58 protein-coding genes (2 of these 58 cut by a window edge) are annotated in these 54,540 nt (G+C 59.2%); 25 read left to right on the forward strand and 33 right to left on the reverse strand.

Features of this window, described 5'->3' with window-relative positions; all coding sequences use genetic code 11:
- From TL5118_RS00600 to TL5118_RS00615, 4 genes are all read right to left on the reverse strand, one after another.
- Positions 1 to 913, reverse strand: the 5' portion of a protein-coding gene (locus TL5118_RS00600; protein WP_058241725.1) for a LysR family transcriptional regulator. The gene continues 53 nt to the left of window position 1, outside the view; the window shows 913 of its 966 coding nt (coding positions 1-913); it begins with the start codon at positions 911 to 913; its stop codon lies off the left edge, out of view.
- A gap of 1 nt (position 914) precedes the next feature.
- Positions 915 to 1,487, reverse strand: coding sequence for a polyhydroxyalkanoate synthesis repressor PhaR (gene phaR, locus TL5118_RS00605; protein WP_058241726.1), 573 nt, complete (start codon positions 1,485 to 1,487; stop codon positions 915 to 917).
- 141 nt (positions 1,488 to 1,628) lie between these two features.
- Positions 1,629 to 2,072, reverse strand: a complete 444-nt coding sequence (locus tag TL5118_RS00610; protein ID WP_058241727.1) for a phasin family protein — start codon at positions 2,070 to 2,072, stop codon at positions 1,629 to 1,631.
- A 130-nt stretch (positions 2,073 to 2,202) separates the two neighbouring features.
- Complete coding sequence (locus TL5118_RS00615) at positions 2,203 to 3,996, reverse strand: PHA/PHB synthase family protein (RefSeq protein WP_058241728.1); 1,794 nt, start codon at positions 3,994 to 3,996, stop codon at positions 2,203 to 2,205.
- Positions 3,997 to 4,138: 142 nt separating this feature from the next.
- On the opposite strand from TL5118_RS00615, the gene phaZ reads away from it, so the two are divergent.
- The gene (gene phaZ / locus TL5118_RS00620; RefSeq protein WP_058241729.1) at positions 4,139 to 5,452 is read left to right on the forward strand and encodes a polyhydroxyalkanoate depolymerase; all 1,314 of its coding nucleotides are present in this window, start codon (positions 4,139 to 4,141) and stop codon (positions 5,450 to 5,452) included.
- A 63-nt stretch (positions 5,453 to 5,515) separates the two neighbouring features.
- On the opposite strand, the gene TL5118_RS20775 is transcribed toward phaZ, so the two are convergent.
- The 6 genes from TL5118_RS20775 to TL5118_RS00645 form a co-directional block, all read right to left on the reverse strand.
- A complete protein-coding gene (locus tag TL5118_RS20775; RefSeq protein WP_082626113.1) occupies positions 5,516 to 5,755 on the reverse strand; it encodes a hypothetical protein in 240 nt (79 codons plus the stop codon).
- 40 nt (positions 5,756 to 5,795) lie between these two features.
- Positions 5,796 to 6,512 carry an alpha/beta fold hydrolase gene (locus TL5118_RS00625; protein ID WP_058241730.1) on the reverse strand — a complete coding sequence of 239 codons (717 nt, stop codon included), beginning with the start codon at positions 6,510 to 6,512 and terminating at the stop codon, positions 5,796 to 5,798.
- A 177-nt stretch (positions 6,513 to 6,689) separates the two neighbouring features.
- The gene (locus tag TL5118_RS00630) at positions 6,690 to 7,154 is read right to left on the reverse strand and encodes a VOC family protein (RefSeq protein ID WP_058241731.1); all 465 of its coding nucleotides are present in this window, start codon (positions 7,152 to 7,154) and stop codon (positions 6,690 to 6,692) included.
- Between the two features lie 64 nt (positions 7,155 to 7,218).
- Positions 7,219 to 8,133 carry an alpha/beta hydrolase gene (locus TL5118_RS00635; RefSeq protein WP_058241732.1) on the reverse strand — a complete coding sequence of 305 codons (915 nt, stop codon included), beginning with the start codon at positions 8,131 to 8,133 and terminating at the stop codon, positions 7,219 to 7,221.
- A 53-nt stretch (positions 8,134 to 8,186) separates the two neighbouring features.
- The gene (locus TL5118_RS00640; protein ID WP_058241733.1) at positions 8,187 to 8,930 is read right to left on the reverse strand and encodes an alpha/beta fold hydrolase; all 744 of its coding nucleotides are present in this window, start codon (positions 8,928 to 8,930) and stop codon (positions 8,187 to 8,189) included.
- A 218-nt stretch (positions 8,931 to 9,148) separates the two neighbouring features.
- Positions 9,149 to 9,613 (reverse strand): Lrp/AsnC family transcriptional regulator, encoded by a 465-nt coding sequence (locus tag TL5118_RS00645; protein WP_058241767.1) that lies wholly within the window; start codon positions 9,611 to 9,613, stop codon positions 9,149 to 9,151.
- 192 nt (positions 9,614 to 9,805) lie between these two features.
- Between TL5118_RS00645 and TL5118_RS00650 the strand changes: the two genes are divergently transcribed.
- The 6 genes from TL5118_RS00650 to TL5118_RS00675 all read left to right on the forward strand — a co-directional run bounded on the left by TL5118_RS00650 (position 9,806) and on the right by TL5118_RS00675 (position 15,761).
- On the forward strand, positions 9,806 to 10,687 hold the full coding sequence (locus TL5118_RS00650; RefSeq protein ID WP_058241734.1) for a branched-chain amino acid aminotransferase: 882 nt from the start codon (positions 9,806 to 9,808) through the stop codon (positions 10,685 to 10,687).
- Positions 10,688 to 10,915: 228 nt separating this feature from the next.
- Positions 10,916 to 12,862, forward strand: a complete 1,947-nt coding sequence (gene thrS / locus TL5118_RS00655; RefSeq protein ID WP_058241735.1) for a threonine--tRNA ligase — start codon at positions 10,916 to 10,918, stop codon at positions 12,860 to 12,862.
- A gap of 216 nt (positions 12,863 to 13,078) precedes the next feature.
- The gene (locus TL5118_RS00660; RefSeq protein WP_058241736.1) at positions 13,079 to 13,387 is read left to right on the forward strand and encodes a BufA1 family periplasmic bufferin-type metallophore; all 309 of its coding nucleotides are present in this window, start codon (positions 13,079 to 13,081) and stop codon (positions 13,385 to 13,387) included.
- A gap of 195 nt (positions 13,388 to 13,582) precedes the next feature.
- Positions 13,583 to 14,443, forward strand: a complete 861-nt coding sequence (gene bufB / locus TL5118_RS00665) for an MNIO family bufferin maturase (RefSeq protein ID WP_058241737.1) — start codon at positions 13,583 to 13,585, stop codon at positions 14,441 to 14,443.
- Complete coding sequence (locus TL5118_RS00670) at positions 14,440 to 15,183, forward strand: HvfC/BufC family peptide modification chaperone (protein WP_058241738.1); 744 nt, start codon at positions 14,440 to 14,442, stop codon at positions 15,181 to 15,183. Before bufB ends, TL5118_RS00670 begins: the two co-directional genes overlap by 4 nt.
- Complete coding sequence (locus TL5118_RS00675; protein ID WP_058241739.1) at positions 15,180 to 15,761, forward strand: DoxX family protein; 582 nt, start codon at positions 15,180 to 15,182, stop codon at positions 15,759 to 15,761. Before TL5118_RS00670 ends, TL5118_RS00675 begins: the two co-directional genes overlap by 4 nt.
- On the opposite strand, the gene TL5118_RS00680 is transcribed toward TL5118_RS00675, so the two are convergent.
- Complete coding sequence (locus tag TL5118_RS00680) at positions 15,718 to 16,086, reverse strand: hypothetical protein (RefSeq protein WP_058241740.1); 369 nt, start codon at positions 16,084 to 16,086, stop codon at positions 15,718 to 15,720. The genes TL5118_RS00675 and TL5118_RS00680 overlap by 44 nt on opposite strands.
- Before the next feature lie 111 nt (positions 16,087 to 16,197).
- A complete protein-coding gene (locus TL5118_RS00685) occupies positions 16,198 to 16,518 on the reverse strand; it encodes an arsenate reductase family protein (protein WP_058241741.1) in 321 nt (106 codons plus the stop codon).
- A 229-nt stretch (positions 16,519 to 16,747) separates the two neighbouring features.
- Between TL5118_RS00685 and TL5118_RS00690 the strand changes: the two genes are divergently transcribed.
- Positions 16,748 to 16,954 carry a cold-shock protein gene (locus TL5118_RS00690; protein ID WP_058241742.1) on the forward strand — a complete coding sequence of 69 codons (207 nt, stop codon included), beginning with the start codon at positions 16,748 to 16,750 and terminating at the stop codon, positions 16,952 to 16,954.
- 54 nt (positions 16,955 to 17,008) lie between these two features.
- On the opposite strand, the gene TL5118_RS00695 is transcribed toward TL5118_RS00690, so the two are convergent.
- Both TL5118_RS00695 and TL5118_RS00700 read right to left on the reverse strand, forming a co-directional pair.
- A complete protein-coding gene (locus TL5118_RS00695; protein ID WP_058241743.1) occupies positions 17,009 to 17,302 on the reverse strand; it encodes a hypothetical protein in 294 nt (97 codons plus the stop codon).
- Between the two features lie 192 nt (positions 17,303 to 17,494).
- Positions 17,495 to 17,806 carry a hypothetical protein gene (locus tag TL5118_RS00700; RefSeq protein WP_058241744.1) on the reverse strand — a complete coding sequence of 104 codons (312 nt, stop codon included), beginning with the start codon at positions 17,804 to 17,806 and terminating at the stop codon, positions 17,495 to 17,497.
- Positions 17,807 to 18,012: 206 nt separating this feature from the next.
- Here TL5118_RS00700 and TL5118_RS00705 point away from each other — a divergent pair, with 206 nt between their 5' ends.
- Positions 18,013 to 18,297 carry a hypothetical protein gene (locus TL5118_RS00705; protein WP_058241745.1) on the forward strand — a complete coding sequence of 95 codons (285 nt, stop codon included), beginning with the start codon at positions 18,013 to 18,015 and terminating at the stop codon, positions 18,295 to 18,297.
- Between the two features lie 203 nt (positions 18,298 to 18,500).
- Here the strand turns inward: TL5118_RS00705 and thyX are convergent, their stop codons facing one another.
- Positions 18,501 to 19,409: an FAD-dependent thymidylate synthase gene (gene thyX / locus TL5118_RS00710; RefSeq protein ID WP_058241746.1), complete on the reverse strand. Its 909-nt coding sequence runs from the start codon at positions 19,407 to 19,409 to the stop codon at positions 18,501 to 18,503.
- 224 nt (positions 19,410 to 19,633) lie between these two features.
- On the opposite strand from thyX, the gene TL5118_RS00715 reads away from it, so the two are divergent.
- From TL5118_RS00715 to TL5118_RS00735, 5 genes are read left to right on the forward strand one after another with little or no spacing between them, the layout of a single operon-like run.
- Positions 19,634 to 20,560 (forward strand): hypothetical protein, encoded by a 927-nt coding sequence (locus tag TL5118_RS00715; protein ID WP_058241747.1) that lies wholly within the window; start codon positions 19,634 to 19,636, stop codon positions 20,558 to 20,560.
- On the forward strand, positions 20,532 to 21,938 hold the full coding sequence (locus TL5118_RS00720; protein ID WP_058241748.1) for a surface lipoprotein assembly modifier: 1,407 nt from the start codon (positions 20,532 to 20,534) through the stop codon (positions 21,936 to 21,938). The genes TL5118_RS00715 and TL5118_RS00720 overlap by 29 nt, the downstream gene beginning before the upstream one ends.
- Positions 21,939 to 21,971: 33 nt before the next feature.
- On the forward strand, positions 21,972 to 22,400 hold the full coding sequence (locus TL5118_RS00725; RefSeq protein ID WP_058241749.1) for a VOC family protein: 429 nt from the start codon (positions 21,972 to 21,974) through the stop codon (positions 22,398 to 22,400).
- 5 nt (positions 22,401 to 22,405) lie between these two features.
- Positions 22,406 to 23,095: a DUF1194 domain-containing protein gene (locus TL5118_RS00730; RefSeq protein ID WP_058241750.1), complete on the forward strand. Its 690-nt coding sequence runs from the start codon at positions 22,406 to 22,408 to the stop codon at positions 23,093 to 23,095.
- A complete protein-coding gene (locus TL5118_RS00735) occupies positions 23,092 to 23,868 on the forward strand; it encodes a DUF1194 domain-containing protein (protein WP_242601697.1) in 777 nt (258 codons plus the stop codon). The genes TL5118_RS00730 and TL5118_RS00735 overlap by 4 nt, the downstream gene beginning before the upstream one ends.
- Here TL5118_RS00735 and TL5118_RS00740 read toward each other — a convergent pair.
- The 3 genes from TL5118_RS00740 to TL5118_RS00750 form a co-directional block, all read right to left on the reverse strand.
- Complete coding sequence (locus TL5118_RS00740) at positions 23,862 to 24,359, reverse strand: MarR family winged helix-turn-helix transcriptional regulator (RefSeq protein ID WP_058241752.1); 498 nt, start codon at positions 24,357 to 24,359, stop codon at positions 23,862 to 23,864. The two genes, TL5118_RS00735 and TL5118_RS00740, sit on opposite strands and share 7 nt — an antisense overlap.
- 123 nt (positions 24,360 to 24,482) lie before the next feature.
- Positions 24,483 to 24,743 carry a succinate dehydrogenase assembly factor 2 gene (locus TL5118_RS00745; RefSeq protein ID WP_058241753.1) on the reverse strand — a complete coding sequence of 87 codons (261 nt, stop codon included), beginning with the start codon at positions 24,741 to 24,743 and terminating at the stop codon, positions 24,483 to 24,485.
- A gap of 5 nt (positions 24,744 to 24,748) precedes the next feature.
- Positions 24,749 to 25,105, reverse strand: a complete 357-nt coding sequence (locus tag TL5118_RS00750) for a helix-turn-helix domain-containing protein (RefSeq protein ID WP_058241768.1) — start codon at positions 25,103 to 25,105, stop codon at positions 24,749 to 24,751.
- A gap of 210 nt (positions 25,106 to 25,315) precedes the next feature.
- Between TL5118_RS00750 and TL5118_RS00755 the strand changes: the two genes are divergently transcribed.
- Together TL5118_RS00755 and TL5118_RS00760 are read left to right on the forward strand one after the other, a co-directional pair.
- Positions 25,316 to 26,518: a pyridoxal phosphate-dependent aminotransferase gene (locus tag TL5118_RS00755; RefSeq protein ID WP_058241754.1), complete on the forward strand. Its 1,203-nt coding sequence runs from the start codon at positions 25,316 to 25,318 to the stop codon at positions 26,516 to 26,518.
- A 73-nt stretch (positions 26,519 to 26,591) separates the two neighbouring features.
- On the forward strand, positions 26,592 to 27,020 hold the full coding sequence (locus tag TL5118_RS00760) for a hypothetical protein (protein WP_058241755.1): 429 nt from the start codon (positions 26,592 to 26,594) through the stop codon (positions 27,018 to 27,020).
- 77 nt (positions 27,021 to 27,097) lie between these two features.
- On the opposite strand, the gene TL5118_RS00765 is transcribed toward TL5118_RS00760, so the two are convergent.
- Positions 27,098 to 28,492, reverse strand: a complete 1,395-nt coding sequence (locus tag TL5118_RS00765) for an MATE family efflux transporter (RefSeq protein WP_058260710.1) — start codon at positions 28,490 to 28,492, stop codon at positions 27,098 to 27,100.
- A 255-nt stretch (positions 28,493 to 28,747) separates the two neighbouring features.
- Between TL5118_RS00765 and TL5118_RS00770 the strand changes: the two genes are divergently transcribed.
- Both TL5118_RS00770 and TL5118_RS00775 read left to right on the forward strand, forming a co-directional pair.
- Positions 28,748 to 29,350 (forward strand): TIGR02453 family protein, encoded by a 603-nt coding sequence (locus TL5118_RS00770; RefSeq protein WP_082626381.1) that lies wholly within the window; start codon positions 28,748 to 28,750, stop codon positions 29,348 to 29,350.
- A 411-nt stretch (positions 29,351 to 29,761) separates the two neighbouring features.
- A complete protein-coding gene (locus tag TL5118_RS00775; protein ID WP_058260711.1) occupies positions 29,762 to 32,344 on the forward strand; it encodes an ATP-binding response regulator in 2,583 nt (860 codons plus the stop codon).
- Positions 32,345 to 32,470: 126 nt separating this feature from the next.
- Here TL5118_RS00775 and TL5118_RS21275 read toward each other — a convergent pair whose 3' ends face one another.
- A complete protein-coding gene (locus TL5118_RS21275; protein WP_058244665.1) occupies positions 32,471 to 33,127 on the reverse strand; it encodes a hypothetical protein in 657 nt (218 codons plus the stop codon).
- Between the two features lie 170 nt (positions 33,128 to 33,297).
- The gene (gene ppk2, locus TL5118_RS00785) at positions 33,298 to 34,257 is read right to left on the reverse strand and encodes a polyphosphate kinase 2 (RefSeq protein ID WP_082626382.1); all 960 of its coding nucleotides are present in this window, start codon (positions 34,255 to 34,257) and stop codon (positions 33,298 to 33,300) included.
- A 236-nt stretch (positions 34,258 to 34,493) separates the two neighbouring features.
- On the opposite strand from ppk2, the gene parE reads away from it, so the two are divergent.
- Entirely contained in the window at positions 34,494 to 36,449 is a 1,956-nt protein-coding gene (gene parE / locus TL5118_RS00790; RefSeq protein WP_058244666.1) for a DNA topoisomerase IV subunit B, read from the forward strand.
- Between the two features lie 19 nt (positions 36,450 to 36,468).
- On the forward strand, positions 36,469 to 37,161 hold the full coding sequence (locus TL5118_RS00795; protein ID WP_058244667.1) for a DUF2971 domain-containing protein: 693 nt from the start codon (positions 36,469 to 36,471) through the stop codon (positions 37,159 to 37,161).
- 201 nt (positions 37,162 to 37,362) lie between these two features.
- Here TL5118_RS00795 and TL5118_RS00800 read toward each other — a convergent pair whose 3' ends face one another.
- A complete protein-coding gene (locus TL5118_RS00800) occupies positions 37,363 to 37,779 on the reverse strand; it encodes a DUF1284 domain-containing protein (RefSeq protein WP_058244668.1) in 417 nt (138 codons plus the stop codon).
- A 222-nt stretch (positions 37,780 to 38,001) separates the two neighbouring features.
- Between TL5118_RS00800 and TL5118_RS00805 the strand changes: the two genes are divergently transcribed.
- The gene (locus TL5118_RS00805) at positions 38,002 to 38,442 is read left to right on the forward strand and encodes a hypothetical protein (RefSeq protein ID WP_058244669.1); all 441 of its coding nucleotides are present in this window, start codon (positions 38,002 to 38,004) and stop codon (positions 38,440 to 38,442) included.
- Here the strand turns inward: TL5118_RS00805 and TL5118_RS00810 are convergent.
- From TL5118_RS00810 to TL5118_RS00835, 6 genes are read right to left on the reverse strand one after another with little or no spacing between them, the layout of a single operon-like run.
- Complete coding sequence (locus TL5118_RS00810) at positions 38,439 to 39,491, reverse strand: threonine aldolase family protein (protein WP_082626383.1); 1,053 nt, start codon at positions 39,489 to 39,491, stop codon at positions 38,439 to 38,441. The genes TL5118_RS00805 and TL5118_RS00810 overlap by 4 nt on opposite strands.
- Entirely contained in the window at positions 39,488 to 39,793 is a 306-nt protein-coding gene (locus tag TL5118_RS00815; protein WP_058244670.1) for a DUF4387 family protein, read from the reverse strand. Before TL5118_RS00815 ends, TL5118_RS00810 begins: the two co-directional genes overlap by 4 nt.
- Before the next feature lies 1 nt (position 39,794).
- On the reverse strand, positions 39,795 to 41,147 hold the full coding sequence (locus TL5118_RS00820) for an acyclic terpene utilization AtuA family protein (protein WP_058244671.1): 1,353 nt from the start codon (positions 41,145 to 41,147) through the stop codon (positions 39,795 to 39,797).
- Positions 41,148 to 41,151: 4 nt separating this feature from the next.
- Complete coding sequence (locus TL5118_RS00825) at positions 41,152 to 42,657, reverse strand: tripartite tricarboxylate transporter permease (protein ID WP_058244672.1); 1,506 nt, start codon at positions 42,655 to 42,657, stop codon at positions 41,152 to 41,154.
- Between the two features lie 12 nt (positions 42,658 to 42,669).
- Positions 42,670 to 43,110, reverse strand: coding sequence for a tripartite tricarboxylate transporter TctB family protein (locus TL5118_RS00830; protein WP_058244673.1), 441 nt, complete (start codon positions 43,108 to 43,110; stop codon positions 42,670 to 42,672).
- Positions 43,110 to 44,075: a Bug family tripartite tricarboxylate transporter substrate binding protein gene (locus TL5118_RS00835; protein ID WP_058244674.1), complete on the reverse strand. Its 966-nt coding sequence runs from the start codon at positions 44,073 to 44,075 to the stop codon at positions 43,110 to 43,112. The genes TL5118_RS00830 and TL5118_RS00835 overlap by 1 nt, the downstream gene beginning before the upstream one ends.
- 136 nt (positions 44,076 to 44,211) lie before the next feature.
- On the opposite strand from TL5118_RS00835, the gene TL5118_RS00840 reads away from it, so the two are divergent.
- From TL5118_RS00840 to TL5118_RS00850, 3 genes are read left to right on the forward strand one after another with little or no spacing between them, the layout of a single operon-like run.
- Positions 44,212 to 44,880, forward strand: a complete 669-nt coding sequence (locus TL5118_RS00840) for a response regulator transcription factor (protein ID WP_058244675.1) — start codon at positions 44,212 to 44,214, stop codon at positions 44,878 to 44,880.
- Positions 44,880 to 46,277, forward strand: a complete 1,398-nt coding sequence (locus TL5118_RS00845; RefSeq protein WP_058244676.1) for a sensor histidine kinase — start codon at positions 44,880 to 44,882, stop codon at positions 46,275 to 46,277. The genes TL5118_RS00840 and TL5118_RS00845 overlap by 1 nt, the downstream gene beginning before the upstream one ends.
- On the forward strand, positions 46,244 to 47,296 hold the full coding sequence (locus TL5118_RS00850) for an ABC transporter substrate-binding protein (RefSeq protein ID WP_058244677.1): 1,053 nt from the start codon (positions 46,244 to 46,246) through the stop codon (positions 47,294 to 47,296). The genes TL5118_RS00845 and TL5118_RS00850 overlap by 34 nt, the downstream gene beginning before the upstream one ends.
- 163 nt (positions 47,297 to 47,459) lie before the next feature.
- On the opposite strand, the gene TL5118_RS00855 is transcribed toward TL5118_RS00850, so the two are convergent.
- Positions 47,460 to 49,727, reverse strand: coding sequence for an adenosylcobalamin-dependent ribonucleoside-diphosphate reductase (locus TL5118_RS00855; protein WP_058244678.1), 2,268 nt, complete (start codon positions 49,725 to 49,727; stop codon positions 47,460 to 47,462).
- 203 nt (positions 49,728 to 49,930) lie between these two features.
- Between TL5118_RS00855 and TL5118_RS00860 the strand changes: the two genes are divergently transcribed.
- Positions 49,931 to 50,362, forward strand: coding sequence for a DUF1489 family protein (locus TL5118_RS00860; protein ID WP_058244679.1), 432 nt, complete (start codon positions 49,931 to 49,933; stop codon positions 50,360 to 50,362).
- A gap of 94 nt (positions 50,363 to 50,456) precedes the next feature.
- On the opposite strand, the gene TL5118_RS00865 is transcribed toward TL5118_RS00860, so the two are convergent.
- The 4 genes from TL5118_RS00865 to hisS all read right to left on the reverse strand — a co-directional run.
- On the reverse strand, positions 50,457 to 51,353 hold the full coding sequence (locus tag TL5118_RS00865; RefSeq protein WP_058244680.1) for a porin family protein: 897 nt from the start codon (positions 51,351 to 51,353) through the stop codon (positions 50,457 to 50,459).
- 161 nt (positions 51,354 to 51,514) lie between these two features.
- A complete protein-coding gene (hisG, locus tag TL5118_RS00870; protein ID WP_058244681.1) occupies positions 51,515 to 52,210 on the reverse strand; it encodes an ATP phosphoribosyltransferase in 696 nt (231 codons plus the stop codon).
- A complete protein-coding gene (locus tag TL5118_RS00875) occupies positions 52,207 to 53,292 on the reverse strand; it encodes an ATP phosphoribosyltransferase regulatory subunit (protein WP_058244682.1) in 1,086 nt (361 codons plus the stop codon). Before TL5118_RS00875 ends, hisG begins: the two co-directional genes overlap by 4 nt.
- A protein-coding gene (hisS, locus tag TL5118_RS00880) for a histidine--tRNA ligase (RefSeq protein WP_058244683.1) crosses the window boundary here: on the reverse strand, positions 53,285 to 54,540 show its 3' portion. 247 nt of this gene lie beyond the right edge of the window; 1,256 of the gene's 1,503 nt are visible here — the last part of the coding sequence; its start codon lies off the right edge, out of view; it ends in the stop codon at positions 53,285 to 53,287. The genes TL5118_RS00875 and hisS overlap by 8 nt, the downstream gene beginning before the upstream one ends.

Genomic DNA, 54,540 nt, shown 5'->3' on the forward strand with positions numbered 1-54,540 from the left:
CGATCACCTGGCGTTGCAGGATCGGTTTCAGCACGGCGGCGGCCTGTTCCGGCATGTCCTGCAGGCTGCCGCGCCGTGCCAATAGGGAAATCCGCCGCGACAGTGGTTGGAACGGCAGTTCAAAGACATCCAGTTGGGCAGCAAACCGGCGCGCGCGCATCAGCGCCAGCGGGGTCAGGATGGTCCAGCCCATGCCCTGCGCCACCAGCGCCAGAATGGCGTGGTAACTGTCCAGTTCAAAGCGATGTGCAAGCGTCAGGTTCTGTCGCGCCAGATGCGCCGACAGGATACGGCCCATGTGGTGGCGGGTGGTGTAATGAACCAGCGGTTTGGCCTGCAGCTGTGGCAGCAGATCGGTATCCGGGTCAAACATGCCTTTGCCGGCTGCCACCACAAAACCGTCGCTGATCAGCGGATGCACCTCCATCCAATCCGCCTCCTGCCCCATTTCGGCGGCGACGATCACATCCAGGGCCCGCGCTTCCAGCTGATCATAAAGCGTATGGCTGGCCCCGGTTTCCAGCTGGAACTGACACTGCTGCAGCTCATCCGCCAGATGGGTCAGCAGCCGCGGGGTCACGTCGGCCTCAAAATCCTCAATCATGCCGAGGCGGAACCGGGTCAGCACCGCCATATCCGACATCGCCAATTCCGAGCGGGCCATCGCGGCCTCATTCAGGATTGTGCTGGCGCGGCGGCGAAACAGGTCCCCCGCCGGCGTCAGTGCCAGCGGCCGTGTGTTGCGCAAGAGCAGTGTGGTGCCAAGCGCGCCTTCCAGATTGGTGAGTTGCTGGCTGACCGCCGAGGGGCTGGCCCCCAGCCGCCGGGCAGCGGCTGAGATTGATCCCTCTTCGGCGGTGGCCACAAAGACCTCGACGCCCCAAAGCGTGATGCGGCCGGGGCTGTCGACCATCTTACTTGCCCAGTTTGCTCAGCTTGTCCTGCAGGTCGGCAAGCTGCTCTTTGATGGCGTCCAGATCTTCGGCCTCCTCGGCCTTAGCTGCGGGTTTCTCTGCCGCGCCGCCGCTCCAGCCACCGGCAAGCCCCTGGCCCAGACCCTGGGTCATGGCCTTCATGAAGGCCTCTTGCTGCGCCTGCAACATTTCAAAGCCGGGCATATTGGCCATCGGGCTGGCCTTGGTCATGTTTTCCATCATCTTGGACTGACCATCGCGCAGCATCTCAAATGAGGCCTGCAGGAACTGCGGCACCATGGATTCCGCCTGACTGGTATAGGTGCGCACCAGATCAGTCAGCACATTCACCGGCAGGATGTTTTCCCCGCGGCTTTCATGTTCTGCAATGATTTGAAGCAGATACTGACGGGTCAGATCGTCGCCGGATTTCAGATCCACGATCTGAACCTCACGGCCATCACGGATGAAACCCGCGATATCTTCCAATGTTACGTAGTCGCTGGTCTCTGTGTTGTAGAGACGACGACTGGCGTAGCGCTTGATCAAGAGCGGCTTGTTATCTTCTGCCACTTGTTTCCTCCCCAAAATGCAGCACTGCAAAAAACTCTATGCGAGCGCAGAAAAAAAAGAAAGAGCGGGCTTCGTTAGCCCGCTCTGGACACATCTGGGAGGGAGGAGCGATGTGTCAAAGTCTGTCTTTGGGAGGACAGATTATTTGGCAGCTGCCTTTTTGGCAGCGGCAGTGGCGTCTTTGGCGGCTTTTTGAACCGCGGCCGAGGCCTCTTCGCTCATGTCTTTGCCGGCAGCCATCATCAGCTCAACGGTTTCGGTCTGCAGTTTTTTCGCGATCTCAGCGAAAGCAGCCATGTTTTCCGCAGCGGTTTCTGCCTGAGCCGAGGCAAAGTCACCCAGAGCTTTGGCGTAATCGGCCGGCTCTTCTTTGACTTTGGCAACGTCACCCAGTTTGGACAGGGTGTCTTTGGTCCATTTCGAGGACAGCTCCGAGGATTTTTCGGCAGCGGCCAGCGCGGCGCTGGTCAGCTTTTCGTTCAGCGACGCCTGGGTTTTGAAGGCATCTTCAACGGCTTTGGTGTCCACCGGGAAGGCACCCATCATGTCTTTCATGATCGCGGTAAAATCTTGCGCTTTGGTCATAATTCAAATCCTTTGCCTCGCCCCGCAGGGCATCAGGGTTTCTCTGCACTTGCAAACAATATGAATGCTGCAACGCAGCAAATCAAGCATTTTTGCTGCGGTGCAGAAAATCCCTATTTGAGATTTGAAATCAGATACTTGCCTTAACGGCAACGTAGGTTCCCGGGGCCGGCTCCATCGCGTCATATCCCGAATCACCGGGGATCCGGGCCGGAACCATCTTGCCTGACCGTTTCTTCAGCCAAGCCTCCCAGCGGGGCCACCAGCTGCCCTGATGGAACTTGGCCTCGGCCATCCAATCCTCAGCATCCTTGCTGAGGTCGGTGTTGGTATAATGGCCGTATTTCTTCTTGCTGGGCGGGTTCACGATGCCCGCGATATGGCCCGATTGGCTGACGATGAAGCTTTTGTTTTTTGACCCCGTCTGCTGGAACCCGCGATAGCAGTCTTTCCAGCGGGCAATGTGATCGGTTTCGCAGGTGATCGACATCAGCGGCACCTCAACATCACGCACATGCAGCGTTTCACCCAGGATCTTATAACCGCGGGTGACAAAATCGTTTCGCTGACACAGCGACCGCAGATATTGCATCACCATCTTGCCCGGCAGGTTCGACCCATCACCGTTCCAATAAAGCAGATCAAAGGCCGGTGGCGCCTCGCCCATCATGTAGCTTTTGATGGCGGGGCCGTAGATCAGATCGTTGGAGCGCAGGAAACTCATGGTGCGCCCCATGATGAAGCTGCGCAAGATGCCCTGCGCCTCCACTTCCAGCTCGATCCCGTCGACGAAGTCATCCTGCAGGAAGGGCGTGAACTCCCCCTGATCGTCAAAATCCGTAAGCGCGGTAAAGAAGGTGGCCGATTTCACCGAGGTGTCACCGCGTTTCTTCAGCAACGCCAGCGTCAGATGCAGCGTGGTCCCGGCGATACAATAGCCCACGGCATTCACCTGTTTTTCGCCGGTGATCTCTTTCACGACGCGAAACGCTTCCAGATAGCCCTGCTCAATATAATCCTCCATCCCCACGTCTTTGTCTTCGGGGCGGGGATTGAACCAGCTGACCACAAACAGCGTGTAACCCTGATCGGTGATCCAGCGGATCAGGCTGTTTTGTTCTTTCAGATCAAGTACGTAGAACTTGTTGATCCAGGGCGGGAAGATCACCAGCGGCGTCGCATGCACCTGATCTGTGGTCGGGGCATATTGGATCAGTTCCATGATGTGGTTGCGATAGACCACCGATCCTTCGGCCGTGGCGACATTTCGCCCCAGCTCAAAGGCGCTGTCATCGGCCAGCCGCACCAGCATCTCACCTTCATTGGCTTCCAGATCCGCCACAAGGTTTTCCAGCCCCTTCACCAGGCTTTCGCCTTCGGTCTCCACCGCGCGTTCCAGCGCATCGGGGTTGGTGCCGAGGAAATTGGTCGGTGACATCATGTCAACGATCTGCTGCGCAAAGTAATCCAGCCGCGCCCGATCCGTGGCGGTCAGCCCATCGACGTTTTCGACGGCGGTGCGGATCGCTTCCGCATTCAGCATATATTGCTGTTTTACATAGTTAAAATAGGGGTGCGTCTGCCAAAGGGGGTTGGCAAAACGGCGATCCGTCGGGGTGGAATCTTCGGGCGCTTCCAGCTTGCCTTTGGCCAAGGCTTGGCTGGCCTCAAGGTAGTGTTTGACCGAGTTACCCCAGAACTCCAGCTGGTTTTCAAACAGTTTCGCCGGATCCTGCAACATGCCCGACCAGTAATGTGTCGCTGCTTTGACAAAGACATCCTGATCCGGGCCGCTCAGCTGTGCATTGGCCGGATTTCTCTTGGACAGGGCACTCATAAACCGGTGCGAGAGGTCCTCAACCTTGGCCAGGTTGGCCTCCAGACGCTCCAAATTTTCGCCCTGCAGCCCCTCTTTTGTTGTCATATTAACGAATCCCCCTTAACTTCGCTGCTATGCAGCATTTAATGTTCGCTGAAAATGTGTCGTTGTTATAAACATCCGCAGGGTTGGGATAACGACCACAGGCACCGGGGAAACCCGCACCGGACCAGCTAAGGAGACGCGCATGCGCTACATGGCCACGTATGATCTTATGGAAACTTTCCGTAATACGAACCAATGGCTTGGTGCCTCCGCCTTGTCCCTCGCATCCTATCCGGTTTTTGCCATGGTGCCAAATCCCGCGCTGCAATGGATGGCAGCTTGGGGCGAAGTCACCGAGAGGACATTTCAGCGCATGGTGACCAAGCCCGACTGGGGCATCCATTCCTTCACCTGTGAAGACGGCAAGGACCATCTGGTCAATATTGAGACGGTGGTCGAGGGTGATTTTGGCGATCTGATCCATTTTCAGGTCATGGGCCGGGACACCAAACCGCGCAAAGTTCTGCTGGTCGCGCCGATGTCGGGCCACTACGCCACTTTGCTGCGCTCCACCGTGATCTCCCTGCTGCCTGACTGTGAGGTCTATATCACCGATTGGCACAATGCGCGTGATATCCCGGTTTCGGCCGGTAAGTTCGATATTGAGGATTACACCCTCTATCTTGTTGATTATATGCGCCATTTGGGCCCAGACACCCATGTAATCGCGGTTTGTCAGCCGGCGCCGCTGACGCTAGCCGCCACCGCCTATCTGGCCGGTGAAGAACCCGAGGCACAGCCGCGCTCGCTGACCCTGATCGGTGGGCCGATTGACCCGGACGCCACCCCGACCGATGTGACGGATTTCGGCAACCGCGTCACCATGGGCCAGCTGGAAGAGACGATGATCCAGCGCGTGGGCTTCAAATACAAAGGTGTGGGCCGCATGGTCTACCCCGGCCTGCTGCAGCTGGCCTCGTTCATGTCGATGAACGGTGAACGGCATTCCAAAGCGTTTTCCGATCAAATTCAACGCGTTATGAAGGGGGAAGCCTCTGATCATGACGCCCACAACCGCTTCTATGATGAATATCTCGCGGTGATGGATATGACGGCGGAATTCTACCTTTCGACGGTGGAGCGGATCTTCAAAAACTGTGAAATCGCCAAAAACGAATTCACCATCGAAGGCAAACATGTCGATATCGGCAAGATCACAACGGTGGCGGTGAAAACCGTTGAGGGGGCGAATGACGATATCTCCGCCCCTGGCCAATGTGTTGCTGCGTTGGATCTATGCACCGGCCTGCCGGATGAGAAAAAGGCCAGCCATGTGGAACCGGGTGCAGGGCACTACGGGATCTTTGCCGGCAAGAGCTGGCGCAACAACATCCGACCTCTGGTGCTGGAGTTTATTGACGCAAATGCCGGCCCAAAACCGGGTGGCGGCGCCAAAAAGAAAACGCCAACTGCGCAAAAATCTGGCAAGTCGCCCGCACAAAAGGCAGCCAAGTAACGGCCTGGCATCAAGATTTATCCGAATTGCATTAAGGTCAGCCTGCGCTGGCCTTTTTGCTTGTTACTCTTTTTTATTCCAGACCTTTTCGCGCAGCCAAGTCCAGACCGGTTGAATATCCAACATGGCAATCGCCACCCCCAGTGGCAGCATCCAAAAGCCAACAACCGGTAAAAACCCAACCACTCCGCAGGCCATCAAGAACAGCCCCAGCATCAAGCGTACTCCCGGGGGAATGTTCATGCGCACCCAGTGGCGAAACGCATCGAATCTGTCCCGCCAGGATTTAGGATCGTCCGCCAAAGCGTTCCTTTCCGGCCCATTGGCTAGCCACGCGGCCCATTTACGCTGTCAACACAAACGGTTGCCCCATCCAACTGCGCAGCGCATCGGTCACCTGATCGGGTTGCTCCCAGGTTGGCAAGTGCCCTGCCCCTTCGATGATGCGCAACTCGGCATAGGGTATCAACTCCGCCATAAACTGGTGCCGTTTCACCGGGGTCAAGCCATCCTCAGCCCCGCACATGATCAACGCCGGGCATTTACAGCGCCGCAGTGCGGATTGCAGATCACGCCGTCGCTGCAGGGCACGCGCCTGTCGAACAAAAACCTCAGCCCCTTGATCGGCAGCCATCGCATAAAACCGGTTGAGCACCAACATCCGTTCAGGCCCCTGCGCCAAAAACTCTGCTCGCATCATTTCACGCAGCACATCGTCCAACCGCCCCGAACGCGCTGCAATGATCCAGGGTTCATAGATCGTTGCGGACTGCGGTGTTTCCGCCAGCGGGTTCGTATCCAACAAGGCAATGCGACTGACCCGGTCCGGCGCCCGCCGCAAAATCTCCATCGCGACGATGCCACCCATGGAAAGCCCAACAAGCGCAAATTTCTCTGGCAGCTGGGCCAACAGGCCCTGCGCTATCGTTTCGATACTGTCGCCAACAGTGATGGGCGCAACGGTGACGGCACGTTCACGCCCCAGAGCAATGATCTGAGGTTCAAAAACGCGTGCATCACACATCATTCCGGGCAGAAAAACGATCGGTTCAAGCGTCATAAGCAACCAAGATTTTCATCATCTTTCCCTAGTGTTACGCATGCACACCTCGTCACGCGCGTTCAGCCTGCGCTGACACCCTGCTACTGTCAATGGCGCAATAAGTGCCACAGGCTACACCTTGCATCTTCCGAGTGAATGCCCCCCTTTCGAAACTCGGGAGACATAGTTAGATCATCACCCGTCCGGGTAGCCATTCCAACAGAACGCGCCTTCTGGCGACAGCGATGAAAAGGGATTATGCGCAACCTCCCAAAGGTGGCCCTCAGGGTCAGCGAAGTACCCGTGATATCCGCCCCAAAACACCTCAGCCGGCGCTTTTACAATTGTCGCGCCCGCTGATTTTGCCGCAGCAACCACGTGATCCACCTCCGCCCGGTCGCGCGTGTTGTAGCCCAATGTGACAGCGGAATAGCGTGGCTCATTCGGGTCAGCGTGTGCAGGCTGCAGTTGCGCCTCATCAACGCCTAAGTCCTCTGCAAGCGCGGCGATGGGATAAAGGCCAAGCACCTGCGATAGCAGGTCAAAAGCAACAATACCCTCCTGTGTTTGCACCCGGCGCCAGCCAAGTTTTTCATAAAACTTCGTCTGTGTTTCAACGTTCTGACAGCCAAGCGTTACCAATGAAATGCGCTGTTCCACAACATCCTCCGATTCGAAAATATATTGGGAACATTAAGCGAACATTAATGATTCGGCGATAGGGTCACTCCAAGGTCAGCGCCCAGTTGATCAGGGCTTCTGTAACCGCGGGCGTTGCATCGGGGCTCATAATGTCACCGGCAATCACATGGCGATCCGGATCGTCCTGTGGGCCGGGTTGAGGATGAAAAACTGATACGGGCCCGCCCCAACGGGTGGTGACCTCAGCGGTGCGATCCGCCCGCACCACCTGGTCATCTGGGTGGAATACAAACAACGCCGGCGTTGCGATATCTGCGTGGTCCACCTGCCAGGCCGCACGGGTCACAGCAGCCATCGGGAAGACTGCAGTACTGGGATACTTTGTCGTCCAACCCGCGGCTTGCGCGTCATTCCGGGGTGCAAACCCGCGCTCGCGCCCGGCCAAGACTGGCAGCCAATGGCGCGCAGCTGGCCAAGTTAAAAGAGGTGCGGCGGCGTTATTCACCCCGAAGTTTGGGGAGACAAACGCCGCAGCCGCCAAAGAGTGAGAGTGCTCCGGATCAGCCGCAATCAAGGTTGCCAAGCTGCCCCCGGTCGACGTGGAAAGGAGGAGAACCTTTGCCCCAATGCGACGCCCGATGGCCATCGCTTCTTGCATGTCATATATCCACTGATCCGCCCGTGCAGCGCCCAAGGCCGCGCCGCCACGGCCATGACCACGCAACCGGGTGTAATAGAGATTTGCCCCAAGCGCCTGCGCGAGCTTTTCGGGAACGGGCTGAATCTCAGCAGCAGAGGCCGAAAACCCATGCACGTAGACAATGGCCCAAGGCGTCTGCTGCTCTGACGCAGCCGCCCAGATCACCCGCTTTTCTGCACCGGGGCGGATGCCATCGACCTGCACTTCGCCCGCCTTCAAATAGGTATCAACGCCGTTTTCCAAAACGCTGGCATCAAAAGCGCGCTCCGGTGAAAGCGACTCGTAGGGCCCAAACATCCAAAGAGCCGCCACAACTGCGGCGCCCCCCGTTAGGAATTTTGCGCCGCGTTTCACTGGCCGCCGTTCAACACGTCTGCGACCGAGGTCTCAATCAGCCTCAGGCATTCTGGCGTCGAAAACCGGTGGTCCGCCCCTTTGACAAGCGTGAGGCGCATGTCGTCTCCGCTGGCGTGATCCAACAGTTTGATCGCAGTTTCGGTGGAAACGGCGCTGTCATCCGTGCCTTGCAGGAACCGCACTGGGAACGGCAAATCAAGCGGCGCGCGCAGAACCAGCCGATCGCGGCCTTCTTCGATCAACCGTTTCGATATGATGTAGTCCTCATCATAATCCGACGGCATGGCGACGAAGCCTTGGCTTTCCAACAGTGCTTTCTGGTCATCCGTGAAACTGGCCCAATAGCCGTCCTCAGTGAAATCCGGCGCCGCGGCGATTGTGACCATACCTGCCAGCCGTTCCGGCCGGGCGCGCGCGAGCAGGAGCGCCTGCCAACCGCCCATGGAACTGCCCACCACCACGATCGGCCCGTCGATCAGCTGATCGATCACCGCGAATGTGTCCTCATGCCAATCCCCGATGGCGCCATCCTGAAACCGCCCTGAACTGACTCCGTGACCTGAGTAGTCAAACCGCAGAAAGGCCTGACCACGGGCTTTGGCCCAGGCCTCCAGATGGACGGCTTTTGTGCCTTCCATGTCGGATTTCAGTCCCGAACAGAACACCACGGTCGGACCAGTGCCGGGGGTGTGATGATAGGCGATCTGACGGCCCTGTTCAGTTTCGAAAATTTGCATAGTGGTCTCCAAGTCTTTGGCAGCCAAGATAGTCTGATCGCCCCTTATGGGAAGCGGTTTCTGCGCCTTTGACCCAACGACGTCTAACGCGGGCCTTTTACAACGGTGCGTTCTTTAAAGAGCCGCTCAGGCTGGCCACTTCATAGGACTAACGCAGGGCGGCGTGAGGCAACAGCGTTGGATTTCGCAACGCCCCATTCAACGCCTCTCTACGCGCATCAAAACGGAACTGTCGAAACCTCATTTTTGTAGCTGCGCAGCGAGAAGGAGGAGCGGCTCTGACGGATGCCGCTGATCTTATAAAGACGTTCCCGCAGGAAGGCCTCGTAGCCACGGGTGCCGCTGACCACTACTTTGACGAAGATGTCAAATTCACCGCTGGTCATGCGCACCTCCAACACTTCGGGAAAGCGGGCAAGCTGACTGCAGACCGCGGCCACCTCGAACCCTTCGTTGCGGTCCAGGGCCAGTTCGATCAGCACCGTTTCGGGTGCACCCAGCGCTTCGTGATCTATGCGCGCGCCGTAGCCCTGAATGACCCCACTGTTTTCCAGCTTCTTGACCCGCTGCCAGCATTGTGAGGCGGAGAGGCCCACCGCCTCGGCCAATTGTGCATTGGATTGACGCCCGTCACGGATCAATTCACGCAGGATCCGCAGATCAACCTCCGGCATATTGGGCATGATCAACCAAACTTTCTTTTGAAATTTTCGTCTTTGGCAAAATATCTATCACCATTTTTACACATCACAACAAAAGTTGAAAAAGAATTTTGCGCAAACCTGTTAAACTTAACTTAACCGCTGCGCGATAATGTGACCCCCACGGCATTCCTGCCCGCGCGGCCCCCAACCAGCCTGACGAGAGGAGAGCCCATGGCAGTCGGCAAAGGTAAGGTTTACACTTGGTTTGAAGGGTCCTGGCAGGACGGCAATACCGCGATTATTCGCGCCGCAGATCATGTGGCCTGGCTGGGCAGTCAGGTGTTTGATGGCGCGCGCGCCTTTGAAGGGGTGATGCCCGATCTGGATCTGCATTGCGCCCGGCTGACCCGTTCAGCCGAAGCATTGGGCATGATCCCCACCACCAGCGGGGAGGAGATTGCAGCGCTGGTACGTGACCGGGTGAAAGCCTTCCCCAAGGAGGCGGAGCTTTATATTCGCCCCATGATGTGGTCGACCGAAAGCGGCGCCGGCGTGATTGATCTGGATCCCGAAAGCACCGCCTTTGCGATCTGCATTGAGGAAATGGCGATGCCGTCGATCGAAGGCTTCAGCCTGACCGTGGCCCCCTATCGCCGCCCGCGCCAGGACATGGCGCTGACCGAAGCCAAGGCCGGGTCACTTTATGCAAACAACGCCCGCATCATGGCCTACGCGCGCAAACATGGCTATTCCAACGCGCTGTCGCTGGATGTGGATGGCAATGTGGCAGAAACGGCCTCGACCAATGTGTTTTTGATCCGCGACGGCGTGGTCTTCACCCCGGTGCCGACGGGATGTTTCCTGAATGGCTTGACCCGGCAACGGGTGATCGGCCTGCTGCGCGCCGATGGCTATGAGGTGGTGGAAACCACCCTGACGCTGGACGATTTCCGCCAAGCGGATGAGATCTTTGCCACTGGCAACATCGCCAAGGTGATGCCAGTCTCCAAGCTGGAGGATCGCGATCTGGGTATTGGTTCTGTTTCGCTGCGCGCGCGTCAGCTTTACTGGGAGTTTGCCCATAGCGCCCCCGCGCAGGTCAGCGCGGCCTAAAGACCACAGGCCGAAACACGCAGCCCGAAGCACGCTGCGTGATGCGCCATCCCGGGCATCTGCCTGAAAACCCGCAACATCCCGAAAGGCCCCGCCATTGGTGGGGCTTTTCTGCATCAGGTGGTTTCCGCCGCTTGACTTCCCCCCCCCCCCGCCGCAAAAGAGGCGCACACCATAACCCGCAACCGGGCGTTCCGTGGGCGCCAAACTGACGAGGAGGCCAAAAGAATGGCTCAAGTCTCCCTTACTTTTCCCGATGGCAATGCGCGTTCCTATGAGGCAGGCGTAACCGCCGCCGAGGTCGCTGCCGATATCTCCAAATCGCTTGGCAAAAAGGCCATCTCAGCCACTGTAAACGGCGCCCATTGGGACCTGCAGTGGCCAATCAACGATGATGCGCAAATCGCCATCCACACCCTGCAGGATGATGAGCAGGCGCTGGAACTGATCCGCCACGACCTGGCCCATATCATGGCCCGCGCGGTGCAGGAAATCTGGCCCGATGTGAAAGTGACCATCGGCCCGGTCCGCGATCACGGCTGGTTCTATGACTTTGACCGCGAAGAACCGTTCACACCTGAAGACCTCGGCGCGATTGAGGCGCGGATGAAAGACATCATCAACGCCCGCGACGCTGTGAAGACCGAAGTCTGGGACCGCGCCCGCGCCATCCAGCATTACACAGACAACAATGAGCCCTTCAAGGTTGAGCTGATCAACCGCATCCCCGAAGGCGAAGACCTGCGGATGTACTGGCACGGCGACTGGCAGGATCTGTGCCGTGGCCCGCACCTGCAAAACACCGGCCAGGTGCCCGCAGATGGCTTCAAGCTGACCCATGTGGCTGGTGCCTACTGGCTGGGTGACAGCGACCGCCCGATGCTGCAGCGGATCTATGGCGTGGCCTTCAAGAACCGCAAGGATCTGAAGGCCCATATGACCATGCTGGAAGAGGCCGCAAAACGCGACCACCGAAAGCTGGGCAAGGAAATGGGTCTGTTCCACATGCAGGAAGAGGCCCCCGGTCAGGTCTTCTGGCATCCGAACGGCTGGCGCATCTACACCACGCTGCAGGACTACATGCGTCGTATGCAGGACAAGGACGGCTATGTGGAGGTCAACACCCCGCAGGTGGTGGACCGCAAGCTGTGGGAAAAGTCCGGCCACTGGGACAAGTATCAAGAGAACATGTTCATCGTTGAGGTGGACGAAGATCACGCCCGCGAAAAGGCTGTGAACGCGCTGAAGCCGATGAACTGTCCCTGCCACGTGCAGGTGTTCAATCAGGGCCTGAAGTCCTACCGCGACCTGCCGCTGCGCATGGCCGAGTTCGGCTCTTGTGCGCGTTATGAACCCTCAGGCGCGCTGCATGGCATCATGCGGGTGCGCGGTTTCACTCAGGACGATGGTCACATCTTCTGCGCAGAGGATCAGATCACCGCGGAAACGGCCAAGTTCATTGCCTTCCTGTCCAAGGTCTATGCCGACCTTGGCTTCCACAACTGGACCATCAAACTGTCGACCCGCCCTGAGAAACGGATCGGCAGTGATGAAACCTGGGACAATATGGAACAGGCGCTGGGTGATGCCTGTAAGGCCGCCGGTTATGACTTTGAGATCCTTGAAGGCGAAGGCGCCTTCTACGGTCCCAAGCTGGAGTTCACCCTGACCGACGCCATCGGCCGGAACTGGCAATGTGGCACGCTACAGGTGGATGCCAACCTGCCCGAACGGCTGGAGGCCAGCTTCATCGGTGCGGATGGGGACAAACACCGCCCCGTCATGCTGCACCGTGCCTGCCTGGGGTCCTTTGAACGTTTCATCGGCATTCTGATCGAAGAACACGCCGGCAAGCTGCCGTTCTGGCTGGCCCCGCGTCAGGTGGTTGTGGCGGCAATCGTTTCGGATTGTGATGACTACTGTCTGGAAGTTGTCGAAAAGCTGCGTGCGGCTGGTATCCGCGCCGAGGCTGATCTGCGCAATGAGAAGATCAACTATAAGGTCCGCGAACACAGCCTGGGCAAAGTGCCGGTCATTCTGGCCTGCGGCATGAAAGAGGTTGAAGAGCGCACCGTTTCGACCCGCCGGTTGGGTGAAAAACAGACCAAGGTCCAGACCTTGGACGAGATTGTTACACAGCTGACGAAAGAGGCGACCCCGCCCGATCTTCTGTAACATTCCAGCGCTGGAATCTTGCGGCCCGTGACGGAAACACCGTTGCGGGCCGTTTTTATTGAAAAAATCCCGGCTTTTTTGGCCGAAATAATCACGCTCACACACGCACCCGTGATGCACAGGCTCGTGAGTGGCGTGTCAGACCGCCGCACGGTTACCTTTTCCCTGTCGCCGATGAAGGCTGACCTGAAATTAAAACCGAAAGGGAAGAGAGAAATGTCCGATACCACCATCAAGACCCTGGCCGTCGCTGGCGCAGTTGCAGCAGCCCTGACCGCAACCACCTCCACCGTGGCCCACGCGATGGAAAAAGAGAAGTGCTACGGCGTTTCGCTGGCCGGTAAGAACGACTGTGCCGCTGGCCCCGGCACCACCTGCGCCGGCACCTCGACCGTTGACTACCAGGGCAACGCCTGGACCCTGGTCGACGCAGGCACCTGCATGGACATCGAACTGCCCGCAATGGCGGACGGCAAAGCCCGCAAAGGTTCGCTGGAAGAGCTGGACCGCGACCTGCCGGCATAAGGCATAGGCAGTATCCCTCTGCCGAAACAGGGGGCCTGCACCGCCCCCTGTATTCCCCGCCCAAGCTATCCCCAGAATGGGCGGGGCATTTGTTAAGAGTATCTATGGTATGCTGGTTCCGTCCTGTTGTCCGGCGGGACCAGCACTTGGCTTTTAGGCCGTTATTTTGCGCCCAACCCCTCGCGGAGCATTTGCATGTTTGATCAGTCCAACCACCTCCCTGCCCTGCCCGGCGTTGGCTATAAGCCCCAGCATTACAGTGACTTGCTGGCAGATCCTGCACCTGTGGGCTGGTTGGAAATCCATGCGGAAAACTACATGGGCGCTGGCGGTCGTCCCATCGCGCAGCTGAAATATCTGGCGGAACGATTCCCCATCTCGGTGCATGGTGTCGGCCTGTCGATCGGTGGTGAGTGCGACCTGGATCCCGACCATCTGGCGCGGCTAGAACACCTCTGTGACTGGTTGAACCCTGCAAGCTTCTCCGAACATCTGGCCTGGTCTACCCATGAAAGCGCCTTTCTGAACGACCTGTTGCCCCTACCCTATACCGAGGCGACGCTGAACCGCGTTTGCGCCCATATCGACCAGCTGCAGGATGTGATTGGCCGCCGGATGCTACTGGAAAACCCATCGTCCTATCTGGCGTTTGATGAATCGACCTATGAGGAGCCTGCCTTTCTGGCTGAGGTCAGCAAGCGCACCGGCTGCGGGCTGCTGCTGGATGTGAACAACATCTTCGTCTCCGCCACCAATCTGAACTATGACCCACGCGCCTATGTTGATGCCTTCCCCCTTGATAAGGTTGGTGAAATCCATCTGGGTGGCCATGATGAGGATGAGGACGATCACGGCGCGCCGCTGCTGATCGACAGCCACGGCCGTGAGGTGGCCGATCCGGTTTGGACGCTGTTGGATTACACACTGGCCCGCTCCGGACCGCTGCCGACGCTGATTGAATGGGACACTGATGTGCCCGAATGGCCGCTGCTGGCGGCGGAGGCGCGGCGCGCGCAAACCGCGCTGGCCCAGTTGGACAGCAAGGTGACCGCATGAGCCAATCCGCCTTCAACGCCGCCCTGCTGAACCCAACCGCCAACCGCCCCAACGGGCTGTCAGATGCCGGGGGACGCCCGGCGGGCAAACGGTTCGACGTCTATCGCAACAATGTCACCGTCTCACTGCGCGAAGCGCTGGAAACCGGCTTTCCCGCCACGGCGCGCCTGCTGGGTGAACAGAACTTTAACACGATTGCAACGGGTTACCTGCGGGCCAACCCGCCATCCTCACCTTTGATGATGCTCTATGGCGGGGGCTTCCCGCGCTATATTTCGGCCATTCCGGCGCTGGCCAAACTGGCCTATCTGCGCGATGTGGCGCGGCTGGAATATGCCATGCGGCAAAGCTATCACGCGGAGGATGCGCCTGCCCTGGATCCCGCACGGCTGGCCAGCCTGCCGCCTGAGGCGCTGAACAATGCGCGGCTAACCTTTGCGGCGGCGACGCAACTGGTGTTGACCCCCTGGCCAATCCACGCCATCCGCGCCAAAGCCCTGGGCGAAAGCGGTGAAAACCCGCCTGCCCATGCCCAGCCCACCCTGGTCACCCGGCCCGAATTTGATCCGATCCTGACGCCGCTGCCTGCCGATCAGGGCGATCTCTGCGGGGCGCTGATGGCAGGCAAAACACTTGCTGAGGCCAGCACATTGCATCCCGCCGCTGACCTGGGTCAGCTGCTTGGCACCCTTTTGGCCTCTCAGGCCCTGACTGACATTCACGTGGAGGAGAGAACATGACCGCCCTTCTGAACCGCTATTTCCGCATCGCCGATGGGCTGGACCGGGCCGATTGGCTGCTGCCGACCTTCGCCCGTTTCCTCTTTGCCGCCAGCCTCTTGGGGTATTTCTGGGCCTCGGCCAAGACCAAGCTGGGCGATGGGTTTGTTGGATTGTTTTCGCCCTCAACCGGGGCCTATGCACAAATCTTCCCTAAAGCCTTTGAAGCAGTGGGATATGACAGTTCGAAGTTCGGGATCTTCCACTGGCTGGTGGTGATGGCCGGCACCTATGCCGAGTTCATTCTGCCCGCATTGATTGTGCTGGGCCTGTTCACCCGACTGGCCAGCCTGGGCATGATCGGCTTTGTTGCCGTGCAATCGCTGACCGATCTTTATGGCCATGGCGGCATACAGCATATCGAAACGCTGGGCGCCTGGTTTGACCGTCTGCCGGATGGTGTGATCCTGGATCAGCGCGGTTTCTGGGTGCTTCTGCTGCTGACGCTGGTTATCAAGGGGGCCGGGCCGCTGTCGCTGGACCGGATCCTGACCCTTAGAAATGTGCTTTCGGCGCGTCCGGCTTCCCAGCCGCAATAGCCAGTAGCCCGCCCATGCCCGCAAACCCAATCGGGAACATGGTAAAGACGTTAAAGCCAAAGGCGTGATACATGCCCGCCGCTGAAACCAACATCAGCCCGCCGCCCCACAGCGCGCGGGCTTTTGCCATCGCGCCGCCGGTCAGCGCCAATAGCGGTGCAAAGAAGCTCATCGCGCGAATTAGCCCTGGGTTTTCAAGCTGTTCTTCCAGAACATCGGCTTCGCCCAGCCATGCCATGAACTCGGTATAGCCGAAGCTGAAGAACCCAACGACCATGCCGATCAGACCGGCGATAATCCCCAAAACCAGAGCTGCATTGCGCATTTAGCTGCCTCCTTTGCTGATCTTCAAATGGGCGATCACCGCCACGATGGCAAGAGGTAAGCCGAGGGGGAGAGATGCCCGCCCCCTCCCCCTTGACGAATGCGATGCCGGTTACGCCACGCCCAGCGCGGCCTGCACGGCCTTGGTCCAGCCCAGATGCATCTCATCGCTGTCGGTCACGATCAACGGCCGTTTCATCAGTGCCGGATGGGCCGCCAGCAGCTCCAGCGGGGCGCCCGCGCGCTCCGCCTCACTCAACCCACGCCATGTGGTCGAGCGGGTGTTCAGCAAAGCATCCCCAAAGGCCTCATAGGCTTTAGCGCGAATCTCTTCCCCCATTGGTTGAGCGCGGATATCCACCAACTCCGCCCCGGGCAATGCTTTGGCCGCCTTGCGGCATGTATCGCAATTTTTCAGTCCGTAAATTCGCATAGTGACCCTCTGTTGCAGTTCAAAATCAGCAATAACCCGTCAATGCGCGCTATTCATCCTTGTTTTGCTTGATTTTTTAAAAAGCGGTGCAATCATCTTAGACATGGCCGCGGATCATTGGTTCCCGCTTAGTTATTTGAAGACGTCATTGATTTGGAATCCCGTCCCGTCGGCGCTAATGGACCCCGCGTTTTCCGGGGAAGGAACGGAAAAGAAGGAGACACGGAACATGCCAACAGGCACCGTGAAGTGGTTTAACACCACCAAAGGTTACGGCTTCATCGCACCGGATGATGGCGGCAAAGACATTTTCGTACATATTTCAGCGGTCGAGCGATCCGGTCTGACCGGCCTGGCTGATGAACAAAAGGTCAGCTTTGAGTTGATCGATGGCCGGGACGGCCGGCAGATGGCGGGCAGCCTCGCGCTGGTTTAAGCGATCTGGGTGACGGGCAACCGTCACCCCCGCATTCCCCTAGCCCGCCTTCCTCTAGTTGGTGAAGCAGCCTTTCTGGCCTTCCGGGCACACCGCACCGGTGGTCATGGATTTGCTGCCAGTCATGGTGCGTGCTTTGCCACCGCCATGACGCATCATGGCCTGATAGCTGGTGGATTGGTTTGGCACCCCGCAGCAAATCACACCGTTGATGGTCACCGGCTGCTCGCCACTGGGGCAAAAGTTGGCGACCCCATTATAGGGAAAAACCCGTGGTTCGGCCTGCGCAGCGGCAGGGGCGCACAGCAGTGCGGCGGCAATCAATTGAACAATAGTTTTCTGTTTCATGGCGTCCCCCAAAGAAGCCCTGCGGGGAGGATCCCCGCGCAGATCAGTGATGAGATATTAATCTTGATTAACGACAGCTTACCCGAGCAAGCCCCGGAGCACCAAACAGAAAAACAGCCCCAACAATCGAACCGGCAAAAGAAAAGGCCCACCGGTGGAGCGGCGGGCCTCAGCGCGATCTAAGTGCAGGTGTCAGTGGGCGGACAGTTTGCCGAACTCACCTTCCAGCCGCTGGCGCAGCTTTTTGCTGGCCGCTTTGACCGCGTGGGAAATGTCGGTGCCGTCATGGTGCACCGCATAGGGGCGCATGCCTTCGGGGCGTGCCTCAACCGTGGCGCGGATATCTTCGCCGCCTTTGGGGCCGCGCATATCCTTCACATGAACCTCCACCCGGGTCAGACGGGACGCAATCGGCGCCAGGGTCGCGCTGACCAGCTGTTCGCACACTTCGGCCAGCCGCTCGTCACCTTGGATGTTGTGGTCTGTGTTGATCTGAATATGCATCAGAGCCTCCTTCTTGTTTTTATAAGAGCCTATGGTGATTCACCTATGGTCGTTTTGATCTGGGACAAGTCCCGTGCCAATTTCTGCACTGCAGCTCGGCAAAAAGGTGCCGCAGGGGCAGGAGTGCTTGAAAATCAGGGCAGGAATGCAAACATTAACCAGGCACGTGGACCAGGGATGAGAGAGCTAACCGCATGATTTGGAATATGTTTCGTAAACTGACCGGCCGGGGATCTGGCACGGGGTCGGGGCCGAAACTGACCATTGTCGGCGCGGATCGCAAACCGGTGCAACGCCCCCGCCCCCGTGCCACAGCCCCCCGGTTGTCAGGCTTCCCCAAGCTGGGCCGCCGCAATTGCGCCTGGGTGTCTGAGGGGGCAAAAAACGCCAGTTTCACCCGCTACCGCTGCACCAATTGTGGGGTTGAGGCCTTCAGCCGCGATGGCAAAGCCCCGCGGCAATGCAAACGCGGGGTGGATGGCGGGTTATGATCCGCTGAATTCTCGGCGAATGTAGCGCCCTACACGAAGGGTGGCGCAGAATGCGGCCGCCCTTCGTGTCGGGCGCAGCCAAATCAAGGATTTGGCCACATTAGGAGTGAAATTCCGGATCTTCAAAGGCAGACTGAGCAAACAGCCTGCCTTTTCAATCAATCATATTTCCCAACCAGCAATGGATCGGGGGGCCTGACGGTTTACCCCTCCAGCACCTCTTCCAGCTCACGCCATTCGCGGGCGCTCATGCCGCAGTTTTCTTTGGTGACCTCTTCGCCTTTCAGCATCCGGCGCACGCAGTCCAGCGCGCCGGCGCTCAGCGCTGCGCCGCCCATGCGGTAGTCCTCGAACGCTTTGAAGGCAAAGGGCACCCAATCAGCAACCAGCTTGCAAATCTCATCCGCGTAGACGCGGATTTCATACTGCGCGTGGCTGTCCGCCCGCAGACGCAGGAAATGCAGCAGGTTGTGCAGATCCACCTTCCAGTACCATTGGGTATAGATGTTGGCAGGCAGGTTCATCCGCGCCAGTTCACGCGCCAGCCCCTGTTTGCCCTCATCCGAGATCATCTCTTCATAGTGGTCATAGGAGCGGGCGGCGTCGCCCTTCAGGATTTCCAGCACCCGCTCGGCCTCAGCCCCGGTCAGCGCCTCCCCCCGGCCTTGGTTGTTGATGACGGATTGTGCCGCCAACTGTTCGGGCTGCGGGATATAGAACTCACGGTCCAGGATCGAATAGCGGGCCGAATATTCGTTCACATTGGCCGTCCGGTGGCGGATCCACTGGCGGGCCACAAAGACCGGCAATTTGACGTGCAGCTTCAGTTCACACATCTCAAACGGGGTAGAGTGCCAGTGCCGCATCAAGTAGCGGATCAGCCCCTCATCGTTCTGCACGGATTTGGTGCCTTTGCCATAAGACACCCGCGCCGCCTGACAGATCGCAGCGTCATCGCCCATGTAGTCAATCACCCGAACAAAGCCGTGATCCAGCACGGGATAGGCTTTGTACAGATGCTCTTCCATCCCCTCGGAGACGGCGCGCAGGGTTTGACGCGGGCTGGCGCGGAGCGCATCGATTTCGGCCTGCTGTTCCGGGGTGATCGGCATCTGGTCCTCCAAATTGCTGCTAAGGCGAGTCGCGAGCCACTATATCTAGCGTTGATGTGATAAAAAACTGCAATATGGGCTTGCATTTTCAGCTTTTCCCTTACTGCAACAGATTGCCGCTTTTTTCCCGCAGCAGACGCATCAATCGTTGACTTTTGGCCTCTGGCCTCGGATTCTGAAAGCTAACCGGCCAAAAGAGCCGCATTATTCGAGGATTGAGGCAGATGATCCGATACGCAAGCGCCCTTCTGGCGCCGCTCTTGGTTGTCGCTTGTGGCGAAGACCCGGGTGGAACCAACACCGATTTCGGCATGACCACGAACACCGCGGATGCCACGGTTGCAGGCAACCTACGGGCGGTGAACTATGATCCCGTTACGCAAGAACTTGTTCTTTCAATGCGAGCGATCCACGGGAACCAAACCAATGTGACCTATGTGCGCCGCGCGGATCTTGATGCGTCTGTTCCGGGCTATGAGGTCTATATGCTGCAGACCACCCCAGCAGATCGCCACTACACAGCTGTCTTTGCCGAAAGCAACGACAGCCACGTGATCGCAGGCGCCGTAATGGACGGCGGTAACAACAACCAGTTCTTTGGCGGATCGTTCTATGGCCGACAGGGATTGGATGTCTATTCACCCTATACCGAAACCAGAAGAGGCGAAGCGCAGTATTACGGCACCTATGCCGGCGTGACCAACCTGGACAGCAATGGCGACCAGTTACTGGATCAATCGGGTCTCCCTAGCGGATCAACTGGGCCCAGTCAGTCAGACCGTATCACTGGGAAAATTGAGTTGAACGTCAATTTCAAAGAAGGTCTTCTTGACGGAGAAATCTTTAACCGAACACTAGTGGATGACGTTCAGGGGATCGGGGCCCTTCCCGTGATCGCCCTTAAGGATGGTACCATTACGGCCGAGGGCACTTTTGTTGGGGTCGCAGAGTACCTCACTGTTGAAAATGCCCAAATCGGCAGTTTTGGAGGGATATTTGGCGGATCGCAGGCTTCTTCGGTTGCTGGAACCGTCTATCTTGAAGAGTATGACGGTACAACAGGCACAATTTCCAACGAAGCAGAATATGGTGTCTTCGTCTTGACCCGGTGCGGAGCAGCTGGTGCAGATCCCGATTGTGGCACAAACTGACACGATACCCCAAGTGCTCCGGCGTCTGATCGCCGGGTCCTGTCTGATGGCCCTGCCTTTCGCGGCGCAGGCAGAGGATCTGCGCCTGTCCGCGGATGCCGCGCGGGCCCTTGCATTGCAGGCACTGCAACAGGGGGATCCCGCGACGGCAGCGCAAATTGCCCAAGGTCTGTTGCAACGTGATCCCGATGACGGCATGGCGCATTTCACGCTGGCCCGGGCCTTTCAGCAGATGCGCCAACCCGGCAAGGGCCGCCGGTCTGCACGCTTGGCCTTCCGCCATGCCGGGGGGGAAACGGACAAGTTCCACGCCGCCCAACTGGCCGCACGTCTGGCTGTGGAGGATAACAGCCCCACCGCGGCCCAGGTCTGGCTGCGCCGGTCACTGTTGCATGTGCCCGATCCCCGGATGCGCCCACGGATTGAGAAGGACTACCGCATCCTGCGCCAGCTCTCCCCTTGGCAGTTTGGCCTCAGCCTGTCCTTGGCGCCCAGCAGCAACCTCAATAACGGGGCAGACAGCCCTTATTCACTGATCGATGGCGTGCCCGTAGTGGGTTACCTCAGCGGCTCCGCCCAGGCGCTCTCGGGCCTGCGGGCCAGCGCAGATGCCAGCGTCAGCTACCGTCTGTCACAGTCAAAATCACAAGCCACCCGGGTGAGTTTTCGCGCCTTTGGCCAGCGCGTCCACCTGTCGGACGAGGCGCGTGATATCGCCCCGGATGTCAGCAACGGCGATCTGGCCTTCAACTATCTTGAGCTGGGCCTGAACCAACAGCGCAAAGCCCATAACGGCGGCTGGGCCTTTGGCGCCGCCCTTGGTCAAAGCTGGTCCGGTGGCGAAAAATACCAACAAAGCAAACGCTTGCACCTCAGCCGCCACCTGCCTGTCGGTGATGCCTCCCTGCTGGGGCTTACCGGCCAGCTGGAACATATCCGCCATGACAGCGGGCTTGCCGATATTCACGGGCTGACGCTGAGCACCCGACTGTCGCATCGCAGTGACGCCACCGGCGACTGGCAGGTTAGCCTGAGCCTGAAAACCGAAGACAGCGACAATGCCAATGCCGCGCGCAACCGCGTTGACGGGCAGATCAACTGGTCCCCGCGCAAGAGCAAGGCAACAGCAATGATCCACCCCACGCTGTCGCTTGGGGCCAGCTGGCAACACTATGCGGATTTCACCGTCGGCCTGCCTGTGCCCGGGGGGCGTGAGGATGAAACCCTCTTCGGTCAGGTGGAATTTACCCTGCAAGCGCTTGACTATGGGGGATTTGTACCATCTCTCAGAGTACAGGCGCGCAAAACGGATTCAAACGTCAGCCGATATGATACCCGCGAAACCACCGTTTCATTTGGGATCAAATCGGCCTTCTGAGCCGTTGCCGCGCCCGTAACTGAGGGAGCGCTTATGCATTTGAAATATCTACACACCATGGTTCGGGTGAAGGATCTGGAAAAAAGCCAGGCTTTTTATGAGCTGCTGGGCCTGAAAGAAACCCGCCGTCATGACAGCGAAGCGGGCCGGTTCAGCCTGATCTTCATGGCCCCCGAAGGCCAAGAAGACTGCCCGGTTGAGCTGACCTACAACTGGGATGGCGATGACGCCCTGCCCGATGACAGCCGTCATTTTGGCCACCTGGCCTATGAGGTCGGCAATATTTATGAGATGTGCCAACATCTTATGGACAATGGCGTCACCATCAACCGCCCGCCGCGCGATGGCCGTATGGCCTTTGTGCGCTCGCCTGACAATGTCTCGATTGAGCTGTTGCAGAAAGGTGAGGCGCTGGAACCAGCAGAACCCTGGGCCAGCATGGGCAACACCGGCCACTGGTGAGCCGGATGGGCCGTTTGCTGACAGTGATCATGATGCTGACCGCCGCTCCGGTGGCAGCGCTTGACTGTCGGCTGGCCCTTGTTTTGGCGATAGATGTCTCCTCTTCAGTGGACCCGCGGGAGGACACATTGCAACGTCAGGGGCTGGCCGCGGCGCTGCTGGCCCCTGAGGTGCAACAGGCGTTTTTCGTGGCACCCCAACCCGTTGCCCTGTCCGCTTTTGAATGGAGCGGGCGTACCAATCAGAAAATCCTGCTGGACTGGACGCTGATAGACAGCCCTTCCAAACTGCTGGGCGCGGCAGAATCGATTGCCTATTCACAACGCTCCACGGATGAGTTTCCCACCGCGCTTGGCCATGCGGTCGGCTACGGCTGGAAGATGCTGGACCGCGGTCCGCGCTGTCTTTTTTCGACCATTGATGTGGCCGGTGACGGCGAAAATAACGAAGGGTTTGGCCCCCAACATGCCTATCGCGCTTATGGCTTTAATGACATCGTGGTCAATGGGCTGGCGATCCTGTCAAAACGCGATCATGAGGATGACAAGGTGGTCGCACATTATCAAAGCGATGTTCTGCGCGGCCCCGGCGCCTTCCTTGAGATCGCCGAAGGGTTTGAAGACTATGAAAGCGCAATGCGACGTAAGTTGGAGCGGGAGCTGCGACCATTGATGATGGGTGAGGTCACCGAGTGAGACGCGGAAAATTCGGCTGGAGCACCCTGTCTGCGATGCTGCTGGCGGCAGTAATTGGCACTGTCTCTTCTGCGGCACAGGCGGCCTGCCGGCAGGCGCTGGCCCTGGGTTTGGATGTGTCCGGCTCCGTTGATGCGCAGGAATATCGCCTGCAAATGCAGGGGGTTGCGGGAGCCTTGCAACATCCCGATGTGATCGCCGCCCTGCTGGGTCAGCCCGGCGGTCATGTGGAGGTGATGGTCTTTGAATGGTCCGGCCCGCGTGACCAACATGTGGTGTTGAACTGGCGGGCGCTGCGCACCGAGGCTGACATCGCCGCCGCAGCAGAGGTGCTGCGCAACGCGGCGCGGGTGGGCGGCGATCCCTCAACCGCATTGGGGGCGGCAGCGCTGATGGGGGCCGGGGCCTTGCAGCAGCGTGATTGCACCCGGCGGGTTCTGGATCTGTCGGGTGACGGGGTTGCCAACACCGGCCCCCTGCCCCAATCGGTGCGACACAATCCACTGCTGCAGGGCATTACGGTCAACGCGCTGGTCATCCCCGATCCTAACGCACAGCCCGGCGCAAAGTCCGCCAGCCGCCATCCAACCGACCCTGAGGGGTTGGTCAGCTATTTTCAGGCCAATGTGCTACATGGGCCAGATGCCTTTGCGGAGATGGCGCTGGGGTTTGAAAACTATGAGGCGGCCATGACCCGCAAGCTGATCCGCGAGCTTTATGGGATGGAACTGGTCATTGGCCCAAAGGCCAGCCTGCATATAGCTGGTCAGTAGATATAGCGGATCTGATCCGTCCAATAGCGTTCCACCCGGCGCAAGGAATTGGTGATCTCAACAATACCGTCGGGGCCCAGCACCCCTTTGGATTGCAGCCCCTCGGCATGGCGGGAAAACAGGGCTGCCACCACATCACGGATATTGCGCCCCTTCGGGGTCAGGCGCACCCGGACCGAACGGCGATCAATCGCACAGCGCTGGTGGTGCATATAGCCCATCTCCACCAGTTTTTTCAGGTTATAGCTGACGTTGCTGCCCTGATAATATCCGCGGGTTTTCAACTCCCCGGCGGTGACCTCATGATCGCCAATATTAAACAGCAACAGCGCCTGCACCGCGTTTATTTCCAGCACCCCGATGCGTTCGAATTCATCTTTGATCACATCCAGCAGCAACCGATGCAGCCGTTCGACCAGCGCCAATGCATCCAGATAGCTGCTCATGAAGGCGGCGTGATCACCAGTTTTTAAAGGGTCATGAAGGCTCATCACCGTCTCCATCCGATCTAAGTCGCAAGAGAGACTGCGCAAAAAGTCCCAATATTAGGTTAAGTCAAAACCCTATATGACTAAAATGCGATTCAACTTCGCTGAACCAGCCCTACCGGCGCCTCAGGCGCCGGTGGCCACGGCGCGGATGTCGGCGATTTGGTCGCGCAGATCTTCGGGGGCGTCCTGCTGGCCTGAGACCCACTGGTAAAGGTCCTGATCGTTTTCGCTGAGCAGCGCGTCATAGGCATCAAGGGCGGCGTCATCCATCGCCTCCAGCCGGGCGGCGGCATAGCGCATCAGGATGATGTCCATTTCCTTGATCCCGCGCCGCATGGAGCGCATCTGCAAACGTTTCAGACGGTTTTCGCGGGTCTCAGCCATATCCCTCAGGAGCCTTTCAATTTCAGCCGCAGCTGCTTTTCCAATCGCCCCAGCCGATCCGCCGATGCGGTCATCTGCATCTTGAGATCCCGCAGTTCCGTCAGCAGGTCAGAGATGTCCGGATCCATGCCGCTGGGGTCTGCGGGTTCGGTAACGCCCTCCCCTTCGCCCGTCAACAGCCAGCGGATCGAGACATTCAAAAGACCGGCAATCATATTGAGCTTGTTGGCGCGCGGCTCGGACAGGTCATATTCCCAGCCCTGCAGTGTCTTCAACTTGACGCCCAGGCGTTTGGCCAATTGGCGCTGTTCCATCCCGGCCTGTTCCCGCGCTGCGGCCAGACGATCGCCAAAGGTCGCCATATCCGGGCCGTACCAGTCAAAGTCCTGTTCCTCGGCAGGGGCATCCGCCAATTCGGGCAGCAGGTCATCTAACCCGGCTGTGTCTTTCTGATCCTGCTTATCCTGCATAAATATCCTTTCTGCCGAAGGTTCTTGATCGGCACTGCGCCTCAACCTAAGACATGATCCTGTTAAATAACAACCACCCTACTACCGCATTGAGGTCACCCGATGTCTTTCCTGTCCGAGACACTTGCCCGCGTAAAACCGTCGCCCACCATCGCCGTCAGCAATCTGGCCGCAGAACTGAAGGCGCAGGGCCGCGATGTGATCGGCCTCTCCGCAGGGGAGCCGGACTTTGACACGCCCGAACATATCCGCGCCGCCGGGATCGCTGCAATCAATGAGGGCCACACCCGGTATACGGCGGTGGATGGCATTCCGGATCTAAAAGAAGCGATCTGCGCCAAGTTCAAGCGCGACAACGGGCTGGAATATACGCCCAAGCAGGTCACCGTCGGCACCGGCGGCAAGCAGGTGCTGTATAATGCGCTGATGGCCACGCTGAACCCCGAAGATGAGGTGATCATCCCGGCGCCCTATTGGGTCAGCTATCCCGATATGGTACTGCTGGCGGGGGGCACGCCGGTGTTCATTGAGGCGCAGCTGGAAAACGACTTCAAGATTACGCCGGAACAGCTTGAGGCTTCGATCACCGGCAACACCAAGTGGTTCCTGTTCAACTCGCCCTCAAACCCGACCGGTGCAGGCTACAGCCGCGAGGAGCTGAAAGCGCTGACGGATGTGTTGCTGCGCCATCCGCATGTGTGGATCCTCAGCGACGATATGTATGAACATCTGGCCTATGACGATTTTGAATTCTGCACCCCGGCGGAGATTGAGCCGCAGCTTTATGACCGCACCCTGACGGTCAACGGTGTGTCCAAGGCCTATGCCATGACCGGCTGGCGCATTGGCTATGCTGCAGGACCTGAGCCGCTGATTGCTGCGATCCGCAAGGTGCAGTCGCAATCGACCTCAAACCCCTGTTCCGTCAGCCAGAAGGCCGCCGTGGCCGCGCTGAACGGCACCCAGGAGTTCCTGGCCCCCAACAATGAGATGTTTGTGCGCCGCCGCAACCTGGTGGTTGAGATGCTGAGCGCCATCGACGGCATCACCTGCCCGGTGCCGGATGGGGCGTTTTACGTCTACCCCTCGATTGCCGGCATCATTGGCAAGACAACACCGGGTGGGGTCGAGATCACCTCGGATGAGGTGTTTGCCACCGAACTGCTGAATGACACCGGTGTTGCCGTGGTCTTTGGCGCAGCTTTCGGGCTTTCGCCCAATTTCCGCGTCAGCTACGCTACCTCGGACGCCTTGCTGACCGAGGCCTGCAGCCGCATTCAGGCGTTCTGCGCCAAGCTCAGCTAAGCATCTTCCCCGTTTCGCGCCGATGTGAGGCGGGGCGTATTGAGTATTTATGGAACATTGAAAGAGGCCCCCCATGTCCGTCGACCTGCCAGAATATTACTTCCGGGTGCGGGACAATGGGGCCTTTGTCTTCCGCGTAGATACGGAAAACCGCCAGCGCCGGATTGAGCTGGACCAGATCGCAAACGTCAACATCCGCAATGGTGAGATCAAACCCCATGGCGACCGCAAACTGTCTGAGGCGGACCTGCTGGCCATCCGCCATTGGATGGATGACCGACGCGCGGTGCTGGCCGAACGGGACATCGATGACATTTTCCGTGCCATCGACCATCTGAACCTGACCACCCATTGGGCGCAAAGCCGCGCCTCAGAAGAACAGCTGGAGGCGGTGACCGATCAGCTGTTACTGACCATGCATGATCTGCGGTCGGTTCTGGTGCGTAAGAAGGCGGATCGTTTGATGAAAGCGGCCGCCAAAGCCGAAGGTGGCAAGGGCTGAGCCCGCCCTGCCCTGATGTCATGTAAAAAAAGGCGCCGGGACCGGCGCCTTTTTGTTTTCGGGTTGCCTGCTGCGGCTTAACTGGCCTCTGCTTTGGCGGCGGTCTGCCGGTCGATCCGCGCCTGGGTCTGCACCATCACCGGGCCCCAGAACCGCGCCATCAGCAAGACACCGGCGCAGGCCAGACCAACCGCCAGGCCTGCCCAGACGCCAACCCCTTCCCAGCCCAGCACAAAACCCATGCCGTAGCTGATCGGCACACCAATCACCCAGTAGGAAATCCCCGCCATGATCATTGGCACCCGGGTGTCCTGCACACCCCGCAGCACCCCCAGCGCCAGCGCCTGTGCGGCATCCGCAAACTGGAACAACCCAGCCGCCGCCAATAGCGGCACCCCCAGCGCGATCACGATGTCACGCTGCGGATCATCAGGCGACAGGAACAGGCCCAGCAGCGGTTCGGGGAAGACCAGAAAGGCCACCAGCGTCAACGCGGCAAAGATCGCCGACAGGGTGATGATCAGCTTCGCGCCCAGCCGCAGATCGCCCATGCTGCGCCGGCCCACCGCGCGGCCGGCCCGCACGGTGGCGGCGTTGCTGAGCCCAAGATGCACCATGAAGGTCACCGCCGTGATCTGCAGCGCAATACCATGCGCCGCCAAAGGCAAGGTGCCCAGCCACCCCATCATCAGTGAGGCGGCGGCGAACAGTCCCACCTCGGCCAGGCTGGTCAGCCCCATCGGCCAGCCCAGACGGGTCACGGCGCGAAACGCCTCCCAATCCGGGCGCCAGAAGCGGGCGAAAATCTCATGTTCAGGGGTCACGAAATGCAGATAGGCCCCGAGGAGCGCCATGGAGGCGATATTGACGATCAGCGACGCCACCGCCGCGCCGCGGATGCCCATTTCAGGGAAGCCCCAATTGCCGAAGATCAGCGCATAGTTGACCACGATGTTGATCGCAACAGCCGCCAGCGTCACCCAGAGCACCACACCGGCCCGTTCCAGCGCTGAGAGGTAGGATTTAAACACCATCACCATCAGCGCCGGCAAAATCGACCAACCATTGATCCAGAGGTAGTCTTCGGCCAGCCGCGCCACCTCGGGCGTTTGGCCCGCCAGCAGAAGGATCGGTTCCGAAAACAGCATCACTGGCACGGCGAAGACACAATAAAACAGCGACGCCCAGATCGCCATCCGGGTCACCCGGCGCACCTGCGTGCCCTCGCCCGCGGCCTCTGCCTCGGCGACCATGGGCATGACTGCGCCGGCAAAGCCCGAGCCAAGGATGAACAGCACAAAAAACGCCGTGCCCGCAATCACCTGCGCGGCCAGCACCTCGACGTCATACCACCCGAGCATCAGCGTGTCGGTCATGTTGATCGAGAATTGCGCCACATGGCTACCGATCAGCGGCAGGCCCAAAGTGGCGATGTTTTTCAAATGTTGTTTTGCTGTCAAATCTGTCGTCATGACCCAGCCGTAGACCCGCGCGCAGAGCGTGGCAATCCCCTATCTTCGCCTCACAGGTGACCCTGCGCCAATGCACATGCCTAAAAAACAGGCGGAATAATCCGCAACTTGCCGCCGATCCGTCGCGCTGAGGCTTTCCCTTACGGCATGGGCTTGGCTACTGTCGGACTTCAGCCAGTGAGGAGACCGCGATGCCAGCCCCGCAACCTTTTGACGCTCTGATCCCTGATGCACGCGCTTTCTTAAGTGAGCTGAATGCCAACAACACCCGCGAATGGTTCCTGGACAAATAAGGATCGCTACGACAGTGAGCTGAAAGCCCCGGCACTGGCCCTGTTGGATGTGGTGGCCGCGGATCTGGAGCGTATGACCGGCCACCGTGTCAGTCCGAAACTGTTCCGGCCCCAGCGTGACATTCGATTCTCCAAGGACAAAACGCCCTATAAGACGCATCTGCATATGCTCTGGGATATTGATGGCGGATCCGGCAGCGGTCTGGATCGCAGTGCCTTCTATTTCGGGATTGAGCTGGATCGCATCGTCCTTGGTGGCGGCTGCATGGGCATGGACAAAGCCAAGCTGGCGGCCTTTCGCAAACGGGTGGCCAGCCCCAAAGGCAAGGATCTGATGCGTGCCATGGCAGCTGCCTCCACCGAGGGCACCCGCTTTTCTGACCCCGATCTGAAACGTGTGCCCGCCCCGTTCCCAACTGATCACCCACAGGGCGAGCTGTTGAAGCACAAAACCTTGACCTTTTGGCGCGAAGTTGATGCCGACACAACGGATCTGCACAAAACTCTGCAAGGGGGCTTTGCCAAACTGATGCCGCTACAGGAATGGCTGCTGGCGCTGAGGTAAGCCCAGATCACCATCCCATGCGGTCATTGAATGGCTCCTTGACCCTGCGTCATCCTGGGGCGGACATCACATTCCCGTTGGGAACGGTATATTTTTAGCGCTGATATCGCTACAATGGGTGCTTAAGATCTATTTTTTACAACGCATAGTGGCGCTTTTGGCTTAACGGCCTTGGCGCAACCATTCGCGCGACCTACCGCGAGCCCTGCAGTTTCCGCGGCTCCTTCGAAGAGGATCTCTTTCGGCCAAAGGATACATACTTTGGGATTGGTTTGCCATAATCGGGCTTTAATTTTCCGCCGAAAGACCGTGAATATAAGACAAGTGAAAGTGTATCGATTTCCAATTTCAATCAGTTTGTGAGAAGTAACGAATCCGTCTTTTGGTCAACCAGCGGTAGATGAAGTTAACATGCGACGCCACGACACCCTCAGACGCCTCGTCGTAGAGGAAGAGGCCCCTGTTTCTGACAAGGCAGGAGCCGATCAGGGATTCGTTTTCCGGGATTTCGAAGTGTCGCGCGTTCAACACATCACCGAGGCCCTGCGAAACTATCCGCTGCGCAACAGTCTGATCTTCATCGGCGCCGTGCTGGCCTGGACCGTCTTCATGTCCTACGGCGCCGCGACCCACGGCGCGAACTCGCTGGCAATCGATCTCAGCCCACATGTATCGCTGTTCACGCTGATCATCGGTGTGCTGATTTACCCACGTGCCTTGCTCTGGGTGCCGCTGGCAACGCTGGTGGTGATGTTCTTTGTGCCCTTTGTGCTGCCTTTTGGAGATCAGTCACCCTGGGCTATGCAACCGGGAGTTTCCTTCCGGCTCGTCTTCTTCTTGCTGGTCATCAACGTGATGACAGGCTTTGGGATCGGCTTTGTTGTGCGCACTCTCTACCGGCGCACCACACAGAACATGCAGCCGTTTGAAGCTGACCTGCTGATCGCCGCCGTGACCTTTGCGGTTTTCATGCTGTCCGGCCTGGTCATGGTCAACCTGATCAGCCTGTTTGTCTCGACCCTGCCGGCGGTGGAACTGACCGCGCTTGGTTTTGATCAGAACTATTTTGACTTCGCAATGACCCGCATGGTGCGGGGCGCTGTTGTGACCTCGGGCTTCCTTATTGCGATCCAGCAGACCCCTCGGCTAGAGGAGTTGCGCTTCTCACTGCCGTTTGTGGCGCTGTTTCCGGTGCTGATGATCCTTCAGGGAATGGGCTTTGGTGGCTACCCTATGTTGGATGTGGCCGTTCTGGCCGCTCTGTTGGCAGTGTCGCTGCCCGTCAGTGCCGCGCCGATCGTGGTCATCATTGGCGTTTCGCTTTACGCAGGGCTGACCGGGCATTTCCTCAGCGATACTGTGTTGTCAGATCCGCGCGAAGCAATGCTGAGAAACTATTCGCTGGGAATGCTGGTTCTGGTGGTGCTTATCTTGGCCCTGCGCGGCCGTGGCCGCCATGAACGCGAACAGCGCGTCGCCTCAATCCGGCGTCTGTCCACCGTACGTGGTTTTGCCGGGGTCGGCCTGTTCACGGTGAACGTACCGCGTGACACCATGCGTCTGGACCCGGCCGGTCAACGGCTGGTGGGCCTGCCCGCTGAGGCCCATCTGGATGACCTGATCGGCCGCTTCCGCGCCGACGAACAGTACCTGCTGCGCCACGCGATTGAGAGTGACAGCCACGCCTCGATCACCCTGCTGCTGCGCCTTGCCGATATGCTGGACACCGGCGACAACCGCGTCATGCGCCTGCACCTCTGGGCCGAAACCACAGTGCGCAACGAACGGGTGGTCTATGGCCTGATGGTTGAGGTGACCGAAGAGCATCTGCAGGAACGTGCCCTGACCAACGCGCTGAACGAACTTTCGCTGCGTCAGGACAAGCAGAAGCAGCTGTTCTCGATCGTCAGCCATGAAATCCGCACCCCGGCCTCGGTCCTGTCGATGCTGATCGATGAGATGGAAAACGGCCATGACAGCCAAGAGGTTGTCACTCAGATGCGCGAAGCCTCCACCCAGCTGCTGAGTGTGCTGGATGACATGCGTCAGGCGGTGAACCCCGAAAAGAACCAGCCGCTGTCGATCAAACCCTATGTGCCGGCAGATGTGGCCGAACGGGTGCGCAACACCTATCAGCTGCTGGCCAAAGGCAAATCGATCCGCATCAGTCTGGACTTGGGCCCGGATTCGATCCGCCCGATGATGGGCGACAGCAACCGCCTGAAACAGATCCTCGGCAATCTGGTGCGCAATGCGATCATCCACTCCGAAGGGTCGGAAATCCGCATCTGCTATCAACCTGATATGCCCGGTCTGCCGCAAAGCCCCACCCCCGGCACCGCCTTCTGGTCGGTGACTGACGATGGCGTGGGCATTCCGCAGACCGAGATTGAGCGCCTGTTCCAGCCGTTCGAGCGCGGTTCCGCCGATGCGCGCAATCAGGCCGAAGGGTCGGGCCTTGGGCTTTATATCGCGAAACAGGCGGTTGAGCTGCTGGGGGGCTCGCTGCAGTATTTTGATGCGCCAGAGGGCGGAGCAGGCTATCGTCTGAATCTATCGGACAAACCCGCCAGCAAACAGGATATGCAATCTCAGATGCCGGCCAGCAAAGCGATTGAGAACAAGAAACTGGGTGAGCTGCGTGTGCTTCTGGCCGAAGACAACGCGCTGGTGGCTCAGGTGACCTCAAAACAGCTGGGCCGGATCTTTGGTGAGATTGAGCTGGCAGAAAACGGCCGCGAAGCGCTGGAAATGGTGCGCGACAACCCGCCGGATCTGCTCATCACCGACCTCTTCATGCCGGAAATGCCAGGTGATGAGCTGGTCCGCGCCTTGCAGGCCGAAGGCATCGACATCCCGATCATCGGCCTGACCGCCGCCGTGGTGGGCGATGATATCAAACGCTTCGAAGACGTCGGCGCCACTGCGGTTCTGCCCAAACCCCTGGACGTCAAACGCCTGGCTGGCCTGCTGGAAGACAAAGTCGCAGTCTGATCCACCCACTCTTGGCAGAAATCCCAAACGCGCCCAAATGGGGCGCGTTTTCCTTTCGTACCAGAAATCATTGCCAATCTGATCACAAAAGTAATCCCAAGTGGCGTCCAGCTATCACTCAAAAAATTACTCAGTATTTTCTTTCTGAACATAGCCCACATGGCCAATTGTGGTATTTGGGCCCCAATCACGGTGTCTAAGAATACCGTCTTCGATGTAGAGATTTTCAATATCAAAACGATTTCTTTTCAATATATTACCATCCTCATCGAAACTGGTCGCGAGCAAAATATAGCCAGTTGTCGAACTCTGCTTGTGCAACTCGAAATGCCCGCTTTCGCTCTGTGCATCCAAATTCTCTAAGATGGGCATAAGCGCAGCTGGATCTTCGATGCGCTCCACCGAGAAATAGCACGCACCTTCATAGATCGCTGTGCCGGCACCGACCACCAAGCCCGCGATAATCGTCGCAGGAGCCATTAAGATCGAACCGATCGTACCTGCCACACCCGCGCTTCCGCCAATAATTCCGACAGTGCCCGCCGCTGACGCACCGGTCGCAGTAGAACCTAGCATGGTTGCACCTGAGACCGAATGGGTGAGGGTGTAAAAGCCAACCGTCTTTGCACCGATACCCGCCGCTGCAGCGCCTGCACCAGCTGTACCAACGGCACCAGCCCCAACCCCACCGATCAACGCACTTGGCCGATAATCACATACATCAGCCGCCACCGGCGTGGACAGAAAAAATGTAGTGGCGGCAACACCCAAAAGCTTTTTCATGTAATTCCTCCTCAAATAGAACAATCTATGTATGCTCAGCAATCACCCTGTTCAACTAAAGAGAAAATGTGGGGCCTTCGTATACCAGAAAAATGCATATCGGTTTCGCGCCCATAAACCAAAAGCGCGCCCCATTGGGACGCGCCTTTTTTGTCTCAGACTGGGAGCCCTCAGCCCCGGCGGCTGTCTGGGTGCAGCGCGGTGCCGAGGATATGATCGGCGCTGGAAATCACGTGGCTGGCGGTGGACACGATCAGCGGATCCGGCGTGCCGACCACATCGTGGTCCTTGCCCGGATAATCCAGCGAGGCCAGGAAGTGTTTCATACAGTTCAGACGCGCCCGTTTCTTCTGGTTTGACTTGATCACCGTCCAGGGCGCATCGGCGGTATCGGTGTAGAAGAACATCGCCTCCTTCGCTTCAGTGTAGTCATCCCATTTGTCCAGCGACGCCTTGTCGATTGGCGACAGCTTCCACTGTTTCAACGGATCGGTTTCGCGCGATTTGAACCGGCGCAGCTGTTCGTCCTGGGTGACCGAGAACCAGTATTTGTAAAGCTGAATGCCCGAGCGGACCAGCATCCGTTCCAGATCCGGGGCCTGGCGCATGAACTCCAGATACTCGCCCGGTTCGCAGAAGCCCATGACCCGTTCCACCCCGGCCCGGTTGTACCAGCTGCGGTCATACAGAACCATTTCGCCGTCCGTGGGCAGGTGATCGATGTAACGCTGGAAATACCATTGGCCGCGTTCCTCATCGCTGGGTTTGTTGAGCGCAACCACCCGTGCCTGACGCGGGTTCAGGTGTTCGGTAAAGCGTTTGATGGTCCCGCCCTTGCCCGCCGCATCGCGGCCCTCAAAAAGCAGCACGAACTTCTGCCCGGTCTCCTGCGCCCAAAGCTGCACCTTCAGTAACTCCGCCTGCAATTTCGCCTTTTCGGCCTCATAGGCGGTGCGGCTCATTTTCTTTTTGTAGGGGTACTCCCCACTCTCAAAGGCGCGCCGCACCTCTTCGGTGGACGGGGTTGGCGCCGTCAAAGCCTCCGGCCCGCCATTCAGCGCGCCGTTGCTTTGGATCGGGTCTTGCTGCTCAGGTGTCACAACGGTATCGGGCGCATTCACTGCGGTCATCGGCTTCTCCTGTGTTTGACTGTTGCGGCAAGTGTATCCCGAGTGGCAGCTGAGGGCCTTGATGCACGTCAAAATGCGTCACCGATCTGTCACATTCCCTTGCCCGCCCATCGCGAGGGACAGCCAAGCCATCTTGACGCCAGTGCCCGCAGACAGCACTTTCCCCCCTCAACAACTGCTGCCATAATGCAGCCCCAAAGAAGCACAAGACGAGCAGCCAGAAAGCAGCCCAGACTATGGCCAACGACCTCCTCTCCGGACAGCAAGACGACTATAACGCCTCCTCGATTGAGGTGCTGGAGGGGCTGGAACCCGTCCGCAAACGCCCCGGCATGTATATCGGCGGCACCGATGAACGGGCGCTGCACCATATGGTGGCGGAAATCCTCGACAACTCGATGGACGAAGCGGTGGCCGGCCACGCCAACCGGATCGAGGTGGAACTGAACGCGGACTATTCGCTGACCGTTCGCGACAACGGCCGCGGCATCCCGATTGATCCGCACCCCAAGTTCCCCGACAAATCGGCGCTTGAGGTGATCCTGTGTACCCTGCACGCGGGCGGCAAGTTTTCAGGCAAGGCCTATCAGACCTCGGGCGGTCTGCATGGGGTTGGCGCCTCCGTCGTAAACGCGCTGTCGGATTCGATGGTGGTGCAGGTCGCACGCAACAAGGAACTGTTTGAACAGCGGTTTTCACGCGGCAAACCCTTGGGCGGGGTCGAGAAAATCGGTGCGGCCCCCAACCGGCGCGGCACCACGGTGACCTTCCACGCCGATGAGGAGATCTTTGGCAAGCACCGGTTCAAACCGGCACGTCTGTTCAAATCGATCCGTTCCAAGGCCTATCTGTTCTCGGGCGTGGAAATCCGCTGGAAGACCCATATCGATGATGGGGAAACCCCGACGGAGGCCACGTTCCACTTCCCCGGTGGCCTGTCGGATTACCTGAAAGAAACCATGGCCTCGGCCTCGACCTATGCCGATCAGCCCTTTGCCGGGGTGGTCGATTTTCAGGAACGCTTCAACGTGCCGGGCAAGGTGGAATGGGCGATCAACTGGACGCCGTCGCGCGATGGCTTCATCCAGTCCTACTGTAACACCGTTCCGACGCCAGAGGGTGGCACCCATGTCGCCGGCTTCTGGGCGGCGGTACTGAAAGGCATCAAAGCCTATGGTGAGTTGGTCAATAACAAGAAGGCCGCGCAAATCACCCGGGATGACCTGATCACCGGCGGCTGCGCGCTGGTCAGCTGTTTCATCCGCGAGCCAGAATTCGTCGGCCAGACCAAGGACCGTCTGGCTACTGTTGAGGCGCAGCGTCTGGTGGAAAACGCCGTGCGTGACCACTTTGACAACTGGCTGGCCACAGACAACAAATCCGCCGGTGCGATCCTTGATTTCCTGGTGCTGCGGGCCGAAGAGCGCCTGCGCCGCCGTCAGGAAAAGGAAACCCAACGTAAATCGGCCACCAAACGGCTGCGCCTGCCCGGCAAGCTGACCGATTGTTCCGCCACCAACCGTGAAGGCACTGAGCTGTTCATCGTGGAGGGCGACTCGGCCGGTGGCTCTGCCAAGATGGCGCGCAACCGGAAGAACCAAGCGCTGTTGCCGCTGCGCGGCAAGATCCTAAACGTTCTGGGCGCGGCCTCGTCCAAACTGGGGTCAAACCAGGAGATCAACGATCTGACTCAGGCGCTGGGTGTGGGTCTGGGCACCAAGTTCAACGTTGATGATCTGCGCTATGACAAGATCATCATCATGACCGATGCGGATGTCGACGGCGCCCATATTGCGGCGCTTTTGATGACCTTCTTCTTCACCCAGATGCGGCCGATGATTGATGCCGGTCACCTCTACCTGGCCTGTCCGCCGCTGTTCCGCCTGACCCAGGGGGCCAAGCGCGTCTATTGCGTCGATGAGGCCGAGCGGGACGAGTGGCTGGAAAAAGGTCTGGGCGGCAAGGGCAAGATCGACGTCAGCCGCTTCAAGGGTCTGGGGGAGATGGACGCCAAAGACCTGAAAGAAACCACGATGGACCCGGCCTCGCGTACCCTGATCCGGGTGACGATTGATGAGGATGAACCGGGTGAGACCGGCGATCTGGTGGAACGCCTGATGGGCAAAAAACCCGAGCTGCGGTTCCAGTACATCCAAGAAAACGCGCGGTTCGTGGAGGAGCTGGATGTTTAAATGAGGGTGGGTGGCCCAGATGCGTTTATACTATTTCACGGGATCTCAGTTTGCTCTCGACAATATCGCCAATCGCCGCTTGAAAGTTTCATTCGCGGATCAAGTTAACGATATATTCGAGCTAAATCCTTTTGATTTTGGCGAAGAAAAAGACGTCGCACGCGCAGCGCGCCTTCAATGGCAGCGCTCAATTCGAAACCACGCAAAAACACAAGGTTTTATTAGTTTCTCTAAAAGCTGGAATAGCCCCGCCATGTGGAGCCACTATGCTGAAAATCATTTGGGTGTCTGTTATGGTTTTGACATTCCTTCGGGGCCAAATACTACTTTGGTGGAAATGAAATACCCCGACAAACTCAAAAAGTTTGACCATGCCGCACTCTCCGACAGAAATGTCCTCACAGAGATGATCAATTATGCGCAGCGGCACAAAAGCCAAGTCTGGGAGTACGAACAGGAGTGGCGCACCGATGTATCCTTGAACAAAGACGAACAGGAAGCTAAAGCTCGCGGCGCAAGCATATTCTACCTACCATTCTCTGAAAAACTTAAACTCAAAAAAATTATTATCGGAACTAGATCAAAGATCACCTCTACGCAGATAAACAATGCACTTGGCCCCATGTCAGGTTGCGTGGAGATAGTGACCGCGCGCGCTTCATTTAGAGAGTACAAGATTGTTGAACAGAAACTTAGCCGGTTGAAAAAATAGCGACACGCAGAGACGTTTCGCGCCCGAGCCCGGGGGCGGCTATCAGCTTGCTTCGTGGTCACAGTATACTGCAATCGCATCGGCAAGCGGACAGCTATGAAATTCGCGCCCGCCCTTGGGGGCGGGGTCGGGCGCGATCCGAAGCTACGCTTCGGAAGGTGGTGGTGGCACCCAGATCTCTGAAGTAACTTACGCCTGCCCCTACCCCTCATGCAGGCGGGACAGCGCATCCTCACACAGGCCCAGTTCCAGCCATTGGCAGCCTTCGCAGAGCTTTGACAGATCCCCCGGCATGACGTTCTGGCGGATCCGCTCCAGTGCCTCACCCCAGGTCAGTTCTTCGTGCGGGTCAAATTTCAGCGCCATGGCATGGGCCCGGTCGAGGCGGGAAATGCCCTGTTGGTTCACGCAAGCCCGCCCGCGCCGTTTTGGACAGGGGCCGCAGATGTCATCGGCGTAGCCGACCACCTTCATCGGTGTCGCCTCGCCCCCCGGGGCGCGCAGCCGGTCCAGCACGATGGCGGTCATATTATCGGTGAATTCACCCGAATAACCCTTGCCCTCATAGCCGATGGCACAGAGGAAATGATGCGGGCGGAAACGAACGGGCTGGCTCATGGCGCGACGTTAGCCGCTTTGATCTGAAAGCACGATCCCCGAAGCCTGAAATTCCCCCCGTTTTTTGCCCCGGTGATGGGGCGAAAACCGGCCACCAAATGCAACACTCAGACCCTTGGTAGCCAAGGCGACCAGCAGAAAAACCAATGGGTGCAGCGGGATTGGCATCGCCGTTGCATATTCAGGAGGAACGCGATTCCCCTTTCGACCCAATGGGTGCTTATGACCAAACGATTTGATGTCTCCCTTGAGATTTCCAAACTGTTGATCCTCCTGTGCAGTGCCAAGCTGGTCGGGGTGTCGGCCCTGACCCGGGCGATCCTGCACAATGGCGGTCACCCTTTGGTCACCACGGCGCTGGTGGTGCTTTATACCGCGCTGGCGCTGTCGATCTTTGCCGGCATCCTGCATCTGGGCGCCATCACCCGGCTGGTCGAGACCAGTGAACATCGCCAGCATGTCGCGGATGCCGCAGATGCTGCCCAGCCGTGGGAGTTTGTCTCCCTCGGGGAAGGCACGGCGGCGCGGCACAGTGCCTTGGCGCAGAAGGCGATGTTTCTGGTGGCGATCCTGGCGCTGATCCTTGCCCTGCTGGTCGACCGCAATCTGGGCGGGCACCCGACAGGCACCAGCCAGATGGCAGCCTTTGCCAGCGACCTTTAAGCGTAGCCGGGCCGTTCCACCGCGGCGATCAGGGCGAAAGCGGCCTCCTCCACCTCGGCCATGCTGACATCCAGATGGGTCACCACGCGGAACCGGCCGCGCCCCTCACTGTTCAGGCGGATGCCGTGGCGGGCAAGTGTCATGGCGATCTGGTCGGTGCTCTGCCCCGTGGCGGAGACATCAACAAAGGCGATATTGGTTTCCGGCGGTGTGGCGCTGAGCCCCAGCCCCGGCGTGCCGCGCAGCAGATCGGTGAACCGGCGGGCCTTTTCATGATCCTCGCCCAGACGCGGCAGGTTATGCGCCAGAGCGTAAAGCCCCGCCGCCGCCAGCACACCAGATTGCCGCATCGCGCCGCCCAACCGATGTTTCCACCCCCAGGCCCGGCGGATGAACTCGTGTGATCCGGCCAGAACAGCGCCCACCGGGCATCCCAATCCTTTGGAAAGATCAATCCAGGCGCTGTGAAACCCCTGACAGAAATCCGCCGCCGGCACATCCGCGCCCACTGCGGCATTCATCAGGCGTGCCCCGTCCATATGCAGCACCAGCCCCTCGGCCTGCGCCAGATCGCGCAGATCCGCCAGCACCTGCAGCGGCCAGATCGCGCCGCCACCAAAGTTGGTGGTCTGCTCCACAGAAATCAGCCGTGACACCGGTGAGCGGTCGCGCGGTGCGCGCAGGCGGTGGGCCACATCCTCGGCCGTGAAGATGCCGCTTTCGGTTTCAATCGTTGCGATCTGCGCCCCGGCCAGCGCCGCAGCCCCCGCCCCTTCGGAGCGGAAGATATGCGAATTGGCAGCGGCCAGAATTTCATCGCCCGGGCGGCAATGCACCAGAAAGGCAATCTGATTGCACATGGTGCCGGAGGGCAGGAAAATCGCATCCTCCATCCCCAGCATCCGCGCCACCTCAGCGCAGAGCGCCAGGGTTGTCGGATCTTCGCCGCGTTGTTCGTCACCGGTTTCAGCGCCCGCCATAGCGGCCAGCATGCCAGCGCTTGGACGCGTGGCCGTGTCCGAAATCAAATCAATTGGAAAGGCACTCACGCGGGCAGGTCCAGCTCATTCAGCAGAACGGCCGCCTGCGCGCCGTGCATATCGCGGTCAAAGCGTGATCCCTGCACCGTGGGGCGCGGGACCGAGATCTTGATCACATTGAGCGCGGCGATTTCAAACCGCTTCAGGCTGCTGGGATCCACCTTGAACAGATCAGCGACCACCGTGTTCTGAATACGCGGGCACAGGGCCTCAAATGCGGTGGCGCTGTTGCAGAACACATCAATGGTGACCCAGAACGGACCGGCGTTTTTGGACCGTGCCTTGGCCCCGAAATCATGCAGCTTTGCCATCTCAGACCTCCGTCACATCAAGGCGGAAGGCCGCCATGGGATCATCCAGTTCCATCACATGGTTGAGACAGAATTCATAAAGCGCGCCGCGATCCGACTGGGCCGGGGAATAGGGGAAGGCAAAGCTGGGCAGCTCTTCTTCCTTGGTCAGCGGATGGTGCAGCAGGAAGGGGTTGATCAGCTTGCCGATCTCAGAACAGGTTTCCGGGCTTTCAGCGGTGATGATGCCCATCACGCCAACCTCAACCGGGTTGCCTTCTTTGGGTTCCAGATCACCAAAGACCGAGTTCACGCCAATCAGGCGGAACTCAAGGTCATAATCCTCCGCGCCAAGCTCCATCCGGGTGGAGATCAGGTCGCGCACAAATGCTTCGAGGCTGGCCGCCCACTCCCGGGCGTTTTTCACGTAATGCTCGGCCCGCAGCATCGCCATGATGGTGGCCTGATAGCCCGCCATCCGCGCGCCTTCCAGTTTCACGGTGTAGCGGTCAGACGGCACCCATGTGCCGCCCTCCACCCGCACCTGACGGTCATTGAGCGCGGTGTATCGCGCCGCAGTCACATCCAGATGCCCGCCCGGTTCATAGAGCTGGAAGGGGTCGGAATTTTCATAAAGCATATGGGCCGAAACCGAATGCGGCGTGCATCGCGCGCCTTCGGCCATCGGGGTCACGGTGAAGCCGGTCTTGTCAAACTCCACCATAATCACGCCCGAGGTCGGCATGGTCGAGCAAAGCGCGCCACATTCTGCGATCTTGGCGCCATGCCAGGCGCCGCCTGCATGATCGCCATTGATCAGCGGCAAGGCGGCGACAGTGGCGGTGTCGGTGGTGCGACCGGCAATCACGATATCGGCACCAGTGGCCAGCGCGGCGCCGATTTGCTCGGCGCCGGCCAGTGCCACGATATTGGAACATTGCGCCAGAGTTTCGGCGGAAATCTCAGGTGCAGGATCGAGGGGGGTGATGCGATCCTTGTCCAATGCTTCAACCACCCGTTCCGCCGGCTGGCTGGAATACAGGCGGGCAATTTTCAGCGACTGGCCCAGTTCGGCCGCCAGTTCAGTGGTGATCTGATACATCCACTCAACCGTGCTGTCGCTGCCGCAGGTGCCTGCGGAGCCGATGACCAGTGGCACGCCTGCCTTGGCGCGCGCCTGCATCAGCTGCTTCCACTCGGCCTTATTGGCCGCGCGGGAGTATTTTGAGGTTCCCGTACCCAGGTAGAAGGGCCCGCTGTCCGTGGAGCCACCATCAATGCAGATGATGTCCGGCTGTGCGCTGAGGCCCCGCTCCAGCGCCTCGGGGTCAAACCCAAGGCCCAGAACACCAGCGGGCACGAGAACTTTGGTCATGGTCTTAGTCCGATACGCGTTGAGGTTTCTTCAGGACGCCGCGCAGGAACATCGGCGCAACGAAGCCAGCAATTGCCACAACCCACAGACCAATCGCAATGGGCGACGACCAGAGGTAAGTGATATTGCCATCCGACAGAACCATGGCACGGCGCAGCGCGTCTTCCATGTGCCCCCCCAGCAGGATGCCAAGGATGATCGGCACGGTCGGCACGTCCAGCTTGCGCAGAACCCAGCCGAGGACACCGAAGGCCACCATCAGCAGCAGATCGAAGTAGCTGCCCGAGAGCGAGAAGATACCAACGAAGCTGATCATGGTCACACCCGGCAGCAGGATCCATGGCGGTACTGACAGCACCTTCACGAAGACCTTTACCATCGGCACGTTCATCAGAAGCAGCACGAAGTTGGCGATCAGAAGCGAGGCGATGAGGCCCCAGACCACTTCGGGACGTTCGGTGAACAGGGTTGGACCGGGGGTGATGTTCAGCGTCATCAACAGCGCCAGCAGAACCGCCGTGGTGCCCGAACCCGGAACACCCAGCGTCAGCATGGGCACCAGCGCACCACCTGCAGCCGCGTTGTTGCCCGCCTCAGGGGCCGCCACACCGCGCGGCACACCGGTGCCGAACTTGCCTTCTTCGCCGGCAATGGATTTCTCACCCATATAGGCCAGGAAGGAGCCGAGCGAGGCACCCGCACCGGGCAGAACACCTGCAACAAAGCCGATCAGCGAGCCACGCAGCTGGGTCCAGCCGGTGGAGATGATGTCTTTGAACGGGATCCGTACCTTATCAAGCTTCACACCGATTGAGGTGTTCTTGCCGTGGCTTTCGATGAAGAAGAACACTTCGGCGATGGCGAACAGACCGACGATGGCAACCAGGAAGTCGATGCCGTCAAAGAGGTGCAGGTTGCCAAAGGTCAGTCGCGGCAGACCCGAGTTGTTGTCCACACCGATCATCGCGATAGCCAGACCGATACAGGAGGCAATCGCCGCTTTGGCCTGGTTGTTTGATGCAATGCCGCCCAGCGTGGCGAAGGCCAGCATATAGAGGGCAAAGTACTCGGCCGGACCAAACTGGAAGGCCACGCGGGCCAGCAGCGGGGCCAGCAGCATCAGGCCGATGGTCGACAGGAACGCCCCGGTGAAAGAGGCCACACCCGAGATTACCAGCGCGTCCCCTGCCCGGCCCTGTTTGGCCATTGGGTAGCCATCAAGGGTGGTCATCAGCGCCGGTTCATCACCGGGAATGTTCAAAAGGATGGATGAGATCCGGCCACCATACATGGCGCCGTAGTAAACAGCCGTCATCAGCACCAGCGCCGAGGTGGCATCAAGCCCCATCGAGAAGGTGAGTGGGATCAGGATGGCAACGCCGTTGGACGGGCCAAGCCCCGGCAATGCGCCGATGATGGTGCCAATGAAACAGCCAAACACCGCCAACATCAGGGTGAACGGACTGAGCGCGATGCCGAAGCCGATCGCGAGATTAGCAAATAGGTCCATGTGGGGGTCTCCCTAGCCGTGGAATGCGGCGGGCAGTGCGAAGAGGCTCAACCCCAGCGCAAATTTGAAGATAGCGAACAGTCCCAGCGACAATCCGGTGCCGGCAAGAGCGGCGGGCACAGGGCGGGGGCTGATCTGATAGCTGAGGATGGCAGCCGTCACAGCAGTGGGCAGCAGGAAGCCAAGAGGCTTCAGCGCGTAGGCGTAACACACAAGCACGATTACCGAGAAAACAAGCGCGCCGAGCGTTTGCAGCTGCGGCCATTCCGGGTCTTCATCGGGGCGCAGGACCACAATGATGCCGCAGATCGCCGCAACAGCTCCAATCAACATCGGGAAGGTTTTAGGACCCACCGGATCCGAGAGGAAGCTCGTCTGGATCTGCGTGGCACTGGCGATATACGCCAGTGCCACCAGAGTGACGACCGCTCCGAAGATACGGTCAGAGATCATTACTGAATCACCCCAATTTCTTTCGACAGGGTGCGGATTTCCGCAACCACGCCGTCAACGTAAGACTGGAAGTCGCCGCCAACTTTGGTGAAGGGGGCCAAGCCGTTTGCGGCCATGGCTTCCTGCCACTCAGCGCTGTCAGCAACCTTCTGCAGGCGGTCTGCCCACATGTTGAAGGTGTCGTCGCTTACGTCCTTGGGAACGTAGAGACCACGCCAGTTCACAGCAACAACATCGATGCCCTGCTCCTTGGCGGTCGGGATGTCTTCAAAACCCGGGACACGCTCTTCGGTCAGAACGGCCAGCGCACGAACGTCGCCCGACTTCAGGAAGCCAACGATTTCCGACATGTCGCCCGACATCGCCTGGGTAAAGCCACCAACGGTCTGGGTGATCGCATCCGCGCCACCGTCAACACCGATGTATTTCACGGCGCGCACGTCCTCGATACCTGCACGTTGCAGGATCATCAGCGGTTTCAGGTGGTCAAAGCCGCCCACAGCCGAACCACCGGCAAAGGCCAGCTCGCCCGGGTTTGCTTTGATGGCGTCAACCAGATCGTTCAGCGACTGGTAGGGGCTGTCTGCAGCCACAACCACAACACCCGGATCCGCACCGATGGCACCCACAAAACGAACCTGATCCGCGGTCATGCCAGCATAGGCGTTCTGGGCCAGACGGGTCGAGGTTGCTGAAGAGGCCGCCACGATCAGGTCAGCATCGTCCGAACGTTCCGTCACAACGTGGGTAAACGCCAGACCACCGCCGCCACCGGCCATGTTGGTCACCTGAACAGGTTTATCAACGGCACCGATGTCATGCATGATCTTGCCGATCTGACGGCAGGTGAAGTCCCAGCCACCGCCCGGGTTTGCCGGGGCGATACATTCAGCAGCCGATGCCGCACCGGTGACGCCAAAGCTCACCACAACGGCGCCTGCGAGGGACGCAAATTTGCGATTCATAATTTTTCCTCCCAATGTGCATTGCACATAGATTTCATTTCAGACAGAATCCGAGCAGCTTCTCCTCCGCCCGCAAATCTGACGTCGCCCAGCTTAGGGTGTGAACCTGTCACCGACCTGTCGCAGAGGAAAATTGATGCGTTTTCTCCTTGTGGAAGATAACGAAAACCTGGCCGAAGCGGTCAGCACCCGCCTTGGGATGGACGGCCATGCCATTGATACGGCTGGTTCTTTAGCGGATGCCTGGGAATACCTGGATTACTCCAGCTACGATATTGTTTTACTGGATTTGACCCTGCCAGACGGCGACGGACGGCGCTTTTTGGCGCAGTGTCGGGCCCAGGGGAACGATGTACCTGTCATCGCGGTGACCGCTCAATCGGATGTGTCCAGCCGGGTTGAGGTGCTGGATGCAGGCGCGGATGACTACATCTCAAAGCCGGTCAACTTCTCTGAGTTGGAGGCCCGCTGCCGCGCGGTTCTGCGCCGTCGGGGGGGATCGTCACATAATGTTCAGCGCTTTGCCGATCTGGAATTTGACACGCTGCGCGCCGAATTGCGCTTCGGCAATGAGGCACGTGAGCTGCGCAATCGCGAAATGCGCCTGCTGGAGATTTTCTTTTCAGGCCCCGACCGGATCTTTTCCAAGGTACAGATCGGCGATCGGCTGTTTACCAGTTCTGAAGAAATCTCGGACAATGTGATTGAGGTTTACGTCGCCCGCCTGCGCAAGAAGATCGAAGGCTCAGGCGCCCAGATCGAAACCGTGCGCGGCCTTGGCTATCGCCTGTCGGAGCGTGGCTGATGGTGCGCAAGCCCTATGCCGCCCCCTCGGCCGGATCCATTCACCGGCGCATGGTGCTGTCACATCTGGCGCTGGGGGCGCTGGCCTCGCTCTGCCTGTTTCTGGCGATACGTTTTGTGGCCTTTCAAACCGCTGAGGCGACGCAGGACAACCTGCTACGGGCCGCCGCCAATGCCATCGGCGAACAGATCAGCTCCTCTGGGGAGGAGGTGATTGTGAAGCTGCCGCATTCGGCCTTCGCCATTCTGGAAACCCCCAGTCAGGACCGGATCTTTTACAACGTGCGCCTCAATGGCGTGTCCATCACCGGATATGAGGATTTCCTGCCGCCCGAGGAAACATCGCGCCTGCGCGAACCCTTTGCCTTTGCCGCCAGCTACCGTGGCTTTGACCTGCGCGCGGTGGTGTTGAACACCTCGGCCCCGGTGGGCAGTGAACAACAAGCAGTGTCGATCCTTGTGGCACAAACGCAATATGCCCAAGGGGAGGTGGCGGATCGTTTTGCCGCCTGGGCGATCCTGATCAGTGCGGGGATTTTCCTGGGCTTTGCCGTCCTTGGCGTGTTGGCCACCAGTTCCGCCCTGCGCCCGCTGCACCGGGTGACCGAGGCGGTGGCGCGACGTGGTCCCAATGATCTGCGCCCGCTGAAACACCCCACCCCGGTGGAACTAACGCCACTGACCTCGGCCCTTAATGAATTCATCCGCCGTCTGCGCCATTCGCTGCGCCGCACCGAAACCTTCATCGCAGAGGCCGCGCATCACATCCGCACCCCGCTGTCGACGGTGCAGACCGAAACCGAAATCGCATTGCGCAATAGCCCCGATGACGCCACCCGCAAGGTGCTGCGCAAGATCCTGTTTTCGGTTGAGGAAAGCGCCCGATCAGCCAGTCAGCTGCTGGCCTATGCAACGGTCACCCAACGCTCGGACTCGACGCCGCTGGAACGGGTGGACCTGCGCGCCAAGGTGCAGGAGGCCTATGATGCGCTCTACCCGACCGCGGATCTGAAAGACATCGACATCCAGTTGCAGACCGAAGGCGAAGGTTTCGACATTCAAGGCGATGTGCTGATGATTGAGATTTCGCTGCGCAACCTGATCGACAATGCGATCAAATACTCGCCCCCCGACACCACAATTTCGCTGCATCTCAGCAGCGACGGCGATCAGCATTGCCTGACCGTCCGCGATCAGGGCCGGGGCCTGGGGCAAGGCGATCCGCAAAAGCTGCTGGACCGGTTCCAGCGCGGCAGTGACACTGCAGGCATCGTTGGCACTGGCATGGGCTTGGCAATCGTGAATGAGGTGGCGCGTTCGCACGGCGGCCAGTTGAGCCTCAAGAACAACAAGGAGGGCGGCGCATGCGCAAACTTGTGTTTTCCAAACTTCCCCTAACCCTGTTGCTTCTGGTGCTGTGGCTGCCAGCCCTGCCCGCCCGCGCCTTTGAGGTGGAAGATCATGTCCGGTTTGAAAGCGCGTTGGAGATGGAGGTGCTGAAGCTCCTGTCGATCACCGATCTGGCCACGTTTGAGCCACTGATCAAAGACTATCAGCGGCTGAACCCAACGGTGACGGTGGACTACACCCAGGTGTCTTCGCGTGAGCTTTACAAGGCTGTGAGCGCGCAGGAAGAACCCTTTGATCTGGCGATTTCCTTTGCAATGGATCTGCAGATGAAACTGGCCAATGACGGTCTGAGCCAGCCCTATCAATCCCGCATCAGCCGCGCCGCACCAGCCTGGTCGCGCTGGCGGCATGAAGTTTTTGGTTTCACCGCAGAACCCATCGTCGCAGTCATCTCAGAAAGCGGTTTTGACGGCCTCACCCTGCCGCAGACCCGGCAGGAGCTGATTGCGCTTATGCGGGAAAATCCTGACCGTTTCAGCGGCAAAGTGGGCACCTATGACATTCGCACCGTCGGCACCGGCTATCTGCTGGGAACGCAGGACGCCAACAGCTCCGAAGCCTATTGGCGTCTGGCCGAGGTCATGGGATCGCTGGATCCGCAGCTCTACTGCTGTTCCAGTCAGATGATCGATGACATCCGCGATGGGGACTTGCTGCTGGCCTATAATGTGCTGGAAAGCTACGCGCGGTCGCGCCTGCAGGAAGAGGATGACGCCCAGATCCTCAGGATGCAGGATTTCACCCATGTGGCGCTGCGCTCTGCGCTGATCCCGGTCAATGCCGAAAACCCCGATCTGGGTGGCAGCTTCATTGACTATCTGCTGGGCCCCAATGGCCAGGCGATGCTGGAGCGTGAGACGGATTTTCCACCGCTCAGCAGCTATGATGCAGCCTCCAGCGGGCCGCTGCGCCCGATCCGCTTTGGCGTCACGCTGCTGGCCAATCTGGACCGGCTGATGCGAGACCGGTTCATCGGCGCATGGGAAGGGGCGCTGCGGTTAAAGTGACCAGCTAGATGCACCTCCGGACGCCTGGGTGATTGGCATCATGGGGCTAGAAGCCACCGCTCCTCAAGAGCGATGGCAAACTTTTAGTGGTCAGAGTTGCAATTTAAGCTGGTCAAATTGCAAACTGATGTGGGCTTTCACAAGGACACACTCACACGTCGCCTCACCCACACTTGGAGTGACCGCAGCTCATGCAGGTCATGCAGCCTTCGACCATTTGCAGATCAAACTGACCGCAGCTGGGGCAAGCTTTGCCACGGGGCGCTTCGCCTACGGCCATAACTTCGGCCTGAGGGTCCGTTTTCAGCCCCATGCCTTCACCTTCGATAAAGTTGATGCGGATCAGGTGTTCCTCAATCACGCCACCAATCGCGGCCAGGATCGAGGGGATGTACTTGCCCTGCATCCAGGCGCCACCGCGGGGGTCAAAGACCGCCTTCAACTCTTCCACCACAAAGCTGACATCGCCGCCGCGACGGAACACCGCCGAGATCATCCGGGTCAGCGCCAGCGTCCAGGCGTAGTGCTCCATGTTCTTGGAGTTGATGAAGACCTCAAACGGGCGACGGTGGCCGCCGATGATCACATCATTGATGGTCAGGTAGATCGCGTGTTCCGAATCCGGCCACTTCAGCTTGTAGGTATGGCCTTCCAGCGCCTCGGGACGGTCCAGCGGCTCGGCCATGTAGATGACATCCGCGCCGGCATCGACCTCAGGTGTTTTCTCTTCGCTTTCGCTGACCGACAGAACCGAACCGGTGATGTCGTTGGGGCGATAGGTGGTGCAGCCCTTACAGCCGGTTTCATAGGCCTCCATATAGACCTCTTTGAACTGCTCAAAGCTGATGTCTTCGGGGCAGTTGATGGTCTTGGAGATGGAGCTGTCGACCCATTTCTGCGCCGCCGCCTGCATTTTGACGTGGGCCAACGGGGCCAGCGTCTGGGCGTTGGTGAAATGGCTGGGCAGTTCGGCATCTTCGCCAAACTTGTCGCGGTACATTTTCACCGCGTAATCCACCACTTCCTCTTCGGTGCGCGAGCCGTCTTTCTGCAACACCTTGCGGGTGTAGCTATAGGCAAAGACCGGCTCGATCCCCGAGGATACATTGCCCGCGTAGAGCGAGATGGTGCCCGTGGGCGCGATGGAGGTCAGCAGCGCGTTGCGAATGCCGTGTTCGGCAATCGCGTCTCGCACATCCTCATCCATCATCTGCATGGTGCCGGAGGCAAGGAATTTATCCTTGTCAAACAGCGGGAACGCACCCTTTTCCTTGGCCAGTTCCACCGAGGCCAGATAGGAGGCACGCGCGATCTGACGCAGCCATTCCTCACATTGGGCGGCGGCTTCATCGGTGCCGTATTCCAGACCAACCATCAAGAGCGCGTCCGCCAGACCGGTGACACCCAGACCAATACGACGCTTGTTCTGCGCTTCCTGCGCTTGTTCGTGCAGCGGGAACTGCGACACGTCCACAACGTTGTCCATCATCCGCACGGCGGTCTGCACAAGCTCATCCATCTGCTCCAGATCCAGCGCCGCGTTCTTTTCAAACGGGTTGGCCACCAGACGCGCCAGGTTGATCGACCCCAAGAGGCAGGCACCATAAGGCGGCAGCGGCTGTTCACCACAAGGGTTGGTCGCTGCGATGGTCTCCACGTAGCTGAGGTTGTTGGCCTTGTTGATCCGGTCGATAAAGATCACGCCGGGTTCAGCAAAGTCATAGGTCGACTGCATGATCTTGTTCCACAGATCACGCGCCTGAACGGTGTGATAAACCTTGCCGCCGTATTTCAGTTCCCACGGGCCATCGGCCTTCACCGCTTCCATAAAGTCATCGGTGACCAGAACCGACAGGTTGAACATGCGCAGCCGGGCGCTGTCAGATTTGGCGGTGATGAAATCCTCAACATCCGGGTGATCACAGCGCATGGTGGCCATCATCGCGCCGCGGCGCGAGCCCGCCGACATGATGGTGCGGCACATGGCGTCCCAGACATCCATGAAGGACAGCGGGCCAGAGGCGTCAGCAGCAACGCCCGCCACCGGTGCGCCTTTGGGGCGGATGGTCGAGAAGTCATAGCCGATGCCACCGCCCTGCTGCATGGTCAGCGCGGCCTCTTTCAGCATGTCGAAAATGCCCGACATACTGTCAGGGATGGTGCCCATGACAAAACAGTTGAACAGGGTCACGCTGCGGCCGGTGCCAGCACCAGCGGTGATGCGGCCTGCGGGCAGATATTTGAAATCTTCCAGCGCGCTGTAGAACTTGTCTTCCCAGATCTCAGGTTTCTTTTCCGCCTGCGCCAATGCGCGCGCGATGCGCCGCCAGCTGTCTTCCACGCTCCGGTCAATCGGGGTGCCGTCCTGTTCTTTAAGACGGTATTTCATATCCCAGATCTGCTCGGAAATGGGCGCGGCGAAACGAGTCATAGGCTGCTGTCCTGTCTGTACGAGTATGGCGCAACTGCGCGTTGTAATCGGAAATGTCCCCAGACCCCGGCACAAAGATCACGCGTGACAGGGGCCTCTAAAACTAGTGTGAAGCCCCATTGCGGTCAACGGCATTTTATGAGCAAAAACACTTGATCTGGCGTCTGGCCGGGTTATCTTCCACAACCTGTTGGGGGTAAGTCATGTATAACTTCACAAATCTCATCAAGCTCAGCGTCGGCACCGAGAGTGTTGACGGGCTGGCTGAATGGCAAAAAATCCCGCAGGTTCAAACCCCTGACGGCCTGCCGCGGCATGTCACACGGATGTGGCCGAAGCGGGAAAAAGAGATCCTGGCAGGTGGGTCGATTTATTGGGTCATCAAAGGTGTGATTCAGGCGCGCCAGCGCATTGTGCGGCTGGATGAGGTGACCGGTCAGGACGGGATCCGCCGCTGCGCGATTGTTCTGGACCCCGAGCTCTTCCGCACCGCCCCTGCCCCACGCCGCCCCTTCCAGGGCTGGCGCTACCTTAAACCCGAAGACAGCCCGCCCGACATGTCCGCACAGCGCAGCAGCGATGATACCCTTCCCAGCGAACTGTCCGCCGCCTTGGCAGAGATCGGGGTGCTTTAGGGGCGCAGACGCGCTTTCCAATCCGTTCAACACACAAGTCATGAAAAAACCGGCCCCGAGGGAGGCCGGTTTTCACTTTGCATGTCACTGGACCTTAGAAAAAGACCAGTCCAGAGGACAGGAAGCGCTGGTAGGCGCTGCGCATGCCGCCATCAAGCGTGCTGGCGCCAGAGTTCAGCGGCAGGGCTTTGCGTCCATCGCCACCCAACGGCATCGTCAAGCCAAGGCGAACGCTGTTGATATCGGCATCGCCACCGCCACCGGCGTCCAAATTAACCCGCGCAAGCTCAAGCGACAGCAGCGCACCAAAGCTCGACAGGGCAGCCAGGCGATAATCCATACCGATGCTAAGTTCGGTCGTATTGAAATCGCCACCGCCAACGGCCGAACCGCGGCGGATCGCGCCAAACACACCAAACTGATCGTTGATCGAATGGTTTACGCCCACACCGAACAGGTTAAACCCGTCGCCATCATCGCGCACCGTACCGATTTCACCCAGAATCTGTGTCTGGTCAGAGACGTTATAGCGACCGAAGAGGCTGAACTCATTGGCGGTGAAGCCGTCAACGTCAACTTGCCCCAAGGCCAGTTCACCTTCGAAAGCGCCAGCGCCATAGCCAAACAACAGACCATAGGCGTTAAAGTCCTGGCTCGGACCGCCTAAGTCAAAATTGGAATAGCCATAATAGGCCCCGACATCAAAGCCGTTGCTCAGGCCGTACAGCGCTTCAACATTCAGGTTGGTGCTGTCCAGCTCACCGCCACCATCGACATCCAGTCGCCGGAAGCCACCGCTCGCGCCAAAGGACAGGTTACCGGTTCCGGCATAGTTGAAGTCGAAGTCCAGGGAATACTCGTTAATCTCACCAGACTCACCGTCGACTGTCGACCGACCGAGGCCAACGGTTGCGGCACCGCTAATTTCTGCGGCGGCCATTGAAGGTAGTGCCAGCAGCGCAGCGGCTGCCAGGGGGAAGGCATACTTCATGATAAATACTCGCGTTTAATAGAAAGTGTGCGAGCATCGTGCGCCTCCCCTGCCGCAGCGGCAACTCAGGAAGGCGCTCATAACATAAAATTGCGACAAGACGGCCAAAAATTTACGAAAATTTCAACCCCAGATCAAATCGAGCTCTGACGCGACCAACCCTAGATGAGACCTAATGTGCGGCTCATCTCTTTGATCACTGCGCGCTCTGAGTCGTTTGCTGCCGCCATACGCGAGCGGAACAGGGTCGCTTGCGACTTTAGGATGGTGGCATCCGACAGGATCTTCAGGTGATTGGCGCGCAAGGTGTCCCCGGTTGATGTGATGTCTGCCACGGCCTCAGCCGTTTCGTTTTTCACCGTGCCTTCGGTGGCACCCTGACTGTCGACCAGCTGATAATCCGCCACACCGTGATCGCGCAGGAACTCGCGCACCAGTCGGTGATACTTGGTGGCAATACGCAGGCGGAACTTGTGGGTCTGGCGGAAAGCCGCAGCCGCCGCATCCAGATCATCCAGGCTGTTCACATCGACCCAGGCATTGGGCACGGCCAGGATCAGATCGGCATGACCAAACCCCAGTTCCGCCAGCGGTTCCACCCGCTGTTCCCACTGGCCCAGCTTTTCGCGCACCAGATCGGTTCCGGTGACGCCCAGATGAATACGGCCCGCCGCCAGTTCCCGCGGGATTTCCCCGGCGGAGAGCAGCACCAGCTCAACCCCTGCAATACCTTCGACCTTGCCGGCATATTCCCGGTCTGAGCCGCTGCGCGACAGGGAAATGCCGCGTTCGCCGAACCAGTCAAAGGTCTTTTCCATCAAACGCCCTTTGGAGGGCACGCCCAGCTTCACGCTCATTGGTCAGCCTCCAGCGCAATCAACAGGTCCGGGCGGATCACCCCGCCGACCGCAGGGATATCGCGCCCCTGCCCCAGCACACGGCACAGCGCGTCATAGCGCCCCCCGGTGGCCACAGCGGGCAGATCAGGGCGGCTGGCGGCGTGGAAGCCAAAGACAAACCCGTCATAATATTCCATCGAGGTGCGGCCATAGCTGGCCTCAAAATCCAGCGCCTCTACATCAACGCCGCGTTTTTCCAGCGCTTTCATCCGGCGCGCCAGACGCTCGACCGAGGCGCTGATCGCCGGCATATCCACCGCAATATCGCGCAGCTGTTCCAAAGCGTTGGGCAGGTTTTCCCGCACGCCTAGGATGGCATCGATCAGGGCTACATCCCGTTCGGCCAGCGGTTCGGCTGCTGCGTCTTCGCGCAGGGCGGCAATGCGGGCCTCCACCTCACGGCGGGAACGCAGGCCGATGTCGGGTCCAGCCGCGGCAAAGGGATCTTCGGCTGCCAGCAGCGCCGCGCGGGCCGCGGGCACGTCTACCCGGCCAGCATAACGGTCCAGCAATGCGCGGAACCTGCGGGGGCGCCAGATGTGGCGGCGCAGCGCGGCTTTGCGCCGCTCGGTGGTCTGCAGCCCCTCGATTGCGGCGCGCAGCAGGCCGATATCACCACAGGCCGCGCGCAGTGGCTGGTTGCCCAGCGCATCACGGATGATCGCAAAGACCTCCGCATCCGCTTCAACCGGGTTTTCGCGGTCAAAAACCTCATAGCCGACCTGCGTGTATTCATTGGCGCGGTCGGGATCATCTTCCTGACGACGGAACACTTCGCCCGCGTAGGTGTAGCGTGCGGGTTCGGCCCCATGCGCCATATGCATCTGCACCACCGGCACAGTGAAGTCCGGGCGCAGCATCTGTTCACCGCGCAAAGCGTCCGAGGTGACATAGGCGCGGCCGCGAATATCCTCACCATAAAGGTCCAACAGGACCTCAGCCGGTTGCAGAATATCCGTTTCCACCAATTGGGCGCCGGCAGCCTCAAACGAGGCACGCAGGGCCGCCGCGCGGGCGCGGATCTCAATCCGGTCAGGCATCGCTGTCATCCTGTTGTGACGCAAGGATCTCACGCACCTTGGACACCAGTTCAGTGCGGGCCACTTCAAACTGGCTGGGGCGTTCTTTCCACTCTTCCAGGGTGGCACTTTCGGCGATTTTGGCGCCAAGGATCAGGTCCTTGATCTGCACCACGCCTTTTTCCTTCTCATCCCCACCTTCGATGATCGCGATGGGGGAATTGCGCTTGTCCGCATATTTCAGCTGATTGCCGAAGTTCTTGGGATTGCCCAGATAGACCTCAGCCCGGATACCGGCCTGACGCAGCTCAGCCACCATGGCCTGATAATCGGCCATACGGGCCTTATCCATCACGGTCACAACCACCGGACCGGTGGGCGTGCCGCCCATGCGGCCCTTTTCACGCAGCGCCGCCAACAACCGGTCCACCCCGATCGAGAGGCCAACCGCCGGCACTTCCTGACCGGTGAAACGCTTGACCAGACCGTCGTAACGACCGCCGCCCGCGACCGAGCCGAACTGCCGCTTGCGGCCCTTTTCGTCAAAGATTTCAAAGGTCAGCTCAGCCTCAAACACCGGACCGGTGTAATAGCCCAGCCCGCGCACGATCGACGGATCAATCAGGATGCGGTCATCACCGTAACCCGCGGCGGCAAAAAGTGCGCCCATCTGTTCCAGCTCAGCGATCCCGTCCTGGCCAACCTTGCTGTCGCCCACGGCGGCACGCAGGTTTTCCATCGTACCGGCCACATCGTCAGCCTTGGAGGTTAGGAAGGCGATCACGGGATCGGCCTGTTCTTCGGCCAGACCAACACCATCGATATAGGCACCAGAGGCATCCAGTCGCCCCTTGCCCAGCAGCTGACGCACGCCATCCGCGCCGACCTTGTCAAACTTGTCGATGGTGCGCAGCACGTCGTCACGTTTGGGATCCGCTTCGGCAAGGCCCATGGCCTCCAACACGCCATTGAGAACCTTGCGGTTGTTGACGCGCACCAGATAGTCGCCGCGCGGAATGCCTACGGCCTCCAATGTGTCGGCCAGCATCATGCAGATCTCAGCGTCAGCTGCCATCGAGTTGGTGCCAACGGTATCGGCATCACACTGGTAGAACTGGCGATAGCGCCCCGGTCCCGGCTTCTCATTGCGCCAGACCGGCCCCATCGCGTAACGGCGATAGGGGTTCGGCAGGTCGTTGCGGTGCTGCGCATAAACCCGGGCCAAAGGCGCGGTCAGATCATAACGCAGCGCCATCCAATCGCCCTTGT

Origin of the sequence: Thalassovita autumnalis (genome assembly GCF_001458255.1) — a bacterium.
GTDB lineage: Bacteria > Pseudomonadota > Alphaproteobacteria > Rhodobacterales > Rhodobacteraceae > Thalassobius > Thalassobius autumnalis.

Excerpts from the sequence above, each read along its gene's own strand:
- TL5118_RS00610 (WP_058241727.1), bottom strand. The coding sequence starts at position 2,072 with ATGACCAAAGCGCAAGATTTTACCGCGATCATGAAAGACATGATGGGT.
- TL5118_RS00615 (WP_058241728.1), bottom strand. The coding sequence starts at position 3,996 with ATGACAACAAAAGAGGGGCTGCAGGGCGAAAATTTGGAGCGTCTGGAG.
- phaZ (WP_058241729.1), top strand. The coding sequence starts at position 4,139 with ATGCGCTACATGGCCACGTATGATCTTATGGAAACTTTCCGTAATACG.
- TL5118_RS00625 (WP_058241730.1), bottom strand. The coding sequence starts at position 6,512 with ATGACGCTTGAACCGATCGTTTTTCTGCCCGGAATGATGTGTGATGCA.
- TL5118_RS00635 (WP_058241732.1), bottom strand. The coding sequence starts at position 8,133 with ATGTTTGGGCCCTACGAGTCGCTTTCACCGGAGCGCGCTTTTGATGCC.
- TL5118_RS00640 (WP_058241733.1), bottom strand. The coding sequence starts at position 8,930 with ATGCAAATTTTCGAAACTGAACAGGGCCGTCAGATCGCCTATCATCAC.
- TL5118_RS00645 (WP_058241767.1), bottom strand. The coding sequence starts at position 9,613 with ATGCCCAATATGCCGGAGGTTGATCTGCGGATCCTGCGTGAATTGATC.
- TL5118_RS00650 (WP_058241734.1), top strand. The coding sequence starts at position 9,806 with ATGGCAGTCGGCAAAGGTAAGGTTTACACTTGGTTTGAAGGGTCCTGG.
- thrS (WP_058241735.1), top strand. The coding sequence starts at position 10,916 with ATGGCTCAAGTCTCCCTTACTTTTCCCGATGGCAATGCGCGTTCCTAT.
- TL5118_RS00660 (WP_058241736.1), top strand. The coding sequence starts at position 13,079 with ATGTCCGATACCACCATCAAGACCCTGGCCGTCGCTGGCGCAGTTGCA.
- bufB (WP_058241737.1), top strand. The coding sequence starts at position 13,583 with ATGTTTGATCAGTCCAACCACCTCCCTGCCCTGCCCGGCGTTGGCTAT.
- TL5118_RS00670 (WP_058241738.1), top strand. The coding sequence starts at position 14,440 with ATGAGCCAATCCGCCTTCAACGCCGCCCTGCTGAACCCAACCGCCAAC.
- TL5118_RS00675 (WP_058241739.1), top strand. The coding sequence starts at position 15,180 with ATGACCGCCCTTCTGAACCGCTATTTCCGCATCGCCGATGGGCTGGAC.
- TL5118_RS00680 (WP_058241740.1), bottom strand. The coding sequence starts at position 16,086 with ATGCGCAATGCAGCTCTGGTTTTGGGGATTATCGCCGGTCTGATCGGC.
- TL5118_RS00685 (WP_058241741.1), bottom strand. The coding sequence starts at position 16,518 with ATGCGAATTTACGGACTGAAAAATTGCGATACATGCCGCAAGGCGGCC.
- TL5118_RS00690 (WP_058241742.1), top strand. The coding sequence starts at position 16,748 with ATGCCAACAGGCACCGTGAAGTGGTTTAACACCACCAAAGGTTACGGC.
- TL5118_RS00695 (WP_058241743.1), bottom strand. The coding sequence starts at position 17,302 with ATGAAACAGAAAACTATTGTTCAATTGATTGCCGCCGCACTGCTGTGC.
- TL5118_RS00700 (WP_058241744.1), bottom strand. The coding sequence starts at position 17,806 with ATGCATATTCAGATCAACACAGACCACAACATCCAAGGTGACGAGCGG.
- TL5118_RS00705 (WP_058241745.1), top strand. The coding sequence starts at position 18,013 with ATGTTTCGTAAACTGACCGGCCGGGGATCTGGCACGGGGTCGGGGCCG.
- thyX (WP_058241746.1), bottom strand. The coding sequence starts at position 19,409 with ATGCCGATCACCCCGGAACAGCAGGCCGAAATCGATGCGCTCCGCGCC.
- TL5118_RS00715 (WP_058241747.1), top strand. The coding sequence starts at position 19,634 with ATGATCCGATACGCAAGCGCCCTTCTGGCGCCGCTCTTGGTTGTCGCT.
- TL5118_RS00725 (WP_058241749.1), top strand. The coding sequence starts at position 21,972 with ATGCATTTGAAATATCTACACACCATGGTTCGGGTGAAGGATCTGGAA.
- TL5118_RS00730 (WP_058241750.1), top strand. The coding sequence starts at position 22,406 with ATGGGCCGTTTGCTGACAGTGATCATGATGCTGACCGCCGCTCCGGTG.
- TL5118_RS00740 (WP_058241752.1), bottom strand. The coding sequence starts at position 24,359 with ATGAGCCTTCATGACCCTTTAAAAACTGGTGATCACGCCGCCTTCATG.
- TL5118_RS00745 (WP_058241753.1), bottom strand. The coding sequence starts at position 24,743 with ATGGCTGAGACCCGCGAAAACCGTCTGAAACGTTTGCAGATGCGCTCC.
- TL5118_RS00750 (WP_058241768.1), bottom strand. The coding sequence starts at position 25,105 with ATGGCGACCTTTGGCGATCGTCTGGCCGCAGCGCGGGAACAGGCCGGG.
- TL5118_RS00755 (WP_058241754.1), top strand. The coding sequence starts at position 25,316 with ATGTCTTTCCTGTCCGAGACACTTGCCCGCGTAAAACCGTCGCCCACC.
- TL5118_RS00760 (WP_058241755.1), top strand. The coding sequence starts at position 26,592 with ATGTCCGTCGACCTGCCAGAATATTACTTCCGGGTGCGGGACAATGGG.
- TL5118_RS00765 (WP_058260710.1), bottom strand. The coding sequence starts at position 28,492 with ATGACGACAGATTTGACAGCAAAACAACATTTGAAAAACATCGCCACT.
- TL5118_RS00770 (WP_082626381.1), top strand. The coding sequence starts at position 28,748 with ATGCCAACAACACCCGCGAATGGTTCCTGGACAAATAAGGATCGCTAC.
- TL5118_RS00775 (WP_058260711.1), top strand. The coding sequence starts at position 29,762 with ATGCGACGCCACGACACCCTCAGACGCCTCGTCGTAGAGGAAGAGGCC.
- TL5118_RS21275 (WP_058244665.1), bottom strand. The coding sequence starts at position 33,127 with ATGAAAAAGCTTTTGGGTGTTGCCGCCACTACATTTTTTCTGTCCACG.
- ppk2 (WP_082626382.1), bottom strand. The coding sequence starts at position 34,257 with ATGACCGCAGTGAATGCGCCCGATACCGTTGTGACACCTGAGCAGCAA.
- parE (WP_058244666.1), top strand. The coding sequence starts at position 34,494 with ATGGCCAACGACCTCCTCTCCGGACAGCAAGACGACTATAACGCCTCC.
- TL5118_RS00795 (WP_058244667.1), top strand. The coding sequence starts at position 36,469 with ATGCGTTTATACTATTTCACGGGATCTCAGTTTGCTCTCGACAATATC.
- TL5118_RS00800 (WP_058244668.1), bottom strand. The coding sequence starts at position 37,779 with ATGAGCCAGCCCGTTCGTTTCCGCCCGCATCATTTCCTCTGTGCCATC.
- TL5118_RS00805 (WP_058244669.1), top strand. The coding sequence starts at position 38,002 with ATGACCAAACGATTTGATGTCTCCCTTGAGATTTCCAAACTGTTGATC.
- TL5118_RS00815 (WP_058244670.1), bottom strand. The coding sequence starts at position 39,793 with ATGGCAAAGCTGCATGATTTCGGGGCCAAGGCACGGTCCAAAAACGCC.
- TL5118_RS00820 (WP_058244671.1), bottom strand. The coding sequence starts at position 41,147 with ATGACCAAAGTTCTCGTGCCCGCTGGTGTTCTGGGCCTTGGGTTTGAC.
- TL5118_RS00825 (WP_058244672.1), bottom strand. The coding sequence starts at position 42,657 with ATGGACCTATTTGCTAATCTCGCGATCGGCTTCGGCATCGCGCTCAGT.
- TL5118_RS00830 (WP_058244673.1), bottom strand. The coding sequence starts at position 43,110 with ATGATCTCTGACCGTATCTTCGGAGCGGTCGTCACTCTGGTGGCACTG.
- TL5118_RS00835 (WP_058244674.1), bottom strand. The coding sequence starts at position 44,075 with ATGAATCGCAAATTTGCGTCCCTCGCAGGCGCCGTTGTGGTGAGCTTT.
- TL5118_RS00840 (WP_058244675.1), top strand. The coding sequence starts at position 44,212 with ATGCGTTTTCTCCTTGTGGAAGATAACGAAAACCTGGCCGAAGCGGTC.
- TL5118_RS00845 (WP_058244676.1), top strand. The coding sequence starts at position 44,880 with ATGGTGCGCAAGCCCTATGCCGCCCCCTCGGCCGGATCCATTCACCGG.
- TL5118_RS00850 (WP_058244677.1), top strand. The coding sequence starts at position 46,244 with ATGCGCAAACTTGTGTTTTCCAAACTTCCCCTAACCCTGTTGCTTCTG.
- TL5118_RS00855 (WP_058244678.1), bottom strand. The coding sequence starts at position 49,727 with ATGACTCGTTTCGCCGCGCCCATTTCCGAGCAGATCTGGGATATGAAA.
- TL5118_RS00860 (WP_058244679.1), top strand. The coding sequence starts at position 49,931 with ATGTATAACTTCACAAATCTCATCAAGCTCAGCGTCGGCACCGAGAGT.
- TL5118_RS00865 (WP_058244680.1), bottom strand. The coding sequence starts at position 51,353 with ATGAAGTATGCCTTCCCCCTGGCAGCCGCTGCGCTGCTGGCACTACCT.
- hisG (WP_058244681.1), bottom strand. The coding sequence starts at position 52,210 with ATGAGCGTGAAGCTGGGCGTGCCCTCCAAAGGGCGTTTGATGGAAAAG.
- TL5118_RS00875 (WP_058244682.1), bottom strand. The coding sequence starts at position 53,292 with ATGCCTGACCGGATTGAGATCCGCGCCCGCGCGGCGGCCCTGCGTGCC.